Origin of the sequence: Pseudomonas parafulva NBRC 16636 = DSM 17004, assembly GCF_000730645.1 — a bacterium.
Taxonomy (GTDB): Bacteria; Pseudomonadota; Gammaproteobacteria; order Pseudomonadales; family Pseudomonadaceae; genus Aquipseudomonas; species Aquipseudomonas parafulva.
In genome coordinates, this window is the sequence record NZ_BBIU01000011.1 from 1 (window position 1) to 54,954 (window position 54,954).

At 63.3% G+C, this 54,954-nt stretch carries 57 protein-coding genes and 1 riboswitch; of the genes, 19 read left to right on the top strand and 38 right to left on the bottom strand.

Annotated elements, in window-relative coordinates:
- Nucleotides 1-64 precede the first annotated feature (64 nt).
- The 14 genes from PPA02S_RS08220 to cobO all read right to left on the bottom strand — a co-directional run bounded on the left by PPA02S_RS08220 (nt 65) and on the right by cobO (nt 12,175).
- Nucleotides 65-610, bottom strand: coding sequence for a glutathione peroxidase (locus PPA02S_RS08220; protein WP_028635066.1), 546 nt, complete (start codon nt 608-610; stop codon nt 65-67).
- A 46-nt stretch (nt 611-656) separates the two neighbouring features.
- Nucleotides 657-779 carry a hypothetical protein gene (locus tag PPA02S_RS23430; RefSeq protein ID WP_272867585.1) on the bottom strand — a complete coding sequence of 41 codons (123 nt, stop codon included), beginning with the start codon at nt 777-779 and terminating at the stop codon, nt 657-659.
- Complete coding sequence (locus PPA02S_RS08225) at nt 776-1,975, bottom strand: MFS transporter (RefSeq protein WP_028635065.1); 1,200 nt, start codon at nt 1,973-1,975, stop codon at nt 776-778. Before PPA02S_RS08225 ends, PPA02S_RS23430 begins: the two co-directional genes overlap by 4 nt.
- A gap of 113 nt (nt 1,976-2,088) precedes the next feature.
- Nucleotides 2,089-3,216 (bottom strand): glycoside hydrolase family 5 protein, encoded by a 1,128-nt coding sequence (locus PPA02S_RS08230; RefSeq protein ID WP_245614655.1) that lies wholly within the window; start codon nt 3,214-3,216, stop codon nt 2,089-2,091.
- Between the two features lie 205 nt (nt 3,217-3,421).
- The gene (locus PPA02S_RS08235) at nt 3,422-4,144 is read right to left on the bottom strand and encodes an adenosylcobinamide-GDP ribazoletransferase (protein ID WP_028635063.1); all 723 of its coding nucleotides are present in this window, start codon (nt 4,142-4,144) and stop codon (nt 3,422-3,424) included.
- 1 nt (nt 4,145) lies between these two features.
- Nucleotides 4,146-4,712: a histidine phosphatase family protein gene (locus PPA02S_RS08240; RefSeq protein WP_028635062.1), complete on the bottom strand. Its 567-nt coding sequence runs from the start codon at nt 4,710-4,712 to the stop codon at nt 4,146-4,148.
- A complete protein-coding gene (gene cobT, locus PPA02S_RS08245) occupies nt 4,709-5,764 on the bottom strand; it encodes a nicotinate-nucleotide--dimethylbenzimidazole phosphoribosyltransferase (RefSeq protein ID WP_028635061.1) in 1,056 nt (351 codons plus the stop codon). Before cobT ends, PPA02S_RS08240 begins: the two co-directional genes overlap by 4 nt.
- Nucleotides 5,761-6,282 carry a bifunctional adenosylcobinamide kinase/adenosylcobinamide-phosphate guanylyltransferase gene (cobU, locus tag PPA02S_RS08250; protein ID WP_028635060.1) on the bottom strand — a complete coding sequence of 174 codons (522 nt, stop codon included), beginning with the start codon at nt 6,280-6,282 and terminating at the stop codon, nt 5,761-5,763. The genes cobT and cobU overlap by 4 nt, the downstream gene beginning before the upstream one ends.
- 1 nt (nt 6,283) lies before the next feature.
- The gene (locus PPA02S_RS08255; protein ID WP_028635059.1) at nt 6,284-7,738 is read right to left on the bottom strand and encodes a cobyric acid synthase; all 1,455 of its coding nucleotides are present in this window, start codon (nt 7,736-7,738) and stop codon (nt 6,284-6,286) included.
- Nucleotides 7,735-8,727, bottom strand: coding sequence for a threonine-phosphate decarboxylase CobD (gene cobD / locus PPA02S_RS08260; protein WP_028635058.1), 993 nt, complete (start codon nt 8,725-8,727; stop codon nt 7,735-7,737). The genes PPA02S_RS08255 and cobD overlap by 4 nt, the downstream gene beginning before the upstream one ends.
- Nucleotides 8,720-9,628, bottom strand: a complete 909-nt coding sequence (gene cbiB, locus PPA02S_RS08265) for an adenosylcobinamide-phosphate synthase CbiB (protein WP_028635057.1) — start codon at nt 9,626-9,628, stop codon at nt 8,720-8,722. Before cbiB ends, cobD begins: the two co-directional genes overlap by 8 nt.
- Nucleotides 9,625-10,275 (bottom strand): 5,6-dimethylbenzimidazole synthase, encoded by a 651-nt coding sequence (bluB, locus tag PPA02S_RS08270; protein ID WP_028635056.1) that lies wholly within the window; start codon nt 10,273-10,275, stop codon nt 9,625-9,627. Before bluB ends, cbiB begins: the two co-directional genes overlap by 4 nt.
- Entirely contained in the window at nt 10,272-11,567 is a 1,296-nt protein-coding gene (locus PPA02S_RS08275) for a cobyrinic acid a,c-diamide synthase CobB (RefSeq protein ID WP_028635055.1), read from the bottom strand. The genes bluB and PPA02S_RS08275 overlap by 4 nt, the downstream gene beginning before the upstream one ends.
- On the bottom strand, nt 11,564-12,175 hold the full coding sequence (gene cobO, locus PPA02S_RS08280) for a cob(I)yrinic acid a,c-diamide adenosyltransferase (protein ID WP_028635054.1): 612 nt from the start codon (nt 12,173-12,175) through the stop codon (nt 11,564-11,566). The genes PPA02S_RS08275 and cobO overlap by 4 nt, the downstream gene beginning before the upstream one ends.
- Nucleotides 12,176-12,294: 119 nt before the next feature.
- A riboswitch (cobalamin riboswitch) is annotated at nt 12,295-12,502 on the bottom strand.
- A 166-nt stretch (nt 12,503-12,668) separates the two neighbouring features.
- Here cobO and PPA02S_RS08285 point away from each other — a divergent pair.
- Nucleotides 12,669-13,247: a hypothetical protein gene (locus PPA02S_RS08285; protein ID WP_028635053.1), complete on the top strand. Its 579-nt coding sequence runs from the start codon at nt 12,669-12,671 to the stop codon at nt 13,245-13,247.
- 21 nt (nt 13,248-13,268) lie between these two features.
- Here PPA02S_RS08285 and PPA02S_RS08290 read toward each other — a convergent pair whose 3' ends face one another.
- The gene (locus tag PPA02S_RS08290) at nt 13,269-15,812 is read right to left on the bottom strand and encodes a dermonecrotic toxin domain-containing protein (protein WP_028635052.1); all 2,544 of its coding nucleotides are present in this window, start codon (nt 15,810-15,812) and stop codon (nt 13,269-13,271) included.
- A 149-nt stretch (nt 15,813-15,961) separates the two neighbouring features.
- On the opposite strand from PPA02S_RS08290, the gene PPA02S_RS08295 reads away from it, so the two are divergent.
- A complete protein-coding gene (locus tag PPA02S_RS08295) occupies nt 15,962-17,278 on the top strand; it encodes a PQQ-dependent sugar dehydrogenase (RefSeq protein ID WP_028635051.1) in 1,317 nt (438 codons plus the stop codon).
- 6 nt (nt 17,279-17,284) lie between these two features.
- Here the strand turns inward: PPA02S_RS08295 and PPA02S_RS08300 are convergent, their stop codons facing one another.
- The 5 genes from PPA02S_RS08300 to PPA02S_RS08320 all read right to left on the bottom strand — a co-directional run bounded on the left by PPA02S_RS08300 (nt 17,285) and on the right by PPA02S_RS08320 (nt 21,720).
- Complete coding sequence (locus PPA02S_RS08300; RefSeq protein WP_028635050.1) at nt 17,285-17,821, bottom strand: C40 family peptidase; 537 nt, start codon at nt 17,819-17,821, stop codon at nt 17,285-17,287.
- 140 nt (nt 17,822-17,961) lie between these two features.
- Nucleotides 17,962-18,606, bottom strand: coding sequence for a C40 family peptidase (locus PPA02S_RS08305; protein ID WP_028635049.1), 645 nt, complete (start codon nt 18,604-18,606; stop codon nt 17,962-17,964).
- 127 nt (nt 18,607-18,733) lie between these two features.
- Complete coding sequence (hda, locus tag PPA02S_RS08310; protein ID WP_028635048.1) at nt 18,734-19,441, bottom strand: DnaA regulatory inactivator Hda; 708 nt, start codon at nt 19,439-19,441, stop codon at nt 18,734-18,736.
- Between the two features lie 141 nt (nt 19,442-19,582).
- A complete protein-coding gene (locus tag PPA02S_RS08315; protein ID WP_028635047.1) occupies nt 19,583-20,656 on the bottom strand; it encodes an AI-2E family transporter in 1,074 nt (357 codons plus the stop codon).
- A gap of 11 nt (nt 20,657-20,667) precedes the next feature.
- Nucleotides 20,668-21,720: a DUF2066 domain-containing protein gene (locus PPA02S_RS08320; protein ID WP_028635046.1), complete on the bottom strand. Its 1,053-nt coding sequence runs from the start codon at nt 21,718-21,720 to the stop codon at nt 20,668-20,670.
- A 316-nt stretch (nt 21,721-22,036) separates the two neighbouring features.
- On the opposite strand from PPA02S_RS08320, the gene purM reads away from it, so the two are divergent.
- The 4 genes from purM to PPA02S_RS08340 all read left to right on the top strand — a co-directional run bounded on the left by purM (nt 22,037) and on the right by PPA02S_RS08340 (nt 24,851).
- Nucleotides 22,037-23,095, top strand: a complete 1,059-nt coding sequence (gene purM, locus PPA02S_RS08325; RefSeq protein WP_028635045.1) for a phosphoribosylformylglycinamidine cyclo-ligase — start codon at nt 22,037-22,039, stop codon at nt 23,093-23,095.
- Complete coding sequence (gene purN, locus PPA02S_RS08330) at nt 23,095-23,748, top strand: phosphoribosylglycinamide formyltransferase (protein WP_028635044.1); 654 nt, start codon at nt 23,095-23,097, stop codon at nt 23,746-23,748. The genes purM and purN overlap by 1 nt, the downstream gene beginning before the upstream one ends.
- Nucleotides 23,749-23,756: 8 nt before the next feature.
- On the top strand, nt 23,757-24,467 hold the full coding sequence (locus tag PPA02S_RS08335) for a DUF3108 domain-containing protein (protein WP_028635043.1): 711 nt from the start codon (nt 23,757-23,759) through the stop codon (nt 24,465-24,467).
- Nucleotides 24,468-24,668: 201 nt separating this feature from the next.
- Nucleotides 24,669-24,851 carry a hypothetical protein gene (locus PPA02S_RS08340; RefSeq protein ID WP_028635042.1) on the top strand — a complete coding sequence of 61 codons (183 nt, stop codon included), beginning with the start codon at nt 24,669-24,671 and terminating at the stop codon, nt 24,849-24,851.
- A gap of 43 nt (nt 24,852-24,894) precedes the next feature.
- Here the strand turns inward: PPA02S_RS08340 and PPA02S_RS08345 are convergent, their stop codons facing one another.
- The 7 genes from PPA02S_RS08345 to PPA02S_RS08375 all read right to left on the bottom strand — a co-directional run bounded on the left by PPA02S_RS08345 (nt 24,895) and on the right by PPA02S_RS08375 (nt 33,210).
- Nucleotides 24,895-25,434, bottom strand: coding sequence for a DUF2058 domain-containing protein (locus PPA02S_RS08345; protein WP_028635041.1), 540 nt, complete (start codon nt 25,432-25,434; stop codon nt 24,895-24,897).
- 26 nt (nt 25,435-25,460) lie between these two features.
- On the bottom strand, nt 25,461-26,294 hold the full coding sequence (gene mazG, locus PPA02S_RS08350) for a nucleoside triphosphate pyrophosphohydrolase (RefSeq protein ID WP_028635040.1): 834 nt from the start codon (nt 26,292-26,294) through the stop codon (nt 25,461-25,463).
- Nucleotides 26,295-26,418: 124 nt separating this feature from the next.
- A complete protein-coding gene (relA, locus tag PPA02S_RS08355; protein WP_028635039.1) occupies nt 26,419-28,659 on the bottom strand; it encodes a GTP diphosphokinase in 2,241 nt (746 codons plus the stop codon).
- 99 nt (nt 28,660-28,758) lie between these two features.
- Nucleotides 28,759-30,117 (bottom strand): 23S rRNA (uracil(1939)-C(5))-methyltransferase RlmD, encoded by a 1,359-nt coding sequence (gene rlmD / locus PPA02S_RS08360; RefSeq protein WP_028635038.1) that lies wholly within the window; start codon nt 30,115-30,117, stop codon nt 28,759-28,761.
- A complete protein-coding gene (gene cysM, locus PPA02S_RS08365; RefSeq protein WP_028635037.1) occupies nt 30,118-31,017 on the bottom strand; it encodes a cysteine synthase CysM in 900 nt (299 codons plus the stop codon).
- A 120-nt stretch (nt 31,018-31,137) separates the two neighbouring features.
- Nucleotides 31,138-32,487, bottom strand: a complete 1,350-nt coding sequence (locus PPA02S_RS08370) for a sensor histidine kinase (RefSeq protein WP_028635036.1) — start codon at nt 32,485-32,487, stop codon at nt 31,138-31,140.
- A gap of 3 nt (nt 32,488-32,490) precedes the next feature.
- Entirely contained in the window at nt 32,491-33,210 is a 720-nt protein-coding gene (locus tag PPA02S_RS08375) for a response regulator transcription factor (RefSeq protein ID WP_028635035.1), read from the bottom strand.
- Nucleotides 33,211-33,401: 191 nt separating this feature from the next.
- Here PPA02S_RS08375 and PPA02S_RS08380 point away from each other — a divergent pair, with 191 nt between their 5' ends.
- The 4 genes from PPA02S_RS08380 to PPA02S_RS08395 are packed head-to-tail and all read left to right on the top strand — an operon-like array spanning nt 33,402 to nt 38,075.
- Nucleotides 33,402-36,155: a response regulator gene (locus PPA02S_RS08380; protein ID WP_028635034.1), complete on the top strand. Its 2,754-nt coding sequence runs from the start codon at nt 33,402-33,404 to the stop codon at nt 36,153-36,155.
- A 60-nt stretch (nt 36,156-36,215) separates the two neighbouring features.
- Nucleotides 36,216-37,205: a 2-hydroxyacid dehydrogenase gene (locus tag PPA02S_RS08385; protein ID WP_028635033.1), complete on the top strand. Its 990-nt coding sequence runs from the start codon at nt 36,216-36,218 to the stop codon at nt 37,203-37,205.
- A gap of 31 nt (nt 37,206-37,236) precedes the next feature.
- Nucleotides 37,237-37,674 (top strand): hypothetical protein, encoded by a 438-nt coding sequence (locus PPA02S_RS08390; protein ID WP_028635032.1) that lies wholly within the window; start codon nt 37,237-37,239, stop codon nt 37,672-37,674.
- Complete coding sequence (locus tag PPA02S_RS08395) at nt 37,671-38,075, top strand: META domain-containing protein (RefSeq protein ID WP_028635031.1); 405 nt, start codon at nt 37,671-37,673, stop codon at nt 38,073-38,075. The genes PPA02S_RS08390 and PPA02S_RS08395 overlap by 4 nt, the downstream gene beginning before the upstream one ends.
- Nucleotides 38,076-38,151: 76 nt before the next feature.
- Here PPA02S_RS08395 and PPA02S_RS08400 read toward each other — a convergent pair whose 3' ends face one another.
- Nucleotides 38,152-38,616, bottom strand: a complete 465-nt coding sequence (locus PPA02S_RS08400; RefSeq protein WP_028635030.1) for a TlpA disulfide reductase family protein — start codon at nt 38,614-38,616, stop codon at nt 38,152-38,154.
- Between the two features lie 85 nt (nt 38,617-38,701).
- Between PPA02S_RS08400 and arsC the strand changes: the two genes are divergently transcribed.
- The 3 genes from arsC to PPA02S_RS08415 are packed head-to-tail and all read left to right on the top strand — an operon-like array spanning nt 38,702 to nt 40,063.
- Nucleotides 38,702-39,055 (top strand): arsenate reductase (glutaredoxin), encoded by a 354-nt coding sequence (gene arsC, locus PPA02S_RS08405; protein WP_028635029.1) that lies wholly within the window; start codon nt 38,702-38,704, stop codon nt 39,053-39,055.
- Entirely contained in the window at nt 39,052-39,657 is a 606-nt protein-coding gene (wrbA, locus tag PPA02S_RS08410; RefSeq protein WP_028635028.1) for an NAD(P)H:quinone oxidoreductase, read from the top strand. Before arsC ends, wrbA begins: the two co-directional genes overlap by 4 nt.
- Nucleotides 39,650-40,063, top strand: a complete 414-nt coding sequence (locus tag PPA02S_RS08415) for a DUF2069 domain-containing protein (RefSeq protein ID WP_028635027.1) — start codon at nt 39,650-39,652, stop codon at nt 40,061-40,063. Before wrbA ends, PPA02S_RS08415 begins: the two co-directional genes overlap by 8 nt.
- A 32-nt stretch (nt 40,064-40,095) precedes the next feature.
- Here PPA02S_RS08415 and PPA02S_RS08420 read toward each other — a convergent pair whose 3' ends face one another.
- Nucleotides 40,096-40,767 carry a DNA-3-methyladenine glycosylase I gene (locus PPA02S_RS08420; protein WP_028635026.1) on the bottom strand — a complete coding sequence of 224 codons (672 nt, stop codon included), beginning with the start codon at nt 40,765-40,767 and terminating at the stop codon, nt 40,096-40,098.
- A gap of 4 nt (nt 40,768-40,771) precedes the next feature.
- A complete protein-coding gene (gene ttcA, locus PPA02S_RS08425) occupies nt 40,772-41,596 on the bottom strand; it encodes a tRNA 2-thiocytidine(32) synthetase TtcA (protein ID WP_028635025.1) in 825 nt (274 codons plus the stop codon).
- Between the two features lie 258 nt (nt 41,597-41,854).
- On the opposite strand from ttcA, the gene PPA02S_RS08430 reads away from it, so the two are divergent.
- Both PPA02S_RS08430 and PPA02S_RS08435 read left to right on the top strand, forming a co-directional pair.
- On the top strand, nt 41,855-42,454 hold the full coding sequence (locus PPA02S_RS08430; protein WP_028635024.1) for a Yip1 family protein: 600 nt from the start codon (nt 41,855-41,857) through the stop codon (nt 42,452-42,454).
- Between the two features lie 88 nt (nt 42,455-42,542).
- A complete protein-coding gene (locus PPA02S_RS08435) occupies nt 42,543-43,064 on the top strand; it encodes a SprT family zinc-dependent metalloprotease (RefSeq protein WP_272867586.1) in 522 nt (173 codons plus the stop codon).
- Between the two features lie 96 nt (nt 43,065-43,160).
- On the opposite strand, the gene fpr is transcribed toward PPA02S_RS08435, so the two are convergent.
- A complete protein-coding gene (gene fpr, locus PPA02S_RS08440) occupies nt 43,161-43,940 on the bottom strand; it encodes a ferredoxin-NADP reductase (protein WP_028635022.1) in 780 nt (259 codons plus the stop codon).
- A gap of 119 nt (nt 43,941-44,059) precedes the next feature.
- On the opposite strand from fpr, the gene PPA02S_RS08445 reads away from it, so the two are divergent.
- Nucleotides 44,060-44,986, top strand: coding sequence for a LysR family transcriptional regulator (locus tag PPA02S_RS08445; protein WP_028635021.1), 927 nt, complete (start codon nt 44,060-44,062; stop codon nt 44,984-44,986).
- Here PPA02S_RS08445 and PPA02S_RS08450 read toward each other — a convergent pair.
- The 3 genes from PPA02S_RS08450 to PPA02S_RS08460 form a co-directional block, all read right to left on the bottom strand.
- A complete protein-coding gene (locus PPA02S_RS08450) occupies nt 44,983-45,351 on the bottom strand; it encodes a diacylglycerol kinase (protein WP_028635020.1) in 369 nt (122 codons plus the stop codon). The genes PPA02S_RS08445 and PPA02S_RS08450 overlap by 4 nt on opposite strands.
- A gap of 73 nt (nt 45,352-45,424) precedes the next feature.
- A complete protein-coding gene (gene erdR, locus PPA02S_RS08455; protein ID WP_028635019.1) occupies nt 45,425-46,075 on the bottom strand; it encodes a response regulator transcription factor ErdR in 651 nt (216 codons plus the stop codon).
- Between the two features lie 180 nt (nt 46,076-46,255).
- Nucleotides 46,256-46,966, bottom strand: a complete 711-nt coding sequence (locus tag PPA02S_RS08460) for a tRNA-uridine aminocarboxypropyltransferase (protein ID WP_028635018.1) — start codon at nt 46,964-46,966, stop codon at nt 46,256-46,258.
- A 213-nt stretch (nt 46,967-47,179) separates the two neighbouring features.
- Here PPA02S_RS08460 and PPA02S_RS08465 point away from each other — a divergent pair, with 213 nt between their 5' ends.
- Both PPA02S_RS08465 and PPA02S_RS08470 read left to right on the top strand, forming a co-directional pair.
- Nucleotides 47,180-47,599 carry a quorum-sensing-regulated virulence factor family protein gene (locus PPA02S_RS08465; protein ID WP_028635017.1) on the top strand — a complete coding sequence of 140 codons (420 nt, stop codon included), beginning with the start codon at nt 47,180-47,182 and terminating at the stop codon, nt 47,597-47,599.
- 122 nt (nt 47,600-47,721) lie between these two features.
- The gene (locus tag PPA02S_RS08470; RefSeq protein ID WP_042141494.1) at nt 47,722-48,789 is read left to right on the top strand and encodes an LOG family protein; all 1,068 of its coding nucleotides are present in this window, start codon (nt 47,722-47,724) and stop codon (nt 48,787-48,789) included.
- Between the two features lie 4 nt (nt 48,790-48,793).
- On the opposite strand, the gene recX is transcribed toward PPA02S_RS08470, so the two are convergent.
- The 4 genes from recX to PPA02S_RS08490 all read right to left on the bottom strand — a co-directional run bounded on the left by recX (nt 48,794) and on the right by PPA02S_RS08490 (nt 52,067).
- Complete coding sequence (recX, locus tag PPA02S_RS08475) at nt 48,794-49,261, bottom strand: recombination regulator RecX (RefSeq protein WP_028635016.1); 468 nt, start codon at nt 49,259-49,261, stop codon at nt 48,794-48,796.
- A 21-nt stretch (nt 49,262-49,282) separates the two neighbouring features.
- Entirely contained in the window at nt 49,283-50,359 is a 1,077-nt protein-coding gene (recA, locus tag PPA02S_RS08480; protein ID WP_028635015.1) for a recombinase RecA, read from the bottom strand.
- A 103-nt stretch (nt 50,360-50,462) separates the two neighbouring features.
- A complete protein-coding gene (locus PPA02S_RS08485) occupies nt 50,463-50,945 on the bottom strand; it encodes a CinA family protein (RefSeq protein WP_028635014.1) in 483 nt (160 codons plus the stop codon).
- A 57-nt stretch (nt 50,946-51,002) separates the two neighbouring features.
- Entirely contained in the window at nt 51,003-52,067 is a 1,065-nt protein-coding gene (locus PPA02S_RS08490) for a hypothetical protein (protein WP_028635013.1), read from the bottom strand.
- Nucleotides 52,068-52,248: 181 nt separating this feature from the next.
- On the opposite strand from PPA02S_RS08490, the gene mutS reads away from it, so the two are divergent.
- Entirely contained in the window at nt 52,249-54,822 is a 2,574-nt protein-coding gene (mutS, locus tag PPA02S_RS08495) for a DNA mismatch repair protein MutS (RefSeq protein ID WP_028635012.1), read from the top strand.
- Nucleotides 54,823-54,954 lie beyond the last annotated feature (132 nt).

Below are 54,954 nucleotides of genomic sequence, written 5' to 3' on the forward strand. Positions count from 1 at the left end.
TATGGACTGTGCTTGCCATGAAAACCCACGAGTAGCAAACAACTTCAAACTTAAAACTTCAAACCTACCGCCCCAGAGCCCTCTCAATCGCCCCCCGAAACGCCGGATCATCCGGCTTCGTCAAACTGGAAAAACTCGCAATCACCTTTCCCTGCCGATCAATCACATACTTATAAAAATTCCACTTCGGCGCACTGCTCTGCCTCGCCAGCTCGACAAACAGAGGGATCGCATCCTTACCCCGTACCGCCTGCTCCTTGGTCATGGTAAAGGTCACCCCATAATTGGCATAACAGACCTTCGCCGTCTTCTCGCTGTCGGCATCCTCCTGCTTGAAGTCATTGGAGGGCACCCCCAACATCTCGAGCCCCTGACCGTGATACTCCTTGTACGTGGCCTCAAGCCCCTCGAACTGCGGCGCAAAACCGCAATAGCTGGCCGTGTTGATCACCACCAGCGGCTTACCGCCATAACGCTCGCACAAATCCACCTGCCCCTTGCCCCGCAGCTCTGGCAGCGCCCCCTGCAATACCGCCGGGCACTCGGCCGCCCACACCGGTAGCGCGGCGCACAACGCCAGCAACGGTACTGTCAACCACTGTGTCTTCACGTCAACTGACTCCTGTTGGCCAATGCCCGAACTTGCAGCGTAGCGCTTAACAAACGCCCATGCCCAATTGCATCAACGCCATGCCGCCCTGGTGCCACCCCCACCACACCAGGGCCAGCGCTCCCAGCGCCACAATCACCAGCCCCACCCGCACCACAGACCGGTTCATGCTGCCGCCTGCAAACGCGCCACGGGCCGTTCACGCACAGGCCAGTTGAGGGCCGCCGCCATCAGGCTCAGCAGGATTGCGATCTGCCAGACCAGGTCGTAGCTGCCCGTTCGATCATAGACAACACCCCCCAACCAGCCGCCCAGAAACGCCCCCAACTGATGGAACAGGAACACAATGCCGCCCAACATCGACAAATTGCGCACCCCGAACAACGTGGCCACCGTGCCATTGGTCAGCGGCACCGTGGACAACCACAACAGCCCCATGGCGATACCAAACAGATAGGCACTGAACGCACTCACCGGCGCCCACAGAAACAGCACGATAACCACCGCCCGCAGCAGATACAGCCCAGTGAGCAAACGCGGCTTGGACATGCGCCCGCCGAGCCAGCCGGCAGTGAACGTACCGGCGATATTGAACAGGCCCACCAGCGCCAGCACGGTGGTGCCGGTGGTTGCCGGCAGGTGCTGGTCCACCAGGTAGGCCGGCAGGTGTACACCAATGAACACCACCTGGAACCCGCACACGAAGAACCCCAGCGCCAGCAACCAGAAGCCCGAATGCCCGCACGCCTCGCGCAAGGCTTCGCCCAGGGTCTGCTCACTGCCCAGCGCGGGCAGCGGGCGATCGCGCAGCAGGCCCACCAACGGCACGATAAACGCCACCAGCAGCCCCAACACCAGCAACGCGGCGGACCAGCCCAGCCACTGGATCAGGCCCAACGTGCCCGGCAACATGGCAAACTGGCCGAACGAGCCGGCAGCGCTGGCGATGCCCATGGCCATACTGCGCTTGTCCGCCGGCACGGCGCGCCCAACCACACCCAATATCACTGAGAACGATGTACCGGACAGGCCGATGCCAATCAGCAGCCCGGCACTGAGCGAGAGCGACCAGGCAGAGTCGGCCATGCCCATCAGCCCTAGCCCGGTGGCGTACAGCACCCCACCGATCATCACCACCCGACCCGCACCGAGGCGGTCAGCCAAAGCACCCGCGAACGGCTGGGCCAGCCCCCAGATCAGGTTCTGCAACGCAATGGCGAATGCAAACACCCCTCGTCCCCAGCCAAAATCCGCACTCATCGGCGCCAGGAACAGGCCAAAGCCATGCCGCACGCCCAAAGACAGCGCAAGAATCAACGCCGCCCCCAACAATACCCACCCGCTGGTGCGCCACACCGAACTCATTATTGTTATCTCCAGCCCATCGCAAGGTGCTTGCGGGTAGATTCCCGCTCACTGGCATGCAGCATGAACGCGTGGGCCGGCTGGTATCAAGTGGCGCGTACGGGTGCATCGGGTTACGGCGCGCCCTCGGCCTGGCGCAGGCGCTTGGCGATAGGTTCGAACTGCGGGGTGGCCTTGCGAGGGAGCGGGTCGGGAGCGCCCTGCTCGATCGCCTGCCAGTACCGCCACGGCACTTTCGCAGCGCCCAGTTCGTAGTCCATGCCATCCCAGCTGTCTTCGCGGAAACTGTAGAACGCCCAATGCAGCCGGGCACCGTCGAGCACCCCAAGAACGTCCTCAAGGTACTGCGGGCAGCCCGCCAGCCGGCGCATGCAGCCAAACTCGCCTACCACCAGGCGTGAACGCGGCAACTTCATGGCCTGCGCCCAGGCAATGGGCTGCTGCAGGTAGCGCTTCACCCGTTCGCTATCCCATTGCTGGGTGTGCCCGGCAAAGGGAGCCGCACCAGGGTAGGCCAACGGTTGCTTGCGGGTCATATTGGGAGCACTGGTGACAAAATACGGCTCGTACATGTGGATGCTGTAGAGCACACGTGGGTCTGGCAAAGGTGCCGGCCAGTAGCCGAATGCATCGGCAGCGGCAAACCACCCCGCATCGACCATGATCGGCGTGGCTGGGTCTTCCTGACGGATAGCGGTTATCAGTTGCCGATACAGCCCGGGCAAGTCGCGCGCGCCACCCTGCTCTCGGGCATACCACCGGCGCATGCTCTCGGCGTCGGCGTGCTCGGCCAGGTCGCTCATTTTCTCGGGCGCGGGTTCGTTCACCAGGTTGTACGCGGCAACAGCCGGGTGGCCTTTCAGCTCCCGCGCCAGGTCTTTCCAGAAGCCCGCGGCCTGCAACCAGTAGGCTTTGTCCTGCCACAGGCGGTCGTCGAACTGGCCCTTGTTGTTTTGCGACCAACGCATGCCCGGCAGTGACAGGGGCGCGATCACTACCTTCAACCCCGCCTGGTGGGCGCGGTCCAGAGCAGTACGCAATGTGGCCAGGTCGGCCGATGGCAGGCCTTGATAGTGATCGGCGTTACCCAGCAGGAAATCCCGCTGCGCAGGCTGCCACTTGTCGTAGGACAACCGCACCCAGGTTGCGCCATACCCGCGCAATGCGTCGAAATACGCCTGATCCGGTGGCAGCCGGTTGAAGCTATTGCCGCCGTGGCGGGGCGTGTCCCAGAACGTGATCAGGTCTGCTGCCGTAGCAACGGGTACACAGAGCATCAGCAGAACGGTGAATAACCAATGGCGCATGGCAGGCTTCTCCAGCTTTCAGGAAGCAGCGAGCCTACTTGAATACGGGGTTAGCGTCTTTTCAAAACGATTCAATGATTTTTACGGAATATAAACGCAAGGTTTTCTGTAGGAAGGCTCTGATATTCATGCAGGCAACCTAAAGACTCAAAGCCAAGCCAAGCACTACGGCCAACTCAAGCAGCTCCAGCATGGCACCGGCTGTATCACCCGTAGTGCCGCCCAGTCGCCGGCACATCAGACGCCGCAATGCGACAGCCACACCCAGTGCCAGCACCACGACCCAACCCGCCATCAGCAGGCCGACAGCAGTACACACCAGCACGACCCCCATGGCAGCCCGCCGAGGCAGGTGCTGGGCAAGGGCTTGGCCCAGGCCGCCAGGGCGGACGTAGGGGGTAGAAAGAAACAGGCCAAGCATCGCGGCCCGGCCGATCACGGGTGCGAGCAGCAACACTGCACCAGCGCCTTGCTCCACCAGCACCCACAGGGCACAGAATTTAAGCAGCAACACCAGCACCAGGGTGACGATCGCCACCGGCCCGCTGCGGGGGTCCTTCATGATCTGCAAGGTGCGTTCGCGGTCGCCAAACCCGCCCAGCCAGGCATCGGCACTGTCCGCCAGGCCATCCAGGTGCAAGGCGCCGCTCAGCAACACCCACAGGCTCAACAGCAACGCCGCATGCAGCGGTGCCGGCACCGCTTGCAGCAAGTGGCTGGCCAACCAGAGCACCAGGCCGAACAACAGGCCAACCAGCGGGTAAAACAGCAGCGAACGGCCTACCTCGCGTGGGGCTGGCATGCCCGGCAAGGTGACGGGCAAACTGCTCAGAAACTGCAACGCGATCCAGAACGGTAGCATGTCAGCAGCCCTCTATCAGTTGCCCTTGCGCGGTCACCCGCAGCTGCACGAGTGCGCCGTGGCCCACCTCCACCTGCAGCAGTTGTGCCCTTGGCAGGCCGCGGGCACGGGCCAGCAACAGGCGTATCACCCCACCATGGGTCACCAGCAGCACGCGTTTGCCAGCGTGCTGGCACGCCAGGCGCCCTACCGCCGTCAGCACGCGCCCGGCAAAGGCTTCAACCGGTTCGCCGTTGGGCGGTGTGTAGCCGTAGGGGTCTGCCCAGAAGCGCCCCAGTTCGTCGGCCTGCTGTTCCATGATCTGTGCAGCGGTGCGGCCCTCCCAGTCACCGAAGTGCAGCTCCTGCAGCGCAGGCTCGCGCTGCACGGGCAAGCCCAATTGCGCCCCCAGCTCATCGGCGAAGCGACCACAACGCTGCAACGGCGAACTCACCAGCACCTGCCAATGGCCGGCCTTTGCCACGGCCTCGCGCATCTGTGCCCAACCCTTTTCGGTCAGGGCATCGTCAATGCTGCCTCGCAGGCCACCCTGTTCGGTTTCACCGTGGCGCAGCAGGTCGAGAATCATGCCGGGCGGTCCGCCACGGCCGCCTCGGCAAAGGTCGCCATCTGCCCGTGCAGCGCACACGCCAGGCGCAGCAGTGGTACGGCCAGGGCAGCACCACTGCCCTCGCCCAGCCGCAGGCCCAACGCCAGCAATGGCTCGGCTTGCAGCGCAGCCAGCACAGCCTGATGCCCGGGCTCGGCGCCCTGGTGCGCAAACAGCAACCAGGGGCGGCACTGTGGGTTCAGCCGCACCGCCACCAGCGCAGCGACGCTGCAAATGAAGCCGTCCACCAGTACCGCCACCCCGGCTTGCGCGCAGCCCAGATAAGCACCGGCCAGGGCGGCGATCTCGAAGCCGCCCACACAGGCCAGCGCCTGCAACGGGTCTGTGGCCTGCACCGCATGCAAGCTCAGGGCCCGCTCGATAACCTCGGCCTTGTGCCGCACGCCGGCATTGTCTAGACCCGTACCGGGGCCGCTCAGGGCAGCTGCCGGGCAGCCCAGCAACACGCTGGCCAAGGCCGCTGCAGCCGTGGTGTTGCCGATGCCCATCTCGCCACCGATGAACAAGTGCCCATCGGCCTGGGCGGCACGCTGTGCGCTGTCGCGGCCAGCCTGCAAGGCCGCCTGCAACTGGCCCGCCGTCATGGCAGGCTGGCGGGCGAAGTTGGCGGTACCGGCGCCGAGGCGCAAATGGCTCACCCCTGGCAGTTCCAGAAGCGGATCGACCGTGCCCAGGTCGATCACCTCCAGGCTGGCCTGCAGTTGACGGGCCAGTACACTGATTGCCGCGCCACCGCCGACAAAATTGCGCAGCATCTGGCCGGTGACGGCTTGTGGGTAGGCGGAGATGCCTTCTTCGACGACCCCATGGTCGCCAGCAAACAGGGTGATGAAAACGTTACCCACGGTCGGGCGCTCGCGCCCCTGCAGGCCGGCCAGCTGAACCGCCAGGCTCTCCAGCTGGCCGAGGGACCCCGCTGGCTTGGTCAACTGTTGCTGACGGGCACGGGCCTGGCCCGTGGCGTTTTCATCGACGGCTTGGCAGGGGTTCTGCCACCAGGTCGTGTTCATAGTGCAGGTCCTTTCAGCATCAGGGGCAAGCCGGCCACGGTCAGGACCACGCGCTGACAGCGCTCGGCCACTGCCTGGTGCAGCCAGCCGGCCAGGTCGACGTAGCGTCGGGTCAGCTCGCCCATGGGCACGACGCCGAGGCCGGTTTCATTACTGACCAGCACCAGGGTGCCAGGCAGGGTGGGCAGGCATTCCAGCAACGCATCGCGCTCCTGGGCCAGGCGCTGATCGTCTTCGAGCATCAGCAGGTTGGTCAGCCACAAGGTCAGGCAGTCCACCAGCAAGCAGCGCCCCTCTGCCGCTTCGCTCCGTAGCACGGTAGCCAGGGCCAGGGGTTCCTCGATCAATCCCCACTCGGTGGGGCGCCGCTGACGGTGCAATTGCACACGGTCGTTCATCTCGCCATCCAGGGGTTGGCTGGTGGCGATGTAGGTCACCGGCAGGCCGCTGTCGGCAGCCAGTTGTTCGGCGAGGCGGCTTTTGCCGGAGCGGGCACCGCCCAGGATCAGGTTGTGCATTTCAGGCTACCCCACACAGTTGCAGCAGGCGGCGGGTGTCCAGGTGCCGCTCAACCAGGTCGGCCAGGCGCTCGATGTCGCGTTCGCGCAACGCCTGGTAATCGATTACCTGCACTTCATCCAGGCCTGCCCAGCGCAGCAACGCCGCGCAGGAGGCGCTGCCCTCGAACAAGCCATGCAGGTAAGTGGCAAGCACCTGCCCATCGGCACTGATGGCGCCGTCGCTGCGGCCATCGGCCAACTGCACCGCAGGGTGGCCCAGTGCCGGGCCGGTCGTGACCCCGGCGTGGATCTCGTAACCAGTGACCGGCGCGGTTTCAAGCGCCAGGGTGCCCGCCACGTTGCGCAGTTGCTTCTCGGCCTCCAGTACCGTGGCGTAGTCGAACAGCCCCAGGCCCGCGCTGGAACCGGCAGCGCCTTCCAGGCCGGCGGGGTCGTGGACGTCACGGCCGAGCATCTGCAGCCCGCCACAAATGCCGATCAACTTGCCGCCGTAGCGCAGATGCCGCTCGATGGCCTTGTCCCAGCCGCGTTCGCGCAGCTGGGCCAGGTCACTGCGTACACTCTTGGAGCCCGGCAGGATAATCAGGTCGGCAGGTGGGATAGGCTGGCCCGGGCCCACAAACTGCAGGTCCACCTGCGGGTGCAGGCGCAGCGGGTCGAAGTCGGTGTGGTTGCTGATACGCGGCAGCACCGGCACGATCACCTTCAGTACCTGTGCATCCTTTTTGCCCTGGCGTGCATCAATACCATCCTCGGCCTCCAAGTGCAGGTCGGTGACGTAGGGCAGCACGCCCAGCACCGGCTTGCCGGTCCGTTGCTCCAGCCAGTCGAGCCCTGGTTGCAGCAGGGCGATATCGCCCCTGAAGCGGTTGATGACAAACCCTTTGACCCGCGCCTGCTCGCTGGGCGACAGCAGCTCCAGCGTGCCGACAAGGTGGGCGAAGACCCCTCCGCGGTTGATGTCGGCCACCAAAATGACGGGGCAATCCACTGCCTCGGCAAAGCCCATGTTGGCGATATCGCCGGCACGCAAGTTGATTTCCGCCGGGGACCCTGCCCCTTCTACCATCACCACTGGCCAGGCCTCGCTAAGGCGCCGGTGGGAGGCCAGCACCGCTTGCATGGCGATGGCCTTGTAGTCGTGGTACGCGACCGCATTCATGCTGGTGACGGCGCGGCCATGGATGATCACCTGGGCGCCAGTGTCGCTGTTGGGCTTGAGCAGCACCGGGTTCATGTCGGTGTGGGGCTCAAGGCGGCAGGCCTGGGCCTGCACGGCCTGGGCACGGCCAATCTCGCCACCATCGGCGGTCACGGCACTGTTCAGCGCCATGTTCTGCGGTTTGAACGGCACCACCTCGATACCCTGGCGCAACAGCCAGCGGCACAGGGCGGTCACCAGGGTGCTTTTACCGGCGTCGGACGTGGTGCCTTGCACCATGAGGGTGGTCATGGGGTGTCCTTCTTGTAGGTAGCCAGGGCCTGGGCCAGGCGCAGTTCGTCCGCCTCGCAGGCAGGCAGGCCAAAGCGCAGCGCCGAGGGCTGTTCAAACAGGCGAACCAGAATGCCGCTGCGGGCAAGATGGTCGTGCAGGTGTGCAGCATGCTGGCAACGCACATACTGAAACAGGTCGCAGCCGCCGCTGACGGCAAGCCCGCCACGCGCCAATAATTGTGCAAGGCGCAGGCTGTAAGCCGCGCAGCGCTCGCGTTGCAGATGCTGGGTGGCCTGATCGGCCAGGCTGGCCTGGGCCAAGACCCGGGTCGGGCCGTTGATGGTCCAGGGCCCGAGCAGGTCGGCCAGGCGTGACAGCAGGCTGCCCTCAGCCGCCACGAAGCCCAGGCGAACCCCCGCCAACCCAAAGAATTTGCCGAACGAGCGCAAGACGATCAGCCCAGGGCGCTCAGTACAATCCACCACGCTGCACGCGGGGGTGTTGTCCATGAAGGCTTCGTCCACCAGCAACCAGCCCCCACGCGCTGCCAGGCGCTGGTGCCAGGCCAGCACCGTTTCACGTGGCAGGCTGCGGCCGGTCGGGTTGTTCGGGTTCACCAGCACCAGCACATCCAGGTGATCGAGTGATGCCTCGACCTGGGTTTCGTCCAGCGCCGTCAACTGATGCCCGGCACGCTGCCAGGCATGGGCGTGCTCGGCATAGCATGGGGTGAGCACCCCGACGTTGCCGGGCGTACGCAGCAGCGGCAGCGCCTGAATGGCAGCCTGGGACCCGGCAACCGGCAGCAACTGAGCGGCGCCATAGTAACGGCAGGCGGCCTGCTCCAGGCCGTCATGGGTTTCAGGCAGGCGGGCCCAGGCTTGCACAGGAATAGACGGGATGGGAAAGGGCCAAGGCGCGATGCCACTGGACAGGTCCAGCCAGTGCTCGCGTGCAATGCCGTACTGGCGCACTGCGCGCAGCAGGCGGCCACCGTGTTCAAGCATTCAGGTACGCCCCCAGGCAGATCACCAATAGCCATAACCAGACCCCGCGCTGCACCAACTGCCAGCCACGCTCGATGGCGTCCTCGCTGGCTGCCGGCCCTTCGCCCAGGCGCGGGCGCTCGTGCAACTGGCCGTGGTACACCGCAGGCCCGCCAAGTTCCACCCCCAGCGCACCCGCACCAGCGGCCATCACCGGCCCGGCGTTGGGGCTGTCCCACAAGGGGCCCTGTCGGCGCCAGCAGGCCAGTGCCAGCCGGGTTTTGCCAAGCACCGCATAGGTCAATGCCACCAGCCGGGCCGGCACGTAGTTGAGCAGGTCGTCGATGCGCGCGGCGCACCAGCCAAAACGCTCGAAGCGCTCGTTGCGGTAGCCCCACATGGCATCAAGGGTATTGCTCAGACGGTACAGCACCACCCCCGGCGCACCCGCTACCACGAACCAGAACAACGCGGCGAACACGGCATCGCTGCCGTTTTCCAGCACCGACTCGGTAGCTGCCCGTGCGACCGCAGGTTCATCCAGCTCACGGGTTTCGCGGCTGACCAGGTAACCCACACGGCGCCGCGCCTCTTCCAGATCGCCCTGGCGCAAGGCGGCAGCAACGGGCAGTACATGTTCGCCCAAACTGCGCAGGCCCAACGCGCAGTACAACGCGAGCGCATCCACCAGCCAGCCTATGCCCGGCAGCCAGGACAGTATCAGCGCTAACAAGGTCAAGGGCACCACGGCCAGGAACCAGGCACTCACGCCATGGCTGCGCCAGCCACGGCCGCCCGCGTTCAAACGGCGCTCAAGGTTGGCCGCCATGTTGCCAAACGCAACCAACGGGTGACGCCGCTGGGGCTCACCGAACAGGGCATCCAAAGCCACGCCGGCGACAGTTAGCAAGGCTACGCTCATGGGCGTGCCCCCCAACGGTTTTCGTACAGCATCTCACTCAGCGGCTGCGCCTGGGCCCAGCCCTCCACCACCAGCATGGGCGCCGGATAGAACGCGGTAACAGGGCCCAGGCAGAGCACCGCCACAGGTTTGGCCCCGGCGGGCATGCCCAACAGTGCGGCCAGGGCCTGCGGATCGAACAACGACACCCAGCCCATACCCAGCCCTTCGGCACGTGCGGCCAGCCACAGGTTCTGGATGGCGCAGGCCAGCGAGGCAAGGTCCATCTCAGGGAGCGTGCGGCGGCCAAACAGGTGCGGTTCGCGGTTGTCCATCAGGGCGGCCACCAGGAGCTCTGCGCAATCGTTTATGCCTTCGACCTTGAGTTTCATGAAGTCGTCGGAGCGCTCGCCCAACGCCTGAGCAGTCAGCACACGCTCCTGCTCGACCAGCGCCTGGATGCGCCCGCGTAACTCACGCTGGGTAATGCGAATGAAGCGCCAGGGTTGCATGAGGCCAACACTGGGTGCCTGATGGGCCGCCGCCAGCAGCCGCGCCAGTAATTCTGACGCCACCTCGCCACCGGCAAAATGGCGCATGTCGCGGCGCTCGCCGATCGCCCGGTATACCGCAGCGCGCTCGGGCTCACTGAAAACGTGATCAGTCATGGTCGCAACAGCGCCGCCGCTGCCTCAGGGCTGGAGGGGAAATAAAAATGCACATAGGAAGCCGTCAACCGCCCCAGGCGATACACCGCCTCGTTACCCCGCCCGCCATTGGGGCTTAGGCCACGTGCAACGGGCTCCAGCGTGGTGCTGGTCAGGGAATGGTGATAGGTATGGCCACGCAGGGTGCCCTCCGGCAGTTCCACAGCCTGCAAGGCCAAGGCCGCCAGGCGTTTTTGCATGGTCGCCTCGCCAGGTAGCAGGCCCAGCAGCTCGGCACGCTCGCCAGCCACATCGGTGAGCGCTTCCAGCAAATACAGCATGCCGCCACACTCTGCCAACAGGGGCTTGCCCTGGGCGTGGTGCGCGCGAATGGCCTGGCACATCGGGGCGTTAGCGGCCAGGGCATGGTGATGCAATTCGGGGTAGCCACCAGGCAGGTACAGGCTGTCGACCGTCGGCAGCACCTGGTCATGCAGCGGCGAGAAGAACACCAGCTGCGCGCCCATGCGCCGCAGCAATTCAAGGTTGGCGCCGTAGGTGAAGGCAAAGGCCTCGTCGTGCGCCACGCCTACCCGCACACCTTCCAGCAAGGCAGTGGGTTGCAACGGCTGTGCCTGGGCGAAGGTGACCGCCGGCGGCAGGGTGGCATCGCAGCTGTCACCCAGCGCCTGCGCGGCGGCGTCCAGCCGGGTATCGAGGTCGTTCAGTTCACTGGCCTGGACCAGACCCAGGTGGCGGCTGGGCAACTCGATGCCCCGCTCACGGGACAACCCGCCGTACCAGCGCAGCCCCTCGGTCAGGCTACCCTCAAGCAACTGGGCGTGACGCAGGCTGCCCACCCGATTGGCCAGCACCCCGGCAAACGGCAGGTCGGGCTGATAGCGGGCCAGCCCCAGGGCCAATGCACCGAAGGTTTGAGCCATGGCCGTACCATCGATGACCGCCAGCACCGGCACGCCGAAATGGCGTGCCAGGTCCGCGCTCGAGGGGGTGCCGTCGAACAGCCCCATCACCCCTTCGATCAGGATCAGGTCGGCCTCACCTGCGGCCTCCCACAGCAATCGGCGGCTTTCCTCGGCACCGATCATCCACAGGTCCAGCTGATACACCGGCGCACCGCTGGCCCGTTCGAGAATCATCGGGTCGAGAAAATCGGGCCCGCATTTGAACACCCGTACCTTGCGGCCCAGGTTGCGGTGCAGCCGCGCCAGGGCCGCGGTCACCGTGGTCTTGCCCTGCCCTGAAGCCGGGGCTGCAATCAGTACCGCGGGGCATTGGCGGGGTGCGCTCACAGTTCCACGCCCTTCTGGGCACGGATGCCGGCCTGGAATGCGTGCTTGAGCATGCCCATTTCAGTCACCGTGTCCGCCAGCTCGACCATCTCTGGTTTGGCACCGCGACCGGTGACGATCACGTGCTGCATGGGTGGGCGGGCCTGGATGTCGGACAGCACCTGGTCCAGGTCCAGATAGCCGTGCTTCAGGGCGATGTTCAATTCGTCGAGTACCACGAACTGCACAGATTCGTCCTGCAGCAGTTGACGCGACACGGCCCATGCCGCCTCGGCCGCCGCGATGTCACGCTGGCGATCCTGGGTTTCCCATGTGAAACCCTCGCCCATCACGTGGTAACGCACCTGCTCGGGGAAGCGACGGAAGAACAGCTCTTCGCCGGTGCTGTTGCGGCCTTTGATGAATTGCACGACACCGCACTGCATGCCATGGCCCAGCGCACGCGCGAGCATGCCGAACGCCGAGCTGCTCTTGCCCTTGCCATTGCCGGTCAGTACCAGCAACAAGCCGCATTCGTTGGGGGAGTTGGCGATGCGTTCGTCGATGACCGCTTTCTTGCGCTGCATGCGCGCCAGGTGACGTTCGTCGCGTTCGGTGATTTCGCTCATGGGGGGCTCCGCTGGCTGGCACCACGGCAAGCCATGGCGACAGGGAATAAGCAGGCAAAAGGAGCGCGCGCAGGAGCCATGGCTGAACGCCACGGTGCACCGCGCATCACCCTCCGTGATGCCGTTGGCAGTGTCAGGCCGGTCTCCGGGCTTGCGAGCGGGCACCGGCCCAAGCCTGCGCACCTTCCCGGGTACAGAAACCCAGTGGTATTGCGCGGCCGTCACTCACTTACCGTTGCGGGGGCAGCGCCGGAATCGCGCCATGCTGGCACCCACCGGCTTCCCTGTTTCACCCCTTGGCGGGGCACCTGAAACACGCGCGAAGGTTAGAGGGTTGCGTCGGGAGCGTCAATCGACGCAGCCCGTAGGCGGGATAACAAAGCGACCCGGCTCGATGGCCATTCGGCAAAACTGTGCCACACTGAAAGCAAGTGATATCACATAGCCATTACGCAGGTCGTACGCCCCCATAATCACAACAGGAGTGCGCAGCATGCGAGGCCATCTGATCAACAACCCGCGCCTGGAATTTCTGGCGCCTGTGTTCGAACGCTGGGTGGAATGCATCGACCGCTACAACCGCTGCGCCGGCGACGCCGAGGCACCTTACTGGCACGGCGCAACGGCCAATGCAGGGCTGCTGGCAGCGGCGGCCTGGCAAGCAGAACTGACCGCGCTGCAGCAGTTTTCAGGCAAGAAACAACGGGACGACGAGGACCGTGAGGCACGCTGCGACCTATGGATCAGCAGCCTCGACGAGGCGCTTTACCTGAGTGTGAGCCAGCGCTGGCCGAAAATGGCCGGCCTGGACATGGCGGCAGCCCTGCAACAGACTGCGGCCCTGGCTCACCAAGTGGCTTACCCCAGCCAGCTGAAAGCCGGCGCCCTGTTCATCAGCCCGTGCAAGGCAGGGCAACATGCCAGCCCCGAGGAACTCCAGGACCTGGTGGACGACCTGCAGAAGCATACTGCGTGCGCCATTGCCTGGTATTTCCCCTACGCCTACCGCAAGCTGCACGACGCACTGGGTAACTACTACCCAGGCGTTGCGCTGCTGCTCAGGCAAAGTTGAACAACGTACTGGGCTGGCCGGTCACGCAGGGAAAAACCGCTTTGCCAACGCCGGCGTACGCAGGCGCCTGCTGAATACGCCGGGGTCGAATACCTGGCCCGTGCGCAGGTCGTGAACCACGCCGGAAGCAGGCTTAACCGTACGGCCCAGGGTAACCAGGATAAAGTGGTAACCGGCCCCGTATACCTGCTCCACATTCTCCACCCGGAAGTACTGCCCAGGCAGAAACAACGTTTCTGCTTCATCCCAGTACAGCGAAAAAGCGCTGACCGGGGTGCCATCCTCATAACGCCCGGCAGGCAGCTGGTAAATCACGGAACTGTCATCGAACTCCCTGGCGTTACCACGCGCCTGCCCAGGTAATACACGTGAGGCGAACTCCGCTGCCTTATAGGGGTTTTCGGTAAAGGACGTCAGGTCCGTAGTTACCAGCGTGTCCCCCACCTTCAGCCGACCTGTACGATAGGGTGCCGCACCGGTGTGGCGCGCTGCATTGCCACCGCGGTACAGCGTCACCGCGTTACTCTTGGGCAGCCGCTCGAGCGAGTCAGCCAGGTTGGCGATATAGCTGTCTTCGTCCCCATACCGATAGCGGCCATGGCGGAACACATCATTCACTTGCGACTCGTCGCTGGTGTAGTACTCGATCAACGAATTGAAATACTCACGCTCGTGACGGTACGAATATTCAGGGGCGTTTCTGACCATCACGCAGTCCAGCCCATTGGCATCCACATCGGGCGCACGTCCCTCCGATACCGTAGGCAACATCCAGGATTCCAGAAGGGCTTTCTGACGCCTCAGCGCCTGGGTGCTAAGGGCCTTGCTCTGTGCAGAATCCAAGCCGGCGTAGGTGTCCCAGAAAGGGGAGTTTACGGTGGCGACGTTCTCTATAGCGGGGGGGTTGCCGCCTGCCAGGCGGGGCGGCACCAGTAGTTCCCATTCACCGCTGGCACTCAGGCGGACCGGGCGCAGGGGCCCGAATGCGTATGGGTTTTCGGCCGGCACGATCAGCCAGCATGACAGGTCGGTGCTGTAACGGACCCGGTACGACAAACCGTTCAGCTTGATCCAGCAGGAGCCATCCTCCTGCACCAGCACGCCCGCCAACCGACCTTCACGGCCCGTTTCACCCACCAGCAGGTTGTTGGTTTCCAAACCCTCCGCGGCCGTGGTCGCTGACGTCTGCACTTGCCAGTGCTCCAGTGAAATCGTGGCTTCATGCTGGGGTGCCTGATAGGCCAGCGAGTCGAAACTGGCCTGGAACATCACATCCACCAGGTTGAGTGCAGCCATGAGCGTATCGATCATGGCTGCGCGTAACGCCGCCTTGCGCCCGTCATCGTCTCGTGCATCCAGCGCAGCATCCACCTCCAGCGCCACCCGGCTGACGGTGACCCCGAGCATGACCCAAAGCACCGGTCGCCCGAGGGGCGCAAAGCCGCCAAACACCTTCAGGAATGCCCCAAGGTAGCCTCGCCAGAGCACCTTGCGCAGGTCCTGGTTGCTGATCATCAGGTTGGCATTGCTGTGCATCTCGGCACGGGACAAGTTGGCCATGTAGTCGAAGAAGTCGTTCTGCACCGCGCGTTTCAGGGGTTGCAACAGCACCTGCGCAGCTTCTGCTGAGGCACTCTGGGCCAAATTGTGCAGCTGCCCATGGATACGCTTCACCCTGCCGTCATCATAGAGATGCGTAGCCCGCATGAACTGACCCAACCACTGCGAGTCCTGCAGGCTCGTGCGCAACCAGCCGGCCATGGCGCGCTCGGACTCGAATGCCCACAAGGCCTGCTCGGCCCAGGGCAGATACAGCATCGCGCGTCCGTTCTGCTCATGCAGGCTATAAAGGCAACCGCGGTCGTCATGATCGAATGCGTAGCGGTAAACCTTCAATGGGCGCTGGCTACTGTCATGCTCCAGCCGGGCCAGTGCAGGCAGCTCGTTTGCACTCAAGCGGTCAGTAACCAAGGCGCGCAACTGCGCCCACTGCGTGCTGTTTATCTTGCCGGCCTGCGCCGCATGCCGGGCTTGGGCCAACAGGTTGATCTTGGCCAGCACACGAAAATGCCGGCCATGCCGAACCCAGAACTCATCGACACGCTGACGGTAGAGGCTGGCGAAATCCAGCGCCCACAAATCAGCCAGCACGTCGCTGGGCAGCATCGGCACTTCATTGTGTTCGTCAAACCGCCCGGCATGAGGGCCCTGGCGATAGAAGCCGCCGTAAACGTTCAGTTCGTCGGAGGCCTCCTGAAAACCCGGGTCAAAGCGCTCGATCACCAGCTGCGGCAGCCGCAGCGACTTGCTGGGGCGCCCCGAATGCTGCCAGCCGGTGAACGTGCGCGGGCTGCTGGTAGCGGTGCCTTGAAACTGGTGCCACCAGACGAACCGGGGGTCAATAGCCTTGCCGGTACGGCGCAGCAGGATTTGCGTGGCCTGCTCCCTGGCCAACTCATAGGGGTCGGGGTAGTCCCGGATGATCTTGTCGACCAATCGCGCCAGCGGCATACCAGCAGTTATCGCATCCAGGCCACGGTCGACTTTTTCCAGAAGGTTCTTCATGGGTACTCCTGCCTCGGGTTGTCAGGCACCCATGCTGCCTAGCGAGGTGGTCAGCAGGCGGTAGCGGTGTAGCCCCTGGTCACAGCGACTGAACCCAGCAGACCCGGCTATTCTCTGAAGCACTACCTGCCGCACTGAGAGACGCCCCCATGAATCGCCCGCCCGTTCCACTGTTGCTCGTGCTGTGTGCCGGCCTGGCAGGCTGCGGCGAAACGGCCCGCCTGGCGGTAGCCGATGGCACGGGCCCTACCCCGCAGCTCCCGCCTCCCGCTGCAACCCTGTTCCCCACCGTCAACATCGCACCGGCCACCGGCTGGCCCAAGGGGCTGATGCCTCAGGCAGCACCAGGCTTGCACGTGACCCGCTTTGCTGCAGGGCTGGACCACCCCCGATGGCTCTACGTACTGCCCAATGGCGATGTCCTGGTGGCGGAAACCAATGCGCCCGCCAAGCCCGAGGACAGTCGCGGCGTACGTGGTTGGGCCATGGGGCTGGCCATGAAACGTGCAGGCGCAGCAGTGCCCAGCCGCAACCGCATCACGCTGCTGCGCGACGCCGACCATGACGGTGTAGCTGAAACCCGCACGTCCTTTATAGAAGGGCTCAATTCACCCTTCGGCATGGCGTTGATCGGCAACGACTTTTACGTGGCTGATACGGACAAACTGCTGCGCTTTCACTACGAACCCGGTATGCAGCAGGTTACCGGTGCAGGCGAGGTGGTGACCGAACTGCCTGCTGGCCCCTTGAATCACCACTGGACAAAAAACGTGATCGCCAGCCCGGACGGCAAACGGCTGTACGTGACCGTGGGCTCGAACAGCAACGTGGGCGAAAACGGTCTGGAGAAGGAAGCTGAACGGGCCGCGATCTGGGAGGTAGACCCGGCCACCGGCAAGCATTGGATCTATGCCAGCGGCCTGCGCAACCCTAACGGGCTGGCGTGGCAGCCAGGCAGTGGCGCCCTGTGGACCGCTGTCAACGAGCGTGACGAAATCGGCAGTGACCTGGTACCGGACTACATCACGTCTGTGAAAAAAGGCGGGTTCTACGGTTGGCCATACAGTTACTACGGGCAACATGTGGACAACCGGGTGCAGCCGCAAGACCCTGCCAAGGTCAGCAAGGCAATAGCGCCCGATTACGCAGTGGGGCCCCATACCGCGTCCCTCGGGCTGGCCTTTGTCGACCACGGTGTGTTGCCGCCGAGCTTTGGCCAAGGCGCCTTGATAGGGCAGCACGGCTCGTGGAACCGGCAGCCCTACAGTGGCTACAAAGTAATCTTCGTACCGTTCGACAGCGCCGGCATACCGGCCGGCCCACCCGTGGACCTATTGACCGGCTTCCTCGACCAGGCGGGTAATGCCATGGGCCGACCGGTCGGCGTCGTGCAGGACAGCCACGGTGGTGTGCTGGTGGCTGACGATGTGGGCAGCAGCATATGGCGGGTCAGCAAAGCCCCCTGAGCATACTCAGGGGTTCTGCGCCAGGTGCCCCTGCTGGATCACCCGCTTGGCCTGCAAGTAAGCCTTGGCCCAGTAGCTGTTGGACAGGTAGTCCAGGCGCACGGTGCCACCGGTGGAAGGGGCGTGCACGAAGCGCCCGTCGCCCACATAGATGCCCGCATGGCTGACCTGCGACCCACCCCCTGTGGCGAAGAACACCAGGTCCCCGGACTGCAGGGACTTGGCATCTACCGTTGGCGCTTGCATGACGATCATCTCCCGCGTGGAGCGCGGCAGGCTGATACCGGCGGCATCGCGGTAGACGTATTTGATGAGGCCGCTGCAGTCGAAGCCAGAGTCCGGGGTGTTGCCGCCCCAACGGTAGGGCGTACCCACCAGGCCAATCGCGCGGATGAGCACGTCATCGGCGACGGGCGAAGCGCTCGGCTGGCTGTACACGACCCGTGGCTGAACCACCACCGGGGCAGGTGCTGGTGGCCGACTGGAACAGGCAGCCAGAAGGGCTGCCAGGGAAAGCAATGCGAAGCGCGCCATCGTTGTCATGGCCAAAACATCCTGTCTGAGGTCGCTGGGCCGCAGCCGAAAAGAGTTGAGAACTTAGATTAGACGTTTTCTGTAAATGCGCACGGCGGCGAGCTTTTTTTGAAAAGCAACGCCGCCGTGGCAGGGTATATCACATGCTATCAGTTGCGCGCGATACTGGTCGGCGCCATGGCCAAGGCACGCTTGGCTTCGATGAAGGTCTTGCTCCAGTAACGGTCACCGAGGCTGTCGATGCGTACGCCACCGCTGCGGCGGCTGCTGGAGTGGATGAACTGGTTGTCACCCAGGTAGATACCTGCATGGCTGACGCGGCCCCGGCCGTTGGTGCTGAAGAACAGCAAGTCACCTGGCTTGAGCTTGTTGCGCGCAACCTTGGGTGCATCGACGTTGATCATTTCACGCGTTGAGCGTGGCAGGGTCATGCCCGCCTCTTCGCGGAACAGGTAGCCGATGAAACCACTGCAATCGAAGCCAGACTGTTCCGAGGTACCGCCAAAGCGGTAGCGGGTGCCGATCAACGACATGCCGCGCTCCAGAATACTGTCGGCCAGAACCGGCAGTTGGTAGGGCTTGCTGCTGGAGAAAGCCTCCAGGTCATCTTCAGTGGCCACTTCTTGCGGTTCGCCGAACACCGACGACGACGAGGCTTTGGCCTTGATCGCCGGCTGTACGGCGACCGGAGTGTGATCCTGGGGCTGCGAATAAGAAGCTGGGCCTTGGGCCGCGCAGCCAAAAAGCAGGGTCACGAGTGCGAGTGGCACGAGGGGTGCGAAGCGCTTGAGCATGGGCACAACCGTGTCTGTAATCCTTTAGTGGGGTGGAACTATGCCCTCTATGATGGCGATTTGCAAATTTTATCGAAAAAGATGTGACTTTTCTGTGAGGCCGCTCTAGCCCAGCGTTTTCAGGGGGTTACCAGCCGAGGGTTTCTTTCAGAAACGGGATGGTGAGCTTGCGCTGAGCCTGCAGGGACGCCTGGTCCAAGCGCTCGAGCAGGTCGAACAGCGCGCTCATGCTGCGCGCGCCACGGGTGAGAATGAAGTGCCCGACTTCATCAGTGAGGTGCAGACCCCGGCGCGATGCCCGCAGTTGCAGGGCACGCAGCTTGTCTTCGTCGGACAGCCCACGCATCTGGAACACCAGGGCAAGGGTGAGGCGCGACTTGAGGTCGGGGAGCTTGATGGGCAATTCGCGGGGGGAGGCAGACGCGGCCAGCAGCAGGCGGCGGCCACTGTCCCGCAAGCGGTTGAACAGGTGGAACATCGCCTCTTCCCAGTCCGGCTTGCCGGCGATGACATGCAGGTCATCGATGCACACCAGTTCGTACTGGGCGAGGTAATCGAGCAGCCCGACGCCGCGCTCCAGCAGTTGCGCCAGGGGCAGATACACCGCAGGCTCGCCACGTTGCTGAAAACGGTGAGTGGCGGCCTGCAGCAGGTGGGAACGCCCAACGCCCTGCTTGCCCCACAGGTAGATGAGGCTCTCGGTCCAGCCGGCGTCCGCTTCGCAAAGACGCTCGACATACCCCAGCGCCGCAGCATTGGCGCCCGGGTAATAGTTGATGAAGGTGGCGTCATCGCGCAGGCGCACACCCAGGGGCAACTGGATCGGTGGTTTCATGCTCGCGGGCGGTCGGCGGGACCACAGGGGCCTTTAGTGAACAGTCGGCAAAGTCTATACCTGCAACGCAGGGTGCACAATCACACCCGGGCAGAGTGCAAGCAAAATCAAAGGCTTGCAGCCTGCCCCGGGTAAATGCGGCTACAACTCAGGGTCGACGTCTGCGTCGTACATGTCCGACTGCTTGTACAGGTCGTGCATATGCCGCAGCAGCACCATGATCACCGCTGCAACCGGCAACGCCAGCAACACGCCGGTAAAACCGAACAGTTCACCGCCAGCCAGGATCGCGAAAATCACTGCCACGGGGTGCAGGCCAATGCGATCCCCTACCAGCAACGGGGTCAGCACCATACCCTCCAGCGCCTGCCCCACCATGAACACCGCCACGATGCCGAGCATGGGATAAAGGTCGCCACCGAACTGGAACAACCCAGCCACCAGCGCTGCGCCAATACCGATAATGAAGCCCATGTACGGCACAATGGCCGCCAGCCCGGCCATCATGCCGATCAGCAGGCCCAACTCCAGGCCAACCAGCATCAGGCCGGCTGAATAGATGAAGCCCAGGGCGACCATCACCAGCAACTGCCCGCGTACAAACGCGCCCAGCACCTCATGGCACTCACCGGCCAGCTCGACGATTTTCGGCTCGTTCTGGCGCGGCAGCAGGCTGCGCACCTTGGCCATCATCACGTCCCAGTCGCGCAGCAGGTAAAAGCCCACCACCGGGATCAGCACCATGTTCGCCAGCCAGGCGATCAAGGCCAGGCTGGAGGCCGTTGCCTGGGACAGCACCACACCCACGATGTCGGTGGTCTGCCCCATGTGCGCGCCGATGGCCGCCTTGATCTTGTCGAACTTCCAGAAGCCATCTGCAAGCCCGAGGCGCCCCTGTACCCAGGGCAGTGCAACATGTTCAAGCCAGTCCAGCACCTGGGGCGCCAGCTCGTAGAGCCGAACCAGCTGCTTGGCCAGCATCGGAATCAGCACGAGCAGCAAGGCCAGCATTACCAAAGTGACCAAGCCAAACACCACAACCACGCCCCAGGTGCGCGACATGCCCATGCGCTCCAGGCGATCGACCAGGGGGTCTGCCAGGTACGCCAGCAGGATGCCGACCAGAAACGGGGTGAGGATATTGTGCAGGCTATACAGCAGCACGATGAGCAGCAGTGCCAAGCCCAGCCAGATCCAGCGACGCATGTCAGTCATGATGAAGCCTCTTACCAGCGGAAACGCAAGCCATCGAAAGATTTGGGCACTGCTGGGTCAGGGGCGGGCTGCCCTGCCGAGGCTGGCGGTAGGGTGCTCGCAGGCGCGGGGTCGGCCGGCAGTTCCTGCAGCCGCGCAAGCCCCAGCTGGGCACGCAACTGCTCGCGGTTGGCCGTGACTGCATAGGTGAAGGTGGTACCTTCTGCCAATTGCAGGTGAGCACCATAGGGCTCAAGAATGCGGGCCAGTTCGGCGTAGCGTTGCAGGTTCATGCCTTCTACCTGCATCAGCAACTGGCTGCTGGCACCGGGGCGGGTGACGTAGCGCGGCGCAAGGCGGTTACTCACCGCCAGCATCACGGCATCAGCCAATGCCTCAGGGGACGCGCCCTCGGCAGTACCCTGCTCGTGCTGGTCCCCCAGCCACAGCTGCCATTTGCCCTGCCACTTGCCGTCCGCTTCCTGGGCGTGAACGGCCAGCAAGGCGTCGGCACCGTACCGCTCGGACGCTTCGCGCAGGGGGCCGGGTTTGCTGGCGTCGATCTGTTTGGCGTTGGCCACCAACTGCTCTTGCAGGTCGGCCAGCGGCAGGCGCAAGGGCAGGCCACGGTGCTGGGCTGCCTGGCGCAAGGGCTGGGCGCTGGGCTGGCCATCGCCGACCAGGTTGCTACCCTCGGCGTTGTCGTTCAGCCACCAGCCCAGGATGGACGGGCGGTTGCTGCCCCACAGTGCCAGGCCGGCCTTGCGCAGGGCACGCTCGGTACTGCCAGGGTCGAATTCGACCATCACCGATTCGGGCGGGCCTGCGTCGCTGCCCACCTGATTGATGATTTGCTGCGGGTCCTTGCGCAACCCGGCAAGCCCCGGGCTCTGCACAGCCTTCGGGTCGCCGGTCAGGCGCAGTACCAAGGTATCGAAGGCTTGAGCAGTCGCCGCGTTACGGGCCTCGGCCCCCTGCCCTGCCACCTGCTCGCGCACCTGATAAAGGCCAGCGACGTTCTCAGCCTGGGCAACGCTTGCCATGAGCCCCAGACAACCCGCTACCAGAAAATTCAAGAAACGCATGAGGTATCCTTCTCGGACAGAGCGGCGACGGCAAGCTGCAAGCTGCAAGCTGCAAGCTGCAAGCAGGATGCGGTATGGGCCTGGCTTGAAGCTTGAAGCTTGAAGCTTGAAGCTTTCGAGACACCGCATCAACACCCCAAACGTTTTTTAGCAATTTCCCGCCCTGCCCGTCGGCGTGAGGATGGCCGCTGCCCGGCAACCCTGATAAAATCGCGCGCCTTCACAGACCACTGAAGTTCAGGCAGCCGCCATCAGGCAGCCAGCCCTGGCCATCACGGTCGTTTCTACGAATCCCTCCCTCTAAAGGCCTGGATCAATGAGCAAGCAACCCTCCCTGAGCTACAAGGACGCCGGTGTAGACATCGACGCCGGCGAAGCACTGGTCGAACGCATCAAGGGCGTGGCAAAACGCACCGCACGCCCTGAAGTCATGGGTGGCCTGGGCGGCTTCGGCGCCCTCTGCGAGATCCCGGCCGGCTACAAGCAGCCGGTGCTGGTCTCTGGTACCGACGGCGTCGGCACCAAGCTGCGCCTGGCACTGAACCTGAACAAGCACGACAGCATCGGCCAGGACCTGGTCGCCATGTGCGTCAACGATCTGGTGGTGTGCGGCGCCGAACCGCTGTTCTTCCTCGACTACTACGCAACCGGCAAACTGAACGTCGACGTGGCGGCCACGGTGGTCACCGGTATCGGTGCCGGTTGTGAGCTGGCCGGCTGCTCGCTGGTCGGTGGTGAAACCGCCGAAATGCCCGGCATGTACGAAGGCGAAGACTACGACCTGGCCGGTTTCTGCGTGGGCGTGGTGGAAAAGGCCGAGATCATCGACGGCTCCAAGGTGGCCACGGGTGATGCCCTGATTGCCCTGCCGTCCTCCGGCCCACACTCCAACGGCTACTCGCTGATCCGCAAGATCCTCGAGGTATCGGCCACTGACGTCGAAAGCACCCAGCTGGGCGGCAAGCCCCTGACCGAGCTGCTGATGGCACCGACCCGCATCTACGTCAAGCCGCTGCTGCAACTGATCAAGAACACCGGTGCAGTCAAGGCCATGGCCCACATCACCGGCGGCGGCCTGCTGGACAACATTCCACGCGTACTGCCGGCCAACGCCCAGGCAGTGATCGACGTGGCCAGCTGGCAGCGCCCGGCAGTGTTCGACTTCCTGCAGGAAAAAGGCAACGTCGACGAACACGAAATGCACCGCGTGCTCAACTGCGGCGTCGGCATGGTGATCTGCGTGGCGCAAGACCAGGTGGAAACCGCCCTGGCTGAACTGCGTGCCGCTGGCGAGCAGCCTTGGGTCATCGGCCACATCACCGAAGCCGCTGAGGGCGCAGCCCAGGTCGAGCTGCAAAACCTCAAGGCACACTGATGCCGAACGCGTTCTGCAATGTCGTGGTACTGCTGTCGGGTTCCGGCAGCAATCTGCAGGCCCTGATCGACAGCTGCCAGGCCCCGGGTAACCCAGTGCGCATCTGCGGGGTGGTTTCCAACCGTGCCGATGCCTTTGGCCTGCAGCGCGCCGCCGCGGCGGGCATCGAACATGTCGTGCTCGATCACACCCAGTACGAAGGCCGTGAGGCCTTCGACGCTGCGCTAATGGCGTGCATCGACGGTTTCGAACCCCACCTGGTGGTGCTGGCTGGCTTCATGCGTATCCTCAGCGGCAGCTTTGTGCGCCACTACCAGGGGCGTCTGGTCAACATCCATCCGTCCCTGTTGCCCAAGTACAAAGGCCTGCACACCCATCGCCGGGCGCTGGAAGCCGGTGATGCGGAACACGGTTGCAGTGTGCATTTCGTGACCGAGGAACTCGATGGGGGGCCACTGGTCGTACAGGCTGTTGTGCCCGTAGCCGCCGATGACACCGTCGAAACGCTGGCCCAGCGGGTGCACTGTCAGGAACATCTGGTCTACCCCCTGGCAGTGCGCTGGTTTGCCGAAGGGCGCTTGCGTCTTGGCGAACAAGGTGCATTACTGGATGGCCAGCCCCTGTCGGCCAGCGGTCACTTGATTCGATCCTAGGAGATTTTATGCGTCGTGCCTTGCTCTTGGCTCTAGCCGTGCTTGCCCTGCCCCTCCAGGCAGCAGACTTGAAGCCGTTTTCGGCCAGCTACACCGCCGATTGGAAGCAGTTGCCCATGAGCGGTACCGCTGAACGTAGCCTGGTCAAGAATGCCAATGGCACGTGGAGCCTGAACTTCAAGGCGTCCATGATGATTGCCAGCCTGACCGAGCAAAGCACACTGCGCCAGGAAAACGATACCCTGCTGCCCCAGCAGTACCACTTCGAACGCGGTGGCCTGGGCAAGGCGAAGAAGGTTGACCTGAACTTCGACTGGGCCGCCAAGAAGGTGACCGGTACTGACCGTGGCGATGCCATCACCCTGCCGCTGAACCGCGGCGTACTCGACAAGTCGTCTTATCAGCTGGCGCTGCAGCATGATGTGGCCGCTGGCAAGAAGAGCATGACCTACCAGGTGGTCGATGGCGACGAGATCGACACCTACGACTTCCGCGTACTGGGCACCGAAAAGGTCACCACCAAGACCGGCCAGGTGGATGCCGTCAAGGTCGAGCGAGTGCGTGACCCCAGCCAGAGCAAGCGCATCACCGAGCTGTGGTTCGCCAAGAACTGGGATTATCTGCTGGTGCAACTGCGTCAGGTCGAAACTGACGGCAAGGAATACGTGATCGTGCTGCAGGATGGTACGGTCGATGGCAAGGCGGTTAAGGGTAACTGAGCCGTGCTTGTCTTGAGTAACGGAAGCCCCGCCCTGAGCGGGGCTTTTTTATGGACGATGGTGGGGCGGGCGCCGAGGCGCCACCAGCAGGCTTCATGAAACTTGTTTCATGGCGATTTTATTTACTTAGCCTGCTAACAAACTCTATAAAGGGGGTGTGCGACACACTGTCGCAGCCAACTGAAAATGTGGAGTTTACCGATGACAGTCCAAGTAACCGAACGCGACGAATCGAAAATGTCCCATGAAGGCCTGGCCGCTGGCGTGCGGATCTGGGACGTGCACCAGCAAGGTCAACTGGTTGGGATGTTCCATAACGAACACGAAGCGCAGCAGTACCGCGTCGAGCTGGAAGACCAGGAAAAGCAGCGCACCACGCAATGACCCCTCTTGAACGAAAAACCCCGCCAAGGCGGGGTTTTTGCTGTTACCACATCAGGTCATCCGGGATCTTGTAGGCCGCATACGGGTCATCATCGTCGGCTTCCTCCACATGGGTGTTGAGCAGCAACACCCGGTGCGGGTCGCGTTCCTGGATCTTCAGCGCCGCTTCACGCGGAATCACTTCGTAGCCGCCCCCATGGGACACAACCGCCAGCGCACCATTGCTCAGCTTGCTGCGCATCAGCGCATTGACCGCAATGCGCTTGACCTTCTTGTCATCGACGAAGTTGTAGTAGTCCTCGGTGGTGAGCTTCGGCAGGCGGGTGGCTTCGATCAACTGCTTGATCTGCGCGGCACGGGCTTTCTGCTCGGCCTTTTCCTGCTGCTGGCGGTTCAGCTCCTGGTCACGCTTGGCCTTTTCGGCCATCGCTTCCCTGGCTTGGCGCTGCTGGGTGTCGTCCACCTCTACCTGGCCTTTGTGTTCCAGGCGTTTTTGTTTTTTCTCAGCCTTGTTGGCCTGGGAGACCTGTTTCTGGTTGACCAGACCGGCTTTGAGCAATTGGTCGCGAAGGGAAAGGCTCATGAATGTTCACTCACTTATGCAACAGCTCAGCTGCAGCTGGGCAGGTTCTTTTCCTGACGCTTGGCTTCACCCCAAAGGGCGTCAAGCGCGTCAAGGTTACATTCTTCAATAGGGGTGCCACTGTCGCGCAATGCCTGCTCGATAAAACGGAAACGTCGCTCGAACTTGCGGTTGGCGCGGCGCAGGGCGTTTTCCGGGTCTTGCTTGAGGTGCCGCGCTAGGTTGACGGCAGCGAACAACAAATCGCCCACCTCGTCCTCCAGCGCATCGGCGTCACCGTCGGCCATGGCCTGCAACACTTCATCCAGTTCTTCACGCACCTTGTCCAGCACCGGCAACGCTGCCGGCCAGTCGAAGCCGACCGTGGCGGCGCGCTTTTGCAGCTTGGCAGCCCGGGACAGGGCCGGCAAGGCTGACGGCACGTCATCGAGCAGCGACAGTTGCTCGGGCGTGCTTTTCTCGGCCCGCTCCTCGGCCTTTATCTCCTCCCAACGGGACTTGACCTGGGCCTCGCTCAGGCTGGGGGTATCCAGCGGCGCATAAAGCTCGCCGGTAGGGAATACATGCGGGTGGCGACGAATCAGCTTGCGGGTGATGCTGTCAACCACGCCATCGAACTCGAAACGCCCCTCCTCCCGGGCCAGCTGGCTGTAGTAGACCACCTGGAACAGCAAGTCGCCCAGCTCACCTTGCAGGTGCTCGAAATCACCGCGCTCGATGGTGTCGGCGACCTCGTAGGCCTCTTCGAGGGTATGGGGGACGATAGTCGCGTAGTTCTGCTTGAGGTCCCATGGGCAACCATACTGCGGGTCGCGCAGGCGGGCCATGAGGTGCAGCAGGTCTTCGAGGGTGTAGGTCATGTAGGCAGGTCCTTCGGCGGTGACTTCTTCGCGGGTAAACCCGCTCCCACAGGATGGATACAGGTTTTGAAATCTGTACGTTACCTGTGGGAGCGGGTTTACCCGCGAAGCAGGCGCCGCGGTCTCAAGGGGTACGATTACGCCGCGTCTCGATGATGTTCGGCAACTGCGAGATCCGCCCCAGCAGGCGCCCCAGCGCGTCCAGGCCTGGAATCTCGATGGTCAGAGACATCAGCGCGGTGTTGTCTTCCTTGTTCGAGCGAGTGTTCACCGCCAGCACGTTGATTTTCTCGTTCAGCAGCACCTGCGAAACATCGCGCAGCAGGCCCGGGCGGTCATAGGCGCGGATGACGATGTCCACCGGGTAGGTTTGCACCGGGATCGGCCCCCAGCTCACCTGGATCATGCGCTCGGGCTCCTTGCCCGCCAGTTGCAGCACCGATGCACAGTCCTGGCGGTGGATGCTCACGCCACGGCCCTGGGTGATGTAGCCAACGATGGCATCGCCCGGCAGCGGCTGGCAGCAGCCTGCCATTTGCGTCAGCAGGTTGCCGACGCCTTGGATCTGGATATCGCCACGCTTGCCACCGCGCGGCCCGCTGGGTTTGCGCGGGACCAGTTCGATCTGCTCGATGCGCTCGGGCTCGAGCAGTTGCTGGGCAGCATTGACCAGGTGCGCCAGGCGCAGGTCGCCGGCGCCCAGTGCCGCGAACATGTCTTCTGCCGTCTTGACGTTGGTCTTGTCGGCCAGGCGCTCGAAGTCTACCTGAGGCAGGCCCAACCGGCTTAGCTCACGCTCGAGCAGGGTCTTGCCGGCGGCGACGTTCTGGTCACGTGCCTGCAGCTTGAACCAGTGCACGATCTTTGCCCGCGCCCGAGAAGTGGTCACGTAGCCCAGGTTCGAGTTCAGCCAGTCGCGGCTCGGGTTACCGTGCTTGCTGGTGATGATCTCGACTTGCTCGCCGGTCTGCAGGCTGTAGTTGAGCGGCACGATGCGCCCGTTGATCTTGGCACCCCGGCAGTTGTGGCCGATCTCGGTGTGCACCCGGTAGGCGAAGTCCAGCGGCGTGGCGCCTTTGGGCAGGTCGATGGCGTGGCCGTCCGGGGTGAACACGTAGACCCGGTCCGGCTCGATATCCACCCGCAGCTGTTCGGCCAGGCCGCCGATATCGCCCAGCTCTTCGTGCCACTCCAGCACCTGGCGCAACCAGGAAATCTTTTCTTCGTAATGGTTGGAGCCAGACTTTACGTCGGTGCCCTTGTAACGCCAGTGGGCGCACACCCCCAGCTCAGCCTCTTCGTGCATACCGTGGGTGCGGATCTGGACCTCGAGGACCTTGCCCTCTGGGCCGATTACTGCCGTATGCAGCGAGCGGTAGCCGTTTTCCTTGGGGTTGGCGATGTAGTCGTCGAACTCCTTGGGGATGTGCCGCCACAACGTATGCACGATACCCAGCGCGGTGTAGCAGTCACGAACCTCCGGCACCAGTACACGTACGGCACGCACGTCGTAGATCTGGCTGAACTCGAGGCCCTTGCGCTGCATTTTGCGCCAGATGGAATAGATGTGTTTCGCCCGGCCGCTGATATCGGCGTTCACGCCCGTGGCCAGCAGCTCGTTCTGCAACTGGTTCATCACATCACTGATGAAGCGCTCGCGGTCCAGCCGACGCTCGTGCAGCAGCTTGGCGATCTGCTTGTATTGATCGGGCTCGAGATAACGGAAGGACAGGTCCTCGAGTTCCCACTTGATGTGGCCGATGCCCAGGCGGTGTGCCAGGGGGGCATAGATGTCGAACACCTCGCGGGCAACCCGCAGGCGCTTCTCGTCGTCGGCGCCCTTGACTGCACGTATCGCGCAGGTGCGCTCGGCCAGCTTGATCAGCGCCACGCGCACATCGTCGACCATGGCCACGAGCATCTTGCGCAGGTTCTCGACCTGCGCCTGGGAGCCCAGCACCAGCGACTGCCGGGGGCTGAGGCTGGCGCTGATGGCAGCCATGCGCAGCACGCCGTCGATCAGCTTGGAAACCACCGGGCCGAAGCGCTGGCTGACCTCGGCCAAGGTCACCTTGCCTTCGCGTACCGACCGGTAGATGACCGCTGCCACCAGGGAGTCCTGGTCGAGCTTGAGGTCCGCGAGGATCTCGGCGATTTCAAGCCCGGCCTGAAAGCTGGAGGTACCGTCTGCCCAGGAATGCTTGGCAGGGTTGCCCTTCTTCTCGACGTCCAGGGCAAACTCGCAGGCGTCTTTCAGCGCAGCGCGGTCCAGTGCCGAATCGACGCTTACCACGTGGTCCAACCAGCCTTCGAGATTGATACTGCCGTCGGTGTTGACCGGCTGGTGCACTCTCACCTGTACCATCTTTGTTCTACCTTTCCATACAGCGCACCCCACGGATGCGCTGGCAATCACCGCACGGCTGCCAATCCTTGAAAGCCGTACCAAGGGGCCAGCAGCATGCTAGCCCGCTTCGAATAACGCCATGGCCTCGACATGTGCCGTCTGAGGAAACATGTCGAGAATCCCGGCCCTTTTTAACCGGTACCCCTGCCCAACCAGCACCTGCGCGTCTCGCGCCAACGTTGCCGGGTTGCACGATACATAGACCAGCCGTTTGGCCTTGAGGCGGGCGATGCCTTGCACCACCTCGAATGCACCGTCACGCGGTGGGTCCAAGAGTACCGCAGAAAAGCCTTCGGCGGCCCATCCGGAGCCGGCCAAAGGCTGCGATAAATCGGCCTGAAAAAACCGTGCGTTATGCACATTGTTGCTTCGGGCGTTGGCGGCGGCCCGGTCGACCATGGCCTGCACGCCTTCAACTGCTACCACCTCACGCGCCTGGCGGGCCAGTGGCAGGGCGAAATTGCCCAACCCGCAGAACAGGTCCAGCACCCGTTCGTCAGCCTGCGGTGCCAGCCAGGCCAGGGCCTGTTCGATCATCGCCGTGTTGACCTGAGCGTTGACCTGCACGAAGTCCCCTGGTCGCCAGGCGAGCTCCAATTGCCAGGGCGCCAAGGCAAAGCCCAAGGATGCACCCTGCACCAGCGGGGCAGGCTCATCCTCCCCCTGCAGCCACAACTGGGCGCCGGCCTGCTCGCAGAAGGCCTGCAACCGGGCCAGGTCTTCGGCGGGCAACGGCGCCACATGGCGTACCAGCACCGCTTCGGCAGTCCCGCTGAACAATTCCACATGCCCCAGGGCCTGCGGCTTGTCCAGCGAGCGCAGCACGGTTGGCAGATGCCGCAGAATCGATTGCAAGGGCTGTACCAGCACCATGCAATCGTTGAGGGCGACGATGTCCTGGCTGGCTTCGGCGCGCAACCCCACCTCCAGGTGCCGCGCCTTGGCGTCCCAGCGCACGGCCACCCGCGCACGGCGCCGGTAGCCGAACTCCGGCCCGCTCAGCGGCGGCGCCCACTGCTCGGGCTGCACGCCAGCCACCCGCTGCAACTGTTCGGCCAGGGTGCGCTGTTTCAACGCAAGCTGCGCCGCATGGGGCAGGTGCTGAAGGTTGCACCCGCCACAGCGGGCATAGTGCCGGCACGGGGCCTCGCGGCGCTCGGGGCTGGCTTGCAGCAGCCGCTCCAAGCGCGCGTCCACCACCTTGCCGCGAGCACTGAGCACCCGCGCCTCGACCACCTCACCTGCCAGGGCGCCACTGACGAACCAGGTACGCCCGTCATGAAAGGCAATGCCTCGGCCGTCGCCGGCCAGGCGCTCCACGGTCAATTGCTGCTTCTTGCCCACAGGTACCTGGGGGCTGCGGTTACCGCCGGCTGGCTGGAAGCGCAGGCCGCTGTTGCTCTTTTTCTTGGACATTTAGCTGTGATCGAACAAGCCAGTGGACAGGTAGCGGTCGCCACGGTCGCAGATGATCGCGACCAAGGTGGCATTTTCCACCTCGCGGGACAGACGCAGCATGGCGGCCACCGCACCACCGGAGGACACGCCGCAGAAAATGCCCTCTTCGCGGGCAAGCCGGCGCATGGTCTCTTCGGCTTCCTGCTGGGACATGTCGACGACGCGATCAACACGGGCGGCATCGAAGATTTTCGGCAGGTACTCTTCTGGCCAGCGGCGGATGCCAGGGATGGCAGAGCCCTCCATCGGTTGCAGGCCGACGATCTGCACCGCCGGGTTCTGCTCCTTGAGGTACTGCGAGCAGCCCATGATGGTACCAGTGGTGCCCATGGAGCTGATGAAATGGGTAATGGTGCCCTGGGTCTGCTGCCAGATTTCGGGGCCCGTGCTGTTGTAGTGGGCGATCGGGTTGTCGCCGTTGGCGAACTGGTCCAGCACCAGGCCACGGCCTTCGGCCTGAAGCTTTTCGGCCAGGTCCCGGGCGCCCTCCATGCCTTCTTCCTTGGTCACCAGAATCAGCTCGGCGCCGTAGGCGGTCATGGCGGCTTTGCGCTCGGCGGTGGAGTTGTCGGGCATGATCAGGATCATCTTGTAACCCTTGATCGCTGCCGCCATCGCCAGGGCGATACCGGTATTGCCGGAGGTGGCTTCGATCAAGGTGTCGCCGGGCTTGATCTGGCCGCGCAGTTCGGCCCGGGCGATCATCGACAGCGCCGGGCGATCTTTCACCGAGCCGGCAGGATTGTTACCTTCAAGCTTGAGCAGGAGGGTATTGCTGGTTTGGCCAGCCAGGCGCTGCAGGCGAACCAGAGGCGTATTGCCGACGCAATCGGCGATGGTTGGGTACTGCAAGGTCATGGTGTGCTTCACAATCCAGGCGGCAGGGGCGCCTATCATACCGGCAAACCCTTGCGCGCCATATCACGCAATCTGTGGTGCATATAGCTACACGCTATATCAAATGCCCAGCCATTGATTTCAGCCTGGCACATGGGCTGGCAAGCGCAGCCACAGGCGCAACCCACGCGGCCCATTGCGCGCCCACAGGGTGCCGCCCTGGCGCTGAATGGCACTGCGGGCGATGCTCAGGCCCAGGCCAAAGCCGCCGTCCCCGGGCCGTGAGCCGTCCAGCCGGGAGAACGGCGCGAAGATGCGCTCCAGGTCTTGTTCGGCCACTCCGCCCCCTTCATCCTCAAGCCACAGCCACCAGAACCCCGCCTCCCTGCGCCCACCCAGACGCACTATACCCTCGGGGGGCGAGTGACGAATGGCGTTGCGCAGCAGGTTCTCCAGCGCCTGGGCCAGGTAATTGAGGTTGCCCTGCACCCAGCAGCCCGCGGGCACCTCACAGTGCAGGCGGGTGGGTGACCAGCCGCACTCATAGCAGGCGTTCTCGGCCAGAAGGTCCCACAGCGCCTGCACCTCGATGGGCTCCAGGTTCATCGGCGCACGCTCGGCGTCCTGCCAGGCCAACTGCAAGGTGCCTTCGACCAGCTGCTGCATGCAGTCCACCTCTCGCCTCAGGCGCTCGCGCAACCCCTGTAGCTCGGGCTCGCTGTCGCAGGCCACGCGCAAGCGGCTCAGGGGCGTGCGCATCTCGTGGGACAGGTCACGCAGCAACTGCTGCTGGATAGCCACGGTGCCTTGCAAGCGTTCAGCCATCTGGTCGAATGCCCGCGCCAGTTCGCCCAGTTCGTCGTGACGGGCCAGTAGGCGTGGTGCCAGGCGGGCCGACAGCTGGTCGGCACGCCAGGCATTGGCCTGCTCGCGCAGTTGGTTCAGTGGCACGATCAGCATGCGGTAGAGGCCCACGCACAGCAGCAGGGTGAACAGCCCGGGGATGATACCGTTGGTGAGGATGCGCCACAGCAGCAGGTACTGGCCCGGGTTGAAGCGCTGTGGCAGCTCGATGACCAGCATGGCCTGCTCTGCGGCGCCCGGGAACGGAACACGCATCCACGGCTGGTCGACGCTGCGCCTGCTCATGGGCCAGTCAACCCCCCGCAGGCGGGTCAGGCGCTGCAGGGCTTGTGCATCGAGCGTGGCGCTGTCCAGCGGCCGCAGGTTGGCGTCCAGCACACCCACCCAGCCGTGCTCACGCCGGTGCATCTGCGCAACCCAACGGTCCAGGCCCTCACGCCCACCGCTGCGCCAGGCGTGCTCAGCCTCGGCCGCATAGGCGCGCAACGCTGCACGCGCAGCCTCGTCGAGGTAGGCGTTGCGGGTTTCCATATGCCGGCCCCAGGTGAAGCTGAGCCCGATCATCAGCAGGCAGAACCCCACCAGCAGAATGGCAAGCTTCCAGAACAGCGAGTGCCGGTCGAGCACGGCCTATTGCACCTCAAGGGCGCTGAGCACGTAGCCTTTGCCCCAGACGGTACGGATCTGCCGCCCTTCGTAGCCGATGCCCTTGAGCTTGCGGCGCAGCTGGCTGACGTGCATGTCGAGGCTACGATCATGCTGCGAATAGCCCCGCTGCAGCACCTGCTGGTACAGGAAGGGTTTGCTCAGCACCTCGTCGGGATTACGGGTCAGCATTTCCAGCAGCCGGTATTCGCTGGGTGTCAGGCCCGCCGCGCAGCCGGCCAGGCGCACGTCCAGGTGCGCCTCGTCGAACTCCAGTTCGCCCCGATCCGCATGCTGGAGCGGCGGCCGGTAGTGGCGCTCAAGGCGCACGCGGCGCAGGATTGCTTCGATACGCACCTGCAATTCGTCCATGCTGAACGGCTTGGGCAGGTAGTCGTCCGCGCCACGCTTGAAACCGACGATGCGGTCAGCCTCGGCGCCCAGCGCCGACATCAGGATGACCGGGGTGGCGCCCTGCCTGCGCAGCTGGGTCAGGGCTTCCAGCCCATTGAGCCCGGGCAGCAGGATGTCGAGCAGCACGACATCGAAGACCCGGCGGCTGGCCGTTTCCAGGCCCTCCAGGCCATTGCGGCACCAAGTGACCTGAAAGCCGCCGCGCTGCAATTGCTCGTGGAGGTAGGCGCCTAGTACGGGGTCGTCTTCAATGGCGAGGATGGCGGGGCTGGGCGTCGCTACAAGATTCATTGGCAACTGCCATTTATTCTCAATTGCCAGATTATTCAGCATCCCGTAGGCGACAGGCAACTGCATCCCGTGCAGCTTGGCCACAGAAGGCAAAAACACCGACTAAACAGGTGCATTAGCCTGGCAGGCGGAGTAACGTCGCCCCTTGGCCGTCACACACGACGGTGTCCAGGCACATGACAGGAGGCGGTGTGCTCGATCGTTTGGGGATTCGCAGCCGGGTGCTTCTGCTGGCCTTGCTGCCGGCCGGCCTGATGGCGCTGGTACTGGGCAGCTACTTTACCTGGCTGCAACAAAGCGACCTGCGTACGCAGTTGCTGCAACGCGGCAAGATGCTCGCCGAGCAACTGGCGCCTTTGGCTGCACCCGCCATGGCGCGGCCGGCGCCCGCGCAACTTGAACGCATCGCTGCCCAGACCCTGGAGCAGCCCGACGTGCGTGCCGTCGCCTTCCTCGCCCCGGACCGCACACGGCTGGCCCATGCCGGCCCCAGCATGCTCAACCAGCCCCCCAGCGGGGGCAGCGGCACGCAGCTGCTGCAACGCACTGGCAACGACGCCACCCGTTACCTGATGCCGGTCTTCGGCCACCATCGTGACCTGGCCACTGAAGCGGTGCCGGCCGAAGCCGAACGCTTGCTGGGCTGGGTAGAGATCGAACTGTCCCACGACGGCACGCTGCTACGGGGCTACCGCAACCTGTTCACCACCCTGCTGCTGATCCTCGCCTGCCTGGTACTCAGCGGGCTGTTGGCACTGCGCATGAGCCGTGCCATCAACCACCCTATCGAACGCATCAAGCATGCGGTCAACCAGCTCAAGGACGGGCACCTGGAAGAACGCCTTCCGGCCATGGGCAGCCATGAACTGGATGAACTCGCCCGGGGCATCAACCGCATGGCCGAAACCCTGCACAATGCCCATGAAGAGCTGCAGCACAGCATCGACCAGGCCACCGAGGACGTACGCCAGAACCTTGAAACCATCGAGATCCAGAACATCGAACTGGACATGGCGCGCAAGGAGGCCCTGGAGGCCAGCCGGATCAAGTCGGAGTTCCTGGCCAACATGAGCCACGAAATCCGTACCCCGCTCAATGGCATCCTGGGCTTCACCCATCTGCTGCAGAAAAGCGAGCTGATGCCGCGCCAAGTGGACTACCTGAACACCATCGAAAAATCTGCCGACAACCTGCTGGGCATCATCAACGAGATTCTCGACTTCTCGAAGATCGAGGCCGGCAAGCTGGTGCTCGACAGCATTCCGTTCAACCTGCGCGACCTGATCCAGGACACGCTGACCATCCTGGCCCCGGCCGCCCACGCCAAGCAGCTGGAGCTGCTGTGCCTGATCTACCGGGACACGCCATCGTCACTGATCGGTGACCCGCTGCGGCTCAAGCAGATCCTCACCAACCTGGTCAGCAATGCCATCAAGTTCACCCGCGAAGGCACGATCGTGGTCCGCGCCATGCTCGAAGACGAACACGAAGACAGCGCGCAATTGCGCATCAGCGTGCAGGACACCGGCATAGGGTTGTCGCCCCAGGATGTGCGCACCCTGTTCCAGGCCTTCAGCCAGGCCGACAACTCACTGGCTCGGCAACCCGGCGGTACCGGCCTGGGCCTGGTGATTTCCAAACGCCTGATCGAGCAGATGGGCGGCGAAATTGGCGTTGACAGCACGCCCGGGGAAGGCTCGCAGTTCTGGATAAGCCTGAACCTGCCCAAGGCCCACGACGATGTCGAAGCGCTGCCATTGCAACCCCTGCTCGGCCGCCGGGCCGCCATCGTCGATGGCCATGAACTGGCGCGCCAGGCACTGGACCACCAGTTGCAGGACTGCGGGCTGAGCGTCAGCCAGTTCGCGTCGTACGATCAGCTGGTGCAGGCAGTGCAGGCCGCGAGCCAGGCGGGGCGGCCGTTCGACTTCGCGGTGATGGGCGCCAACCTGGGCACCCTTTCGCCCGAGCAACTGGGCGAGTACTACCAGCAACTCGAACGCCACCACTGCCAGTGCGTGGTGCTGTGCCCCACCACCGAGCAAGCGCTGTACCACCCTTACCTGTCCAACGGGCACGGCCAACTGCTGTCCAAACCCTCCTGCACCCGCAAACTGCGCCGCTTGCTGCTGGAGATGGTGCAACCGCGCCGGCCGCAAAATGAAACCAGCCCACTTCACGGCCAGCACCAGCCAAAGATTCTCTGCGTGGATGACAACGCCGCCAACCTGCTGCTGGTGCAGACCCTGCTCGAGGACCTGGGTGCCAGGGTGGTGGCGGTGGACAATGGCTACGCTGCCGTTCAGGCCGTACAGGACCAACCCTTCGACCTGGTGCTGATGGACGTGCAGATGCCCGGCATGGATGGCCGGGCCTGCACCGAACAGATTCGCCTGTGGGAAAACACCCAGAGTGGCAACCCACTGCCAATCGTCGCCCTTACCGCCCACGCCATGGCCAACGAAAAACGCGCCCTGCTGCACGCCGGCATGGACGACTACCTGACCAAGCCGATCAGCGAGCGGCAACTGGCCCAAGTGGTGATGAAGTGGACCGGGCTTAGCCTGGGTTCGCCCCAGCAGGCCCAGGCCGAGCTGCCACCCAACGCCGACGAACTGAAGGTGCTGGACCACGAAGAAGGCCTGCGCCTGGCGGCCGGCAAGGCAGACCTAGCAGCAGACATGCTGAGCATGCTGCTGGCCGCGCTCGATGATGATCGCAGGGCCATACGCGCTGCCCGTGATACCCAGGACCGCACGGCGCTGATCGAACAGGTGCACCGTTTGAACGGCGCCTCACGTTATTGCGGCGTGCCGCAGCTACGGGCGGCCTGCCAGCGCAGCGAAACCTTGCTGAAGCAGGACAGTACACAGGCAACCCAAGCCCTGGATGAACTGGACAGCGCAATCGCTCGCCTGGCTGCACAAGCCCGATCGACCGGCTGAGGTTAATTGCCGACGGGCAGCATGCCACGCCGTTGGCCACGAACACACAAGGAGCCAGACATGCGTGCACTGCTGTTCAGTTGCCAGCATTACGATCAGGAGAGTTTTTCGCGGGCCGCCCATCATTACGGTGCTGACCTGCACTTCCAGCCCGCCCGCCTCACCCTCGACACGTCTACCCTGGCACAAGGGTATGAGGTGGTTTGCGCATTCATCAATGACGAGCTGGATGCGCCGGTGCTCGAACGCCTGGCAAGCGGTGGCACGCGCCTGATCGCCCTGCGCTCTGCCGGCTACAACCATGTCGACCTGGCCGCCGCCCGGCGCCTGGGCCTGGCCGTGGTACGTGTGCCGGCCTACTCGCCCCACGCCGTGGCCGAACATGCGGTAGCGCTGGTACTGGCGCTGAACCGCCGGCTGCACCGCGCGTATAACCGCACCCGTGAGGGAGACTTTACCCTGCATGGCCTGACCGGTTTCGACCTGCACGGTAAAACCGTCGGCGTGGTTGGCACCGGGCAGATCGGCGCCGCCTTTGCTCGTATCATGGCCGGTTTCGGCTGCCAGTTGCTGGCCTACGACCCCTACCCCAACCCTGACCTACTGGCCTTGGGCGCTCGCTATCTACCGTTGCCCGAGCTGCTGCACGAGGCCCACATCATCAGCCTGCACTGCCCGTTGACCGAAGGCACCCACCACCTGATCAACGCCCAGAGCCTGGCGCAGTTGCAGCACGGCACCATGCTCATCAATACCGGGCGCGGCGCACTGGTGGACACCCCAGCGCTGATCGACGCGCTGAAAAGCGGCCAGCTCGGCTACCTGGGCCTGGACGTGTATGAAGAAGAAGCCCAGCTGTTTTTCGAGGACCGCTCCGACCAGCCCCTGCAGGATGACGTACTGGCGCGGCTGCTGACGTTCCCCAACGTGATCATCACGGCCCACCAGGCCTTTCTCACCCGTGAGGCACTGGCGGCCATTGCCGAGACCACGCTGGAAAACATCAACCGCTGGGCGGCGGGCAATCCGCAGAACCTGGTGGTGGGTTAGTGCTAGGATACGCGGCATTTCTGGAGGACCCATGGTCGAACACGATTTTCGCTACACGCTTTTCAACCCGCAACACACCCTGATCGAGTGCCGCGCATTGGTGCCGGGCCGTTATCAGGTCACAGGCAACGGCGGCTCGATGCACAAAGGCGACACCTTGCTGGTGACCCTCAAGGGCAGCAAGGACCTGTCCATGCGCTTGGCCGTCGAAAGCGTACGCCACCTGATCAACCCACGCGGCCAATGGGTCGCCGTGGCCAGTGGCCCAGTGTTCAACGAGCTGGAAATCCTCAACTGGCAGGTTGAGTGCAACAGCTGCGCGGCAGTACTGGATTTCGAATTCGCCGTGGACGCCAAGCTGGGCAAGAAAGCCCGCCAGCCTGCTGCCAGTGCCCGCATCGCTGAGCTGGGTTGGGTAAGCCGCGACGAGAAGCACCTGTGCCCGCGCTGCCAGGGGGGTGCCCAATGAAAAACCTGCTGACCGGCGCGCTGATCACCACCGGCCTGCTTGGCTGCGCCGCACAGCCTGCCAAGCTGCAACAGGAGCGCAGCTATGTGCTGGAGTGGATCGGCGAGCGCCCACTGATCGACGACAGCCACCTGACCCTGACCCTGGCCAGCGACGGCCGTGCCTACGGCAACGCCGGGTGCAACCACTGGTTTGCGCCCTACACCCTTGACGGTGAGCGCCTGAGCTTCGGCCATGTGGGCAAAACCCGCAAGCTGTGCGCACCCGCCTTGATGGAGCAGGAAAAGCGCTTCCTGCAGGCGCTGGAAACAGTCCAGCGCTGGGACATGTCCCCTGTGGACCAGCTGCGCCTGTGGCCTGCCGAGGGCAAGCCCCTGCGGTTGTGGCCCGAGGAAGGGTGAGGGGTGGTGGGCCGCACGCTGAGCGGTGCTCACGCGCACCGGTTCGGTAACGCGCCCTAAATGCGGCCCGCCCTATTTACGCGCCCTTCAACGCCTTGATCTTCGCCTGCAAGCCTTCCAAGGTCTGCTCGCCCAGCAGTTGCTCGCGCACCTTGCCCTTGTCATCGATGATGTAGGTCACCGGCAGCGCCTCGCTGCGGGGCAGGTCATAACGCTCGGCGGGGTCCTGGGCCAGTACGGTGAAACCAATACCCAGGGTTTCGGCTGCCTGCTTCAGGTCCTGGCCCTGCAAGCCATCGAAGTTCACCCCCACCACCCTGACACCGTCAGCCGCCCACTGCTTGGCCGCAGCATTCAGTTCAGGGATTTCGGTACGGCACGGCCCGCACCATTCTGCCCAGTAGTTGAGCACCAGCCAGTGGCCGTCAAGCTGCTCGGCCTTCACTGCATTACCGTGTTGGTCCACGCCATAATCGGCACCGCAACCACCGAGCAACAAGCTTGCGGTGATGGCCAGTACTGCTGCCAGACGCCTTGCCATGGGTCAATCCTTCTCGAGTTTTAGAGCAAATGGGGCGGTCGCTGCGGTTAGAATAGCCGCCACACCCTGCTGGATGCGACCCCACATGACCGACCTGACGCTCTATCATAACCCGCGCTGCTCGAAATCCCGCGCCGCCCTGGAACTGCTCGAGGCCCGCGGCCTGGCGCCCACCGTGGTGCGCTACCTGGAAACACCTCCCGATGCTGCCACCTTGCGGGCCGTACTGGGCAAGCTGGGCATTGGCGCGCGCGGGCTGCTGCGCACCGGCGAAGACGAATACAAACAGCTGAACCTGGCCAACCCCGCACTCACTGACGCACAACTGGTCGAAGCCATGGTCAGCCACCCCAAGCTGATCGAGCGGCCCATTCTGGTGGCCGGCGACAAGGCCGTGATCGGCCGTCCACCTGAGCATGTGCTGGAGATTTTGCCGTGAGCGAACCCTACATCCTGGTGCTCTACTACAGCCGCCATGGCGCTACCAGCGAGATGGCCCGGCATATCGCCCGGGGCATCGAACTGGCAGGCCTGGAGGCGCGCCTGCGCACCGTGCCGGCCATCTCCACCGAATGCGAGGCGGTAGCGCCCGACATCCCCGCCAGCGGCGCCCTGTACGCCACCCTGGACGACCTGCGCCACTGCGCCGGCCTGGTGCTGGGCAGCCCTACCCGCTTCGGCAACATGGCAGCACCGTTGAAATACTTCCTCGATGGCACCAGCAGCCTGTGGCTGGGCGGTGAACTGGTGGGCAAGCCTGCTGGTGTGTTCACCTCCACCGCCAGCTTGCACGGCGGCCAGGAGACCACCCTGTTGTCGATGATGCTGCCACTGATGCACCACGGCATGCTGGTGATGGGGCTGCCCTACAGCGAGTCGGCACTGCTGGAAACCCGTGGCGGTGGCACCCCCTATGGTGCCAGCCATCATGCTGGCGCCGATGGCAAGCGCGAGCTGGACACCCACGAAATCGCCCTGTGCCGTGCCCTGGGCCAACGTCTGGCGACCACTGCCAAGGCCCTGGAGGCTGCGCGTGGCTAGGAAGCCCAAGGTGCTGCCGCCGCTGGAGTGGCTGGCGCCGCGCCTGCGCCTGGCGCGGGCAACGAGCCTGGCGTTGTTCTTCGGCCTGATCGCCCTGCTGGTGGTGAACAATCTGTGGTTCGCCAACCTTCACGGCGCGCGAGTCGGCGTGATCCTGGCGATTGAGCTGATCCCGTTGCTGTTGCTGCTGCCCGGCATGCTGCTAAGCAGCGCGCGGGCCCATGCCTGGACGTGCTTCGTGGTGAACATCTACTTCATCAAGGGCGTACTGGCCGCGTTCGACCCGGGGCGGGCGGTGTTTGGCTGGGCCGAAGTGCTGATCAGCCTGGGGCTTTTCATTGCCGCATTGCTGTATGTGCGCTGGAAATTCCAGCATGAGCGGCGCATGGCGGGTGAAGGGGGATAAGTTCGGGGGGCTGCGGTGCAGCCCCGGCGGCCTCAATGGTTGACAGTATGCGCCAGCATCACTGACAACTGGCACAGCGGCCGCCCGCTCTCGGCGTGCCACTGGTTGAAAACCTGCTGGACCAGGGCCAGGTCGCGCTGGCTGGTCGGCGGCTTGTCGATCACTTTCTGCGCGATCAGCGCTGCCGCCATGTCGTCGGTGGGCACAAAGGTATCCTTGCCCACCATGCGCAGAAACCGCGGCGCCGACAGCCCGCCCAGCTGGTTGCCCTGTTTGGCCAGGTACTTCCATAGCCCGACGATGTCGTTAACCGGCCAGTCGGCGATGAACGCACCAAAGCTGCCGTTCTCCTTCGCCACGTCCAATACCATCTGCGCATTGCGCGGCACGCTTTTGAGCTTGCCCAGGTGGCGGATGATGCGCGTGTCCTGCATCAGCCGCTCCAGGTGCTCGGCCCCCATCAGCACGACCTTCTCCGGATCGAAACCGAAGAACACCTGCTCGAATGCTGGCCACTTGGCATCCACGAGGCTGTGCTTGAGCCCGGCCCGGAACACACGCAGCGCCAGCGTGGACAGATAACGGTCGTCGGTTATTGCACGCAACTGCGCTGGTGTACGCGGCTGCGGCAGAAAAGCCTCCAGGGCCTGGGCGGAGCCAAAGCGATTCAGGCAGAACTCGTGCAACCACTGGTAATCGCGCATAGGTTCAGATGTTCACCACATCAAGGAAACGGGGCGCAGCGGTTTCGTCGATCTTGAGGCTGGTGAAGTCGAACAGGTTGCGGTCGGCCAACTGCGACGGCGCTACGTTCTGCATCGCACGGAAGATGCTCTCGGTACGGCCTGGGTGCTTGCGCTCCCACTCCACCAGCATGTCCTTGACCACCTGGCGCTGCAGGTTCTCCTGCGAACCGCACAGGTTGCACGGGATGATCGGGAATTCCTTCATGTCGGAGTAGGCCTGGATATCCTTCTCGCTGCAGTAGGCCAGCGGGCGGATGACCACGTTGCGGCCGTCATCGGCGCGCAGCTTCGGCGGCATGCCCTTGAGGGCGCCGTTGAAGAACATGTTGAGGAAAAACGTCTCGACGATGTCGTCGCGGTGGTGACCGAGCGCCATCTTGGTTGCGCCGATTTCATCGGCGAAGGTGTACAGGGTGCCACGGCGCAGGCGCGAGCACAGCGAACAGGTGGTTTTGCCCTCCGGCACCAACTCCTTGACCACCGAGTACGTATCCTTCTCGACGATGTGGTACTCGACGCCCAGCGCCTTCAGGTACGCAGGTAACACGTGTTCAGGGAAGCCTGGCTGCTTCTGGTCCATGTTCACCGCGACGATCTCGAACTGGATCGGCGCCACCTTCTGCAGGTGCAACAGAACGTCGAGCATGGTGTAGCTGTCCTTGCCGCCGGACAGGCAGACCATGACCTTGTCGCCATCTTCGATCATGTTGTAGTCGGTGATGGCTTCGCCGGCAAGACGACGCAGGCGTTTTTGCAGTTTGTTCTGGTTGACCGAAAGGGTGCCCATAGCGCTTGAATCCGCGAGGTGTGACAAAAGCCGGCTATTTTACGCACAAATGCGCCAGCACTGTAGGCATTCCGACAAAGACTTCACGGTAATCAGCAGCAGGTGCGCGAGTGCGATTTGCTCTAAAGCTGCTACCTTGATCGAGTCACCGCTTCCTATACTGCGTGATAGGGCCAACGTCCCGCTCGCTCGGTGTCCAGGCCCCGGGCCGCTGCGCTCCATAGAGGGCGACTGGCAACATTCAGAGGAGTGACCGGCATGATTCATCACGTCGTTGGGCTATTTACCCACCCCGACCGGGAATGGCGGGAAATCCGTGGCGAAGACGAAACCATCAGCCACATGTACCTGACCCATACCTTGATACTGGCGGCGATACCCGCCCTTTCGGCATTCATTGGCACTACCCAGGTTGGCTGGGTGATCGGCGACCGGCCAGCGGTGATGCTGACCCTGCAAAGCGCACTCTGGATGAGCATCATGTCCTATGTCGCCATGCTCGCCGGGGTGGCGGTGATGGCGGCCTTTATCCACTGGATGGCACGTACCTACGATGCCAATCCGTCCATGGCCCAGTGCACGGCCTTTGCCACCTACACCGCCACCCCACTGTTCATTGCCGGCTTGGCGGCGCTCTACCCACACCTGTGGCTGGGCATGCTGGTGGGCACAGCGGCTATCTGCTACACGGTGTATCTACTGTACGTGGGCCTGCCGACCTTCATGAACATCCCGCAGGATGAAGGTTTTCTGTTTTCCAGCTCCGTCCTGGCGGTAGGGCTGGTGGTGCTGGTGGCGATCATGGCGGCCACTGTCATCATCTGGGGCTTGGGTGTAGGGCCTGTCTACACCAACTAGGCCGGATGTCAGCGCGCTGCCCGGGGGACCCGAAGGCCACGGGGCGCGCTGACAGGTGGCTCGGCGGCCCCCCCGCGGTTACGGCATAATGACGGGCCAGGAGAACCATTGCGCCATGCCCGAGCTGCTTATCCAACGCGTCGAAACCTGTTACCAGCAAGCGGAAACCTTCTTCAAACGCCCCTTCCTCCGCCCGGAAGTGAACTTCAAACTGCGCGGGCAAAAAGCCGGGGTCGCCCACCTTCACGAGAACAAACTGCGCTTCAACCTGCAGCTGTACCGAGAAAACCAGGAAGATTTTCTACGCCAGACGGTGGCGCACGAAGTCGCGCACCTGGTGGCCCACCAACTGTTCGGCGACAGCATTCAGGCTCACGGCCAGGAGTGGCAATTGATCATGCGCGGGGTGTACGAACTGCCGCCCAGCCGCTGCCACAATTATGCAATCAAGCGCCGCCTGGCGACCCGGTATATCTACCGCTGCCCATGCCCGCAAAGCGATTTCCCGTTCACGGCCCAGCGGCACACGCTGGTTCGCCAAGGGCGGCGCTACCTGTGCAAGCGGTGCCGGGGGATATTGGTGTATAGCGGTGAAACGCGGCTGGAATAGAGAGGTGGTGCGCTAGCTGGCACGCCAGCGATTGCGCCAGCCGCCCAGGCATGAAAAAGGTGGCACCGAGGCCACCTTTCCATACCCGCCTACGCCTTACTTCTCGACGAAGGCGCGCTCGATCAGGTAATCACCTGGCTCACGCATGCGCGGGGAGATCTTCAGGCCGAAGCTGTCCAGCACTTCGCTGGTCTCGTCGAGCATGCTGGGGCTGCCACAGATCATGGCACGGTCGTCCTGCGGGTTGATCGGCGGCAGGCCGATGTCGCTGAACAGCTTGCCGCTGCGCATCAGGTCGGTCAGGCGGCCCTGGTTCTCGAACGGCTCGCGGGTAACGGTGGGGTAGTAAATCAGTTTTTCGCGTACCGCTTCACCGAAGAACTCGTTCTGTGGCAGGTGTTCGGTGATGAACTCACGGTAGGCTACCTCGTTCACGTAGCGCACGCCGTGCACCAGGATCACCTTTTCGAAACGCTCGTAGGTTTCCGGGTCCTGGATGACGCTCATGAAAGGCGCAAGGCCGGTGCCGGTGCTGAGCAGGTACAGGTGCTTGCCCGGGTTCAGGTCATCGAGTACCAACGTACCGGTAGGCTTTTTGCTGATGATGATTTCATCGCCTTCCTTCAGGTGCTGAAGCTGGGAGGTCAGTGGACCATCCGGCACCTTGATGCTGAAGAATTCCAGGTGCTCTTCCCAGTTCGGCGAGGCGATGGAGTAGGCGCGCATGAGCGGGCGGCCGCTGTCTTGTTGCAGGCCGATCATCACGAACTGACCGTTCTCGAAGCGCAGACCCGGGTCACGGGTGCACTTGAAGCTGAACAGGGTGTCGTTCCAGTGGTGCACACTGAGGACACGTTCGTGGTTCATGTTGCTCATCTAATGGGGCTCCTGAAAAAAGACGCGGCGCAGAGGGCGCGTAGTTGCGCGATAGTTTAGGGGCAGCGACAATATCTGTTAACTGAATTATCAAGATATGTGTTATCGGTTATATCGATATGCGATTTACACTTCGTCAACTTCAGGTCTTCGTGGCCGTCGCCCAGCACCAGAGCGTGTCGCGAGCAGCCAGCCTGCTTGCGCTGTCGCAGTCTGCTGCCAGCACTTCCATCACCGAACTCGAGCGCCAGTGCAGCTGCCAGCTGTTCGACCGCGCCGGCAAGCGCCTGAGCCTCAATGCGCTGGGGCACCAGTTACTGCCTCAGGCTGTCGCCCTGCTTGACCAGGCCAAAGAAATCGAAGACCTGCTCAATGGCAAGTCCGGCTTCGGCTCGCTGGCCGTGGGCGCCACGCTGACCATTGGCAACTACCTGGCCACCTTGCTGATCGGCAGCTTCATGCAACTTCACCCGGAAAGCCAGGTGAAGCTGCACGTGCAAAACACTGCGCATATCGTGCAACAGGTTGCTCACCATGAAATTGACCTGGGTCTGATCGAAGGCGATTGCAACCATCCAGACCTTGAGGTCCAGCCCTGGGTGGAGGATGAGCTGGTGGTGTTCTGCGCGCCGCAGCATCCGTTGGCCAAACAGGGCCGCGCCGATGTGCAGACGCTGGCCAGGGAGGCCTGGATCCTGCGCGAGCAGGGTTCAGGCACGCGCCTTACGTTCGATCAGGCGATGCGACACCACCGCTCTCACCTGGATATCCGCCTTGAGCTGGAGCATACCGAGGCCATCAAACGTGCGGTGGAGTCTGGCCTGGGCATCGGCTGCATTTCGCGCCTGGCGCTGCGCGATGCATTCCGCCGGGGCAGCCTGGTGGCGGTGGAAACCCCGGAGCTGGACCTGATGCGCCAGTTCTACTTCATCTGGCACAAGCAGAAATACCAGACATCGGCCATGCGCGAGTTCCTGCAACTGTGCCGCAACTTCACTGCCGGCGTCACCCGCAGTGATGAAATCGTGTTACCGCCTATCGCCTAAAGCAGGATTACGCCCCACACCAGCGCCACCATGCTGAGCGACACGAATTGCGCAGCGCTGCCCATGTCCTTGGCATTTTTCGACAGCGGGTGGCGCTCCAGTGAAATGCGGTCGATGGCTGCCTCTACCGCCGAGTTGAACAGCTCCACGATCAAGCCCAACAAGCAGACAGCGATCATGATTGCCCGCTCGGCACGGCTGACCGGCAGCCAGAAGGCGATGGGGATCAGCAGCACGTTGAGCAGTACCAACTGACGAAATGCCGCTTCGCCCTTGAATGCGGCGCGCAGCCCGTCCAGCGAATAGCCAGCGGCGTTCAGGATACGTTTAAGGCCGGTCTGGCCCTTGAAGGGTGATGGAGTCATGAGGGTCGCTTAACAACGAAAAGGCCAGCAGACTAGACCGGCATGGGTCAAAAAAGCGTGAAGCCACGCGCAGTCAGGTACTGGCAACCGATTCAAGTTGTTGCAGCAACAGCGCGGCCTGGGTGCGCGTACGCACGCCCAGCTTGCGGAAGATGGCCGTGACATGGGCCTTGATGGTGGCTTCGGATACGCTCAGTTCGTAAGCGATCTGCTTGTTCAGCAGGCCTTCGCACACCATCGTCAGCACCCGGAACTGCTGCGGCGTCAGGCTCGCCAGGCCTGCACTGGCGGCCTTGGCCTCGGCAGGTACATCCACCTTCTCGAACGCCTGGGGCGGCCACCATACTTCACCGTCCAGCACCTTGCGCACGGCGTCCTGGATCACCTCCAAGGTACTTGACTTGGGGATGAACCCGCTGGCGCCGAATTCGCGAGACTTGACCACCACGGCGGCCTCTTCCTGCGCAGAGACCATCACCACAGGTATTTGCGGGTACTGCCCGCGCAGCAGCACCAGCCCGGAGAAACCATAGGCCCCAGGCATGTTGAGGTCCAATAGCACCAGGTCCCAATCTGCCTTTTCGCTCAGGCGGGTTTCCAGCTCGGCGATGCTGGCAACCTCTACCAGGCGAACGTCCGGGCCCAGGCCAAGCGTTACGGCTTGGCGCAAGGCACCGCGGAACAGCGGGTGGTCATCGGCAATCAGGATTTCGTACGTGGCCATCGATCTAGTGATCCTGTTCTGTACCCGGCGCCCGGTCTCAAACGGGGCTGCCCGGCGGGGAATCGGCGCCAAGGATGCCGAGCGCGGCCCAGGAAGGCAAGCCAGCCGCCCTGCCGTCCCGCCTGTCCTGGCTGCCCAGCCCCCTCATTATGAACGAAAGCCCGGGGCATGCCCCTTGGACTATAGGAAGGTATGCAAACGGCGATGGGTGTCATCCTGTTCGTCCAGCGGCACCCGCCGCTTGCCGCTGAGGTAATGCAGGCTGAAGACATCCAGGTAGGCATCCAGCGCCTGGGAGGCTACCGCGTCCCCGGCCAGGTCCAGGCACATGGCCGCAACCTCGGCGGTACAGAAGTGGTCATCACGACGGGAACGGCGCAAGCGGTAGCGTGACATCTGCTCGGCTTGCAGGCTCAGCACCGGAAAGCGGTTCAGGTACGGGCTTTTGCGGAACATCTTGCGCGCCTCGGTCCAGGTGGCATCCAGCAGGATGAACAGCGGGCGCTTGCCGGGCTCGCGCACCACTTCATTGACCACACGTTGTTCAGTAACGAATTCACCGGGAAAGACGATATAGGGCTGCCACTGCGGGTCGTCCAGCAATGCCAGCAAGCCTTCGTCGACCGAGGTGCGCAGCCAGCCAAAAGCGGAAGTGTCCTCGATCAGGTCGGCAATCAGCCAGCCAGTGTTGGTGGGCTTCAATGGCTCGGTGTCATGCATCAGCAGGCAAATGCCCGACTCGGCTTGCACCTTGGGCTTCCAGGCACACAGGCAGTGCGTGGCGATTACCCGGCAATCGGGGCAGCGTTGCGCCCGTGATCCACGGGCAACGAAGGGCTTGTTACTGCGGGCCAGGCGTTCGGCACGCAGGCGCGCTACCGCGTGGCTCATGCCGGCAGGCCTCCAGGCAGGTTGAAAATAGGCACGGTAATAGCTCGAGCAAAAACGGCGTGCAGTTTAACAGAAGCGCCACCCATTGCTGTGCAGCGGGCGACGCGCCCCCTATAATCGCGGCTTTATGCCAGGCACAGGCGCCGTGCGGTGCTCACGGAACGCCGCAGATGCATGCATGTCCAAGCGCCAGTCACCGAACAGGAGAGATTCATGCTGCGCCTCATCGCCCCCGCCCTGAGCCTGATGCTCGCCCTGCCCCTGGCAGCCCAGGCGGCTTCCAAGCAGGACTACGACCTCAACAAGATGCTGCAGAAGGTCGCCAAGGAAAGCAGCGTCGGCACGCCCCGCGCCATCAATGAAGACATTCTCGACCAAGGCTACACCGTTGAAGGCAAGGCCTTGATCAACCACCTGAGCGTGCGTGGCGAGCATGCTGCGCGCATGCAAGCCAACCCCGAGCAGGTTCGCAGCCAGCTGGGCGACAGCGTGTGCCGCAACAGCGGGTTCCGCAACCTGATGTCCAAGGGTGCCGTGATGGTCTACCGCTTTACCGTGTACAAGACCAATCAGCCTGTGATGGATCAAGCCTTCGACAGCGCAAGCTGCGTGGCAGGCAACAAGAAGAAGTAATGGCCGCATTGGCCGGTTGCCTGGGCGCCACGGCGCCCATTGCTGGCTGATCGGCAGTCATTGCGGCTGGGCATGATGCCGCGCAACCGGCTAGATTGAGAGGGTGCAGAAGGAGAAGTTGCATGCCTTATCAATCGAATGAACTGCTTTCCGGCCATTTCCGCGACAACAACATCGACCTCAGCCACATCGACGCACAGTTGCAACTCGTGGCACCCGCCAGCCCCAACCTGCCGCTGTACCGCGAGATGATGCTGACCGTTCTGCGCATGGCTCATGACGATGCCGACCGCTGGAGCGCCAAGATCACAGCGCAGGCACTGCGTGAACTTGACCAGTCTTTCCGTGCCCTGCAGCGCTACAAGGGCCGCCGCAAAGTCACCGTATTCGGCTCGGCGCGCACGCCTCTGCAGCACCCGATGTACGCTATCGCCCGCGAACTGGGCGCCACCCTTGCACGCTCGGACCTGATGGTAATCACTGGCGCCGGTGGCGGCATCATGGCCGCAGCGCACGAGGGTGCCGGCAGCGATCACAGCCTCGGTTTCAACATCACCCTGCCCTTCGAGCAACATGCCAATGCCACGGTGGATGGCACGGACAAATTGCTACCTTTCCACTTCTTTTTCATCCGCAAGCTGTTCTTCGTCAAGGAGGCCGATGCGCTGGTGCTCTGCCCTGGCGGCTTTGGCACACTGGACGAAGCGCTTGAGGTGCTGACCTTGATCCAGACCGGCAAAAGCCCGCTGGTACCCGTGGTACTGCTGGACTCACCCGACGGCACCTTCTGGCGCGATTGCCTGGCTTTCATCCGCAATCAACTCGAAGAAAACCGGTACATCCTGCCCGGCGACCTGAAGCTGGTCCGCCTGGTGCATACAGCTGATGAGGCGGTGGAGGAAATCAACCAGTTCTACCGCAATTACCATTCAAGCCGTTGGTTGAAGAGCCAGTTCGTTATTCGTATGCAACACGCCCTGAGTGCCGCCGCACTCCAGGACATACGGGAAACCTTCGCGGACTTGTGCATGAACGGGGAATTTGAACAGCAGCCCGACAGCAGCGCCGAACATGAAACGGTCGACTATGGGCACCTCACCCGCCTGTCCTTCGCCTTTACCGGTCGCGACCAGGGTCGGTTAAGAGAGCTGGTGAACTTCATCAACGTGCCGGAGAACTGGCTGATATAACACGTCAGTCGTCCAAATCGCGCCCACTGAGCAAGCGACCGATCATATCCAGGGGGAAGCCGCGGTAGGCCAGAAAGCGTGTTTGCTGCGCACGACTGCGCGGATCCTGCGGGCGCTGGCCGGCGAACTTGCGTTGCCAGACATCCCGCAAGCGCTCCCCCCAATCCACTTCGCTTTCACGCAGTGCCTGCTCGATATCAGTTCGAGCCAACCCACGTTGACCAAGTTCTTCGCGAATGCGCGCCGGGCCATAACCGGAGCCGGAACGGTATCTAATGAAGCTTTCCAGGTACCGGGCTTCGCTTAGCAGCCCTTCATCGCAAAGCCGATCAAGCTCAGGCTCGATCAGCTCGTCCATCGCACCGCGCTGGCGCAACTTGCGTGTTAGTTCAACGCGACCGTGCTCACGTCGCGCGAGCAGGTCCATGGCAGCCCGCCGAATGGCGACAGGGGTGTCGAGTACGGCGGCCATAATTTAGCAACTACCGCGCGATCAATAACCAGCGTCGGCGTCAGCCATGTCGTCGGCGTCAGCTTTTGCGGCTGCAGCTTTACCAGCAGCAGCTGCGGCGGCAGCGGCGCCTGCGGTGAGCAATTTGTCGCGAACCTGCTTCTCGATCTCGTTGCCGATAGCTGGATTTTCTTGCAAGTACTTGGCGGCGTTGGCCTTGCCCTGACCGATTTTATTGCCCTGATAGCTGTACCAGGCACCCGACTTTTCGACCAACCCTTGGGATACGCCCAGATCGATGATCTCGCCGTTACGGTAAATACCCTTACCGTAAAGAATCTGGAACTCAGCCTGACGGAACGGCGGCGAAACCTTGTTCTTGACCACTTTGACGCGAGTTTCGCTACCCACCACTTCATCGCCTTCCTTGACCGCGCCAGTACGGCGGATGTCCAGGCGCACCGATGCGTAAAACTTCAGGGCGTTACCACCGGTGGTGGTTTCCGGGCTGCCGAACATGACGCCGATCTTCATCCGGATCTGGTTGATGAAGATCACCAGGCAGTTGGCGTTCTTGATGTTACCGGTGATCTTGCGCAAGGCCTGAGACATCAGACGAGCCTGCAGGCCCACGTGCATGTCACCCATTTCGCCTTCGATTTCCGCCTTCGGCACCAGCGCAGCTACGGAGTCGACAATGATCACGTCAACCGCGTTGGAGCGCACCAGCATGTCGGTGATTTCCAGGGCCTGCTCGCCGGTGTCTGGCTGCGAGACCAGCAGGTCGTCGACATTGACGCCCAGCTTGCCGGCGTATTCCGGGTCCAGGGCGTGCTCGGCGTCGACGAACGCGCACGTGGCGCCGCTTTTCTGGGCTTCGGCGATGACCGACAGCGTCAGCGTGGTTTTACCCGACGACTCCGGGCCGTAGATTTCGACGATACGGCCTTTTGGCAAACCGCCGATGCCCAACGCAATGTCCAGCCCCAGGGAGCCGGTGGAAATGGCGGGGATGGCCTGGCGCTCGTGGTCGCCCATGCGCATGACCGCGCCCTTGCCGAATTGGCGTTCGATTTGACCCAGGGCCGCAGCCAAGGCGCGCTTCTTGTTGTCGTCCATTGAAATCCTCACGTGTTCGACTTGGCCCTGACGGCCGGGATACCTGTATAAGTAGCCAGTATTATTCCACAGGCCAGCGCCTACGCAAACCCCTGTCGTCGATTTACCGCGGGGCAAGCTGTAACAAGCCTTCTAAAGCGGCGATCACGGCCTGCCGGCGCACCGCCTCGCGGTCGCCGTCGAACTGGCGACGCGTGCTGACCACGCGGCTGCCATCGCCCCAGGCCAGCCATACGGTACCCACCGGCTTGGCCGGCGAGCCACCGCCAGGGCCGGCCACACCACTGACCGCAACGGCAAAACGTGCGCCACTGGCGGCTTGCGCCCCGCGCACCATGGCTTCGACCACCTCCTGGCTCACCGCCCCGACCTGCCCGAACAACTGCTCAGGCACGCCCAACTGCCGAGTTTTCTGCGCATTGGAATAGGTCACGTAACCGGCCTCGAACCATGCCGAGCTGCCGGCGATGCGGGTGATGGCCTCGGCGATACCGCCGCCGGTGCAGGATTCGGCAGTGCTCACCTGCGCACCAACGCGCTGCAGGTGTTCGCCCAATTGGTTGGCGAGCGTGGTGATCGGGTCCATGACAGGCTCCTGAAAGAGTGGGCGCTACCCTACCATCCTGGTAGAGCCACTGGCCGGTCAAACGTTCAGGCTTTCCCGCGCAATCTTGCTGATGACGCGCTCATCCCTGCGCTTGAGCCTCGGCAGCCCTGCAGGCCAGCCATTGGTCCAGTCGAGGCCGCCGAGCATGCGCATGTCGTCGATCGCCGAGCGCCACCACACCACCTTGCAGGCCTGCAAATACTCATCACCACTGATCGCACTGCCGTAAAGCAGCTTGCGGGCAACGCCACGCAGTTCACGAGGCACGCGCAGCAGGCTCAGCTTCACACCAACGCGCATCAGCCACGAGGGCAGCGGGCGGTACGCTGGCACCTGCAGCGCCAAGGCCGGCATGTAGGCATGAAAGCCCTCGCCATGGCGGGCAAAGAACACGTCCTGGATGGCATGAAGGTACGGTTTCATGGCGTAGTAATGGCTGATCAAACCCCGTGCCTGGTTGATGCGCGCGCCATAAATTTCAAACGAAAAGGCAATCTGCTCGATGGTCAGCAGCTCACGGCTGTAGGCGGCCCAGTCGTCGATCCGGGCGATCGCCCGCTGGGCAACGGCTGCGTTTTCATGCGCAAGGCCCAGTACCCCACTGTTGCACAGCTGCAGGTCGTCGGGTGGCAACTGGCCTGTCGCCGCCAACCCACGGGTGAGGGCGCGGTAATGACGCTTGCGCGAGGCCTTGGCCCAGCTCGACTCCACTTCGTCGATCAGAAATTGGCCGGCACCCACCTGTTCGAAGAGCCGCTGCGCAGGTTGCAGAAACACCGTGTCGGTGTCGATGAAAATGGTCTTTTGTGCCCATTCGCAAGCCTGGGCAATGGCGCAGGCCTTGCGCCGATGGGTGTAACTGCCATCGGGCGCCCAGGCCTGAAGGGTCTGCGCGTCCAGCCTGACCACTTCCACGGGCCACCCAGCAAATGCCTGGGGCTCGTCGGTAAGCACACGAATAACGGGGCACTCGCCGGGTTCACAGCGCGCCAAGGCGGTGAGAATGCTGAACTTGGCCTCTAGCTGATAGGTACGACGCTTGCCGTACAGAAGGTAGATAAGTTGCTGGTCTACAAAAGAAACGCGCGTGGAGACATTCATGCAAATAGCGGCTTGGGTCTTCATCGGGGCTCGCCATTCTAAAGCCTGATGTCGCCTGGCTCCACCCCCGAGCGCCAACTGCGCCGATTTGCCCACTTGCGCGCGCCTGCATGGCAAGCAAAAAGGCTGTACCATTGCGGGTTTACCATCGCCAACCAGATCACCCGCTGTAAGGCCCCGAATGTCTGATCTTTCCGCACACACCCCGATGATGCAGCAGTACTGGAAGCTGAAGAACCAGCACCCGGACCAGCTGATGTTCTACCGCATGGGCGACTTCTACGAGATCTTCTACGAAGATGCGAAAAAGGCCGCCAGCCTGCTGGACATCACCCTGACCGCCCGCGGTCAGTCAGCCGGCCAGTCCATCCCCATGTGCGGCGTGCCGTTCCATTCGCTGGAAGGCTACCTGGCCAAGCTGGTGAAGCTGGGCGAGTCGGTGGTGATCTGCGAGCAGATCGGCGACCCGGCCACCAGCAAAGGGCCGGTCGAGCGCCAGGTGGTGCGTATCATCACGCCCGGCACAGTCAGCGACGAAGCGCTGCTGGATGAGCGCCGCGACAACCTGATTGCCGCGCTGCTGGGCGATGACCGCCTGTTCGGCCTGGCTGTGCTGGATATCACCAGTGGCAATTTCAGCGTTCAGGAGCTCAAGGGCTGGGAAAACCTGCTGGCCGAGCTGGAACGCCTGAACCCGGTGGAGCTGTTGATCCCGGACGACTGGCCGCGCGACCTGCCTGCCGAAAAGCGCCCGGGAGCTCGCCGCCGTGCGCCCTGGGACTTCGACCGCGACTCCGCGCGCAAGGCGCTGTGCCAGCAATTTGCGACCAAGGACCTCAAGGGCTTTGGCTGCGACAAGCTGACCCTGGCCATCGGCGCCGCTGGCTGCCTGCTGACCTACGCGAAGGAAACCCAGCGGACCGCCTTGCCGCACCTGCGCAGCCTGCGCCATGAACGCCTGGACGACACCGTGATCCTCGACGGTGCCAGCCGCCGCAACCTGGAGCTGGACATCAACCTGGCGGGTGGGCGTGACAATACCCTGCAATCGGTGATCGACCGTTGCCAGACCGCCATGGCCAGCCGCCTGCTGAGCCGCTGGCTGAACCGGCCGCTGCGCGACCTCAAGGTGCTGCAGGCCCGGCAGGACTCGATCCGATGCCTGCTCGACGGCTACCGGTTCGAGAAACTGCAGCCGCAACTGAAGGAAATCGGCGACATCGAACGTATTCTGGCGCGCATCGGCCTGCGTAACGCACGCCCCCGCGATCTCGCCCGCCTGCGTGATGCCTTGAGCGCACTGCCCGAACTGCAGAACGCCATGGCCGAACTGGAAGCCCCTCACCTGGCGCGGCTGGCCGCCATTACCGGCACCTACCCGGAGCTTGCCAGCCTGCTGGAACGGGCGATCGTGGATAACCCACCGGCGATCATCCGTGATGGCGGTGTGCTCAAGGCCGGCTATGACAACGAACTGGATGACCTGCTGGCGATCAGCGAAAACGCCGGTCAGTTTCTCATCGACCTGGAAGCCCGTGAAAAAGCCCGTACCGGCCTGGCCAACCTCAAGGTCGGCTACAACCGCGTGCACGGTTATTTCATCGAGCTGCCCACCAAGCAGGCAGAACAGGCGCCGGGCGACTACATCCGCCGCCAGACGCTGAAAGGCGCCGAACGGTTCATCACCCCAGAGCTGAAAGCATTCGAGGACAAGGCGCTGTCGGCCAAGAGCCGGGCCCTGGCCCGCGAAAAGATGCTCTACGACGCCCTACTGGAAACCCTCATCAGCCACCTGGCGCCGCTGCAGGACAGCGCCGCAGCCCTGGCCGAACTGGATGTGCTCAGCAACCTGGCCGAGCGCGCGTTGAACCTGGACCTAAACTGCCCACGCTTCGTCGACCACCCTTGCCTGCGCATTGAGCAGGGCCGTCACCCGGTAGTCGAGCAGGTGCTCACCACCCCGTTCGTGGCCAACGACCTGGGCCTGGACGACAACACACGCATGCTGGTGATCACCGGGCCGAACATGGGCGGTAAATCCACCTACATGCGCCAGACCGCGCTGATCGTGCTGCTGGCCCACATCGGCAGCTTTGTACCGGCAGCCAGCTGCGAACTGTCGCCGGTAGACCGGATCTTCACCCGCATCGGCTCCAGCGATGACCTGGCTGGCGGGCGCTCCACGTTCATGGTGGAGATGAGCGAAACGGCCAACATCCTGCATAACGCTACAGACCGCAGCCTGGTGCTGATGGACGAAGTCGGCCGCGGCACCAGCACCTTCGACGGCCTGTCGCTGGCCTGGGCAGCGGCCGAGCGCCTCGCGCGCCTGCGTGCCTATACGTTGTTCGCCACCCACTACTTCGAGCTGACGGTACTGCCCGACAGCGAGCCGCTGGTGGCCAACGTGCACCTCAACGCCACCGAGCACAATGAACGCATCGTGTTCCTGCACCATGTGCTGCCGGGGCCGGCCAGCCAGAGTTATGGCCTGGCGGTGGCGCAGTTGGCCGGGGTACCCACTGCTGTCATCCAGCGCGCACGGGAGCACCTGGCACGCCTGGAAACCAACAGCCTGCCCCATGAACCGCCTGCTGTGCCGGGTCCGAAGGGCGCGCCACAGGTGCCGCACCAGAGCGACCTGTTCGCCAGCCTGCCCCACCCAGCCATCGAGAAGCTGGGCAAGCTGCAGCTGGATGACATGACCCCGCGTCAAGCTATCGAAATGCTATATCAACTAAAGAACCTGTTATAACGGCGTCCACTACAAGCTGGTAGAATCCGCCGCGGTTTGCTGGTGCTGCAGGTTATTAGCCTGGCCTGCAGCCATGTACCCGTAAACCGCGCGGCCCCAAGAGGAAGGGCCGCCGCCGTCGCCTGAGGAGAG

Bases quoted from the DNA above. Each gene is read 5' to 3' on its own strand.
- purN (WP_028635044.1), top strand. From the start codon at position 23,095: ATGCCGAACGCGTTCTGCAATGTCGTGGTACTGCTGTCGGGTTCCGGC.
- recA (WP_028635015.1), bottom strand. From the start codon at position 50,359: ATGGACGACAACAAGAAGCGCGCCTTGGCTGCGGCCCTGGGTCAAATC.
- cobU (WP_028635060.1), bottom strand. From the start codon at position 6,282: ATGCACAACCTGATCCTGGGCGGTGCCCGCTCCGGCAAAAGCCGCCTC.
- PPA02S_RS08375 (WP_028635035.1), bottom strand. From the start codon at position 33,210: ATGAATCTTGTAGCGACGCCCAGCCCCGCCATCCTCGCCATTGAAGAC.
- PPA02S_RS08295 (WP_028635051.1), top strand. From the start codon at position 15,962: ATGAATCGCCCGCCCGTTCCACTGTTGCTCGTGCTGTGTGCCGGCCTG.
- PPA02S_RS08435 (WP_272867586.1), top strand. From the start codon at position 42,543: ATGACGGGCCAGGAGAACCATTGCGCCATGCCCGAGCTGCTTATCCAA.
- PPA02S_RS08445 (WP_028635021.1), top strand. From the start codon at position 44,060: ATGCGATTTACACTTCGTCAACTTCAGGTCTTCGTGGCCGTCGCCCAG.
- PPA02S_RS08465 (WP_028635017.1), top strand. From the start codon at position 47,180: ATGCTGCGCCTCATCGCCCCCGCCCTGAGCCTGATGCTCGCCCTGCCC.
- purM (WP_028635045.1), top strand. From the start codon at position 22,037: ATGAGCAAGCAACCCTCCCTGAGCTACAAGGACGCCGGTGTAGACATC.
- PPA02S_RS08385 (WP_028635033.1), top strand. From the start codon at position 36,216: ATGCGTGCACTGCTGTTCAGTTGCCAGCATTACGATCAGGAGAGTTTT.
- PPA02S_RS08395 (WP_028635031.1), top strand. From the start codon at position 37,671: ATGAAAAACCTGCTGACCGGCGCGCTGATCACCACCGGCCTGCTTGGC.
- PPA02S_RS08315 (WP_028635047.1), bottom strand. From the start codon at position 20,656: ATGACTGACATGCGTCGCTGGATCTGGCTGGGCTTGGCACTGCTGCTC.
- rlmD (WP_028635038.1), bottom strand. From the start codon at position 30,117: ATGTCCAAGAAAAAGAGCAACAGCGGCCTGCGCTTCCAGCCAGCCGGC.
- ttcA (WP_028635025.1), bottom strand. From the start codon at position 41,596: ATGGGCACCCTTTCGGTCAACCAGAACAAACTGCAAAAACGCCTGCGT.
- PPA02S_RS08240 (WP_028635062.1), bottom strand. From the start codon at position 4,712: ATGATTCTCGACCTGCTGCGCCACGGTGAAACCGAACAGGGTGGCCTG.
- cobD (WP_028635058.1), bottom strand. From the start codon at position 8,727: ATGCTTGAACACGGTGGCCGCCTGCTGCGCGCAGTGCGCCAGTACGGC.
- PPA02S_RS08490 (WP_028635013.1), bottom strand. From the start codon at position 52,067: ATGAATGTCTCCACGCGCGTTTCTTTTGTAGACCAGCAACTTATCTAC.
- PPA02S_RS08335 (WP_028635043.1), top strand. From the start codon at position 23,757: ATGCGTCGTGCCTTGCTCTTGGCTCTAGCCGTGCTTGCCCTGCCCCTC.
- PPA02S_RS08285 (WP_028635053.1), top strand. From the start codon at position 12,669: ATGCGAGGCCATCTGATCAACAACCCGCGCCTGGAATTTCTGGCGCCT.
- PPA02S_RS08305 (WP_028635049.1), bottom strand. From the start codon at position 18,606: ATGCTCAAGCGCTTCGCACCCCTCGTGCCACTCGCACTCGTGACCCTG.
- cysM (WP_028635037.1), bottom strand. From the start codon at position 31,017: ATGACCTTGCAGTACCCAACCATCGCCGATTGCGTCGGCAATACGCCT.
- PPA02S_RS08400 (WP_028635030.1), bottom strand. From the start codon at position 38,616: ATGGCAAGGCGTCTGGCAGCAGTACTGGCCATCACCGCAAGCTTGTTG.
- fpr (WP_028635022.1), bottom strand. From the start codon at position 43,940: ATGAGCAACATGAACCACGAACGTGTCCTCAGTGTGCACCACTGGAAC.
- PPA02S_RS08340 (WP_028635042.1), top strand. From the start codon at position 24,669: ATGACAGTCCAAGTAACCGAACGCGACGAATCGAAAATGTCCCATGAA.
- PPA02S_RS08225 (WP_028635065.1), bottom strand. From the start codon at position 1,975: ATGAGTTCGGTGTGGCGCACCAGCGGGTGGGTATTGTTGGGGGCGGCG.
- arsC (WP_028635029.1), top strand. From the start codon at position 38,702: ATGACCGACCTGACGCTCTATCATAACCCGCGCTGCTCGAAATCCCGC.
- PPA02S_RS08470 (WP_042141494.1), top strand. From the start codon at position 47,722: ATGCCTTATCAATCGAATGAACTGCTTTCCGGCCATTTCCGCGACAAC.
- cobT (WP_028635061.1), bottom strand. From the start codon at position 5,764: ATGAACACGACCTGGTGGCAGAACCCCTGCCAAGCCGTCGATGAAAAC.
- erdR (WP_028635019.1), bottom strand. From the start codon at position 46,075: ATGGCCACGTACGAAATCCTGATTGCCGATGACCACCCGCTGTTCCGC.
- PPA02S_RS08345 (WP_028635041.1), bottom strand. From the start codon at position 25,434: ATGAGCCTTTCCCTTCGCGACCAATTGCTCAAAGCCGGTCTGGTCAAC.
- PPA02S_RS08255 (WP_028635059.1), bottom strand. From the start codon at position 7,738: ATGACCACCCTCATGGTGCAAGGCACCACGTCCGACGCCGGTAAAAGC.
- bluB (WP_028635056.1), bottom strand. From the start codon at position 10,275: ATGACTGATCACGTTTTCAGTGAGCCCGAGCGCGCTGCGGTATACCGG.
- PPA02S_RS08290 (WP_028635052.1), bottom strand. From the start codon at position 15,812: ATGAAGAACCTTCTGGAAAAAGTCGACCGTGGCCTGGATGCGATAACT.
- mazG (WP_028635040.1), bottom strand. From the start codon at position 26,294: ATGACCTACACCCTCGAAGACCTGCTGCACCTCATGGCCCGCCTGCGC.
- PPA02S_RS23430 (WP_272867585.1), bottom strand. From the start codon at position 779: ATGAACCGGTCTGTGGTGCGGGTGGGGCTGGTGATTGTGGCGCTGGGA.
- cobO (WP_028635054.1), bottom strand. From the start codon at position 12,175: ATGAGCGAAATCACCGAACGCGACGAACGTCACCTGGCGCGCATGCAG.
- relA (WP_028635039.1), bottom strand. From the start codon at position 28,659: ATGGTACAGGTGAGAGTGCACCAGCCGGTCAACACCGACGGCAGTATC.
- PPA02S_RS08300 (WP_028635050.1), bottom strand. From the start codon at position 17,821: ATGACAACGATGGCGCGCTTCGCATTGCTTTCCCTGGCAGCCCTTCTG.
- mutS (WP_028635012.1), top strand. From the start codon at position 52,249: ATGTCTGATCTTTCCGCACACACCCCGATGATGCAGCAGTACTGGAAG.
- hda (WP_028635048.1), bottom strand. From the start codon at position 19,441: ATGAAACCACCGATCCAGTTGCCCCTGGGTGTGCGCCTGCGCGATGAC.
- PPA02S_RS08460 (WP_028635018.1), bottom strand. From the start codon at position 46,966: ATGAGCCACGCGGTAGCGCGCCTGCGTGCCGAACGCCTGGCCCGCAGT.
- PPA02S_RS08430 (WP_028635024.1), top strand. From the start codon at position 41,855: ATGATTCATCACGTCGTTGGGCTATTTACCCACCCCGACCGGGAATGG.
- PPA02S_RS08450 (WP_028635020.1), bottom strand. From the start codon at position 45,351: ATGACTCCATCACCCTTCAAGGGCCAGACCGGCCTTAAACGTATCCTG.
- PPA02S_RS08485 (WP_028635014.1), bottom strand. From the start codon at position 50,945: ATGGACCCGATCACCACGCTCGCCAACCAATTGGGCGAACACCTGCAG.
- PPA02S_RS08420 (WP_028635026.1), bottom strand. From the start codon at position 40,767: ATGCGCGATTACCAGTGGTTGCACGAGTTCTGCCTGAATCGCTTTGGC.
- PPA02S_RS08235 (WP_028635063.1), bottom strand. From the start codon at position 4,144: ATGCTACCGTTCTGGATCGCGTTGCAGTTTCTGAGCAGTTTGCCCGTC.
- recX (WP_028635016.1), bottom strand. From the start codon at position 49,261: ATGGCCGCCGTACTCGACACCCCTGTCGCCATTCGGCGGGCTGCCATG.
- PPA02S_RS08390 (WP_028635032.1), top strand. From the start codon at position 37,237: ATGGTCGAACACGATTTTCGCTACACGCTTTTCAACCCGCAACACACC.
- PPA02S_RS08320 (WP_028635046.1), bottom strand. From the start codon at position 21,720: ATGCGTTTCTTGAATTTTCTGGTAGCGGGTTGTCTGGGGCTCATGGCA.
- cbiB (WP_028635057.1), bottom strand. From the start codon at position 9,628: ATGAGCGTAGCCTTGCTAACTGTCGCCGGCGTGGCTTTGGATGCCCTG.